55 protein-coding genes and 1 pseudogene (2 of these 56 cut by a window edge) are annotated in these 56,919 nt (G+C 61.2%); 34 read left to right on the forward strand and 22 right to left on the reverse strand.

Translation table 11 applies throughout. The features are described 5' to 3' along the window. The 3 genes from BKN05_RS00445 to BKN05_RS00455 form a co-directional block, all read left to right on the forward strand. Positions 1–243 carry the 3' portion of a response regulator gene (locus BKN05_RS00445; protein ID WP_049378508.1) on the forward strand. It extends 423 nt beyond the left edge of the window, so the window shows 243 of its 666 coding nt (coding positions 424–666); the start codon falls outside the window, past its left edge; the stop codon is at positions 241–243. Between the two features lie 66 nt (positions 244–309). Beyond that, a complete protein-coding gene (locus BKN05_RS00450; RefSeq protein ID WP_286687636.1) occupies positions 310–1,521 on the forward strand; it encodes a sensor histidine kinase in 1,212 nt (403 codons plus the stop codon). Next, positions 1,518–2,171, forward strand: coding sequence for a response regulator (locus tag BKN05_RS00455; RefSeq protein WP_080970433.1), 654 nt, complete (start codon positions 1,518–1,520; stop codon positions 2,169–2,171). The genes BKN05_RS00450 and BKN05_RS00455 overlap by 4 nt, the downstream gene beginning before the upstream one ends. Before the next feature lie 19 nt (positions 2,172–2,190). Here the strand turns inward: BKN05_RS00455 and BKN05_RS00460 are convergent, their stop codons facing one another. Then, positions 2,191–2,571 carry a hypothetical protein gene (locus BKN05_RS00460; RefSeq protein ID WP_005324140.1) on the reverse strand — a complete coding sequence of 127 codons (381 nt, stop codon included), beginning with the start codon at positions 2,569–2,571 and terminating at the stop codon, positions 2,191–2,193. A gap of 172 nt (positions 2,572–2,743) precedes the next feature. On the opposite strand from BKN05_RS00460, the pseudogene BKN05_RS00465 reads away from it, so the two are divergent. From BKN05_RS00465 to thpR, 3 genes and pseudogenes are all read left to right on the forward strand, one after another. Beyond that, a pseudogene (locus tag BKN05_RS00465) lies at positions 2,744–4,127 on the forward strand (YeeE/YedE thiosulfate transporter family protein). Between the two features lie 85 nt (positions 4,128–4,212). Beyond that, positions 4,213–4,335: a hypothetical protein gene (locus BKN05_RS00470; protein ID WP_255342548.1), complete on the forward strand. Its 123-nt coding sequence runs from the start codon at positions 4,213–4,215 to the stop codon at positions 4,333–4,335. Positions 4,336–4,338: 3 nt separating this feature from the next. Then, positions 4,339–4,881: an RNA 2',3'-cyclic phosphodiesterase gene (gene thpR, locus BKN05_RS00475; RefSeq protein WP_286687637.1), complete on the forward strand. Its 543-nt coding sequence runs from the start codon at positions 4,339–4,341 to the stop codon at positions 4,879–4,881. Here thpR and BKN05_RS00480 read toward each other — a convergent pair. The 6 genes from BKN05_RS00480 to BKN05_RS00505 all read right to left on the reverse strand — a co-directional run bounded on the left by BKN05_RS00480 (position 4,878) and on the right by BKN05_RS00505 (position 12,258). Further along, entirely contained in the window at positions 4,878–6,569 is a 1,692-nt protein-coding gene (locus BKN05_RS00480; RefSeq protein ID WP_286687638.1) for an FUSC family protein, read from the reverse strand. The genes thpR and BKN05_RS00480 overlap by 4 nt on opposite strands. Positions 6,570–6,636: 67 nt before the next feature. Beyond that, complete coding sequence (locus BKN05_RS00485) at positions 6,637–8,091, reverse strand: ATP-binding cassette domain-containing protein (RefSeq protein ID WP_286687639.1); 1,455 nt, start codon at positions 8,089–8,091, stop codon at positions 6,637–6,639. Next, positions 8,088–8,909: an ABC transporter permease gene (locus tag BKN05_RS00490; RefSeq protein ID WP_198491899.1), complete on the reverse strand. Its 822-nt coding sequence runs from the start codon at positions 8,907–8,909 to the stop codon at positions 8,088–8,090. The genes BKN05_RS00485 and BKN05_RS00490 overlap by 4 nt, the downstream gene beginning before the upstream one ends. Further along, the gene (locus tag BKN05_RS00495; protein WP_286687640.1) at positions 8,909–9,877 is read right to left on the reverse strand and encodes an ABC transporter permease; all 969 of its coding nucleotides are present in this window, start codon (positions 9,875–9,877) and stop codon (positions 8,909–8,911) included. Before BKN05_RS00495 ends, BKN05_RS00490 begins: the two co-directional genes overlap by 1 nt. Further along, a complete protein-coding gene (locus BKN05_RS00500; protein ID WP_286687641.1) occupies positions 9,874–11,454 on the reverse strand; it encodes an ABC transporter substrate-binding protein in 1,581 nt (526 codons plus the stop codon). The genes BKN05_RS00495 and BKN05_RS00500 overlap by 4 nt, the downstream gene beginning before the upstream one ends. A gap of 39 nt (positions 11,455–11,493) precedes the next feature. Beyond that, the gene (locus tag BKN05_RS00505; protein ID WP_049378517.1) at positions 11,494–12,258 is read right to left on the reverse strand and encodes a GntR family transcriptional regulator; all 765 of its coding nucleotides are present in this window, start codon (positions 12,256–12,258) and stop codon (positions 11,494–11,496) included. Positions 12,259–12,460: 202 nt separating this feature from the next. Between BKN05_RS00505 and BKN05_RS00510 the strand changes: the two genes are divergently transcribed. Next, positions 12,461–12,997, forward strand: a complete 537-nt coding sequence (locus tag BKN05_RS00510; protein WP_286687642.1) for a hypothetical protein — start codon at positions 12,461–12,463, stop codon at positions 12,995–12,997. Here the strand turns inward: BKN05_RS00510 and BKN05_RS00515 are convergent. The 4 genes from BKN05_RS00515 to BKN05_RS00530 form a co-directional block, all read right to left on the reverse strand. Continuing rightward, positions 12,994–14,013, reverse strand: a complete 1,020-nt coding sequence (locus BKN05_RS00515) for an LLM class flavin-dependent oxidoreductase (RefSeq protein ID WP_286687643.1) — start codon at positions 14,011–14,013, stop codon at positions 12,994–12,996. The two genes, BKN05_RS00510 and BKN05_RS00515, sit on opposite strands and share 4 nt — an antisense overlap. A gap of 186 nt (positions 14,014–14,199) precedes the next feature. Beyond that, positions 14,200–15,600 (reverse strand): branched-chain amino acid transport system II carrier protein, encoded by a 1,401-nt coding sequence (gene brnQ / locus BKN05_RS00520; RefSeq protein WP_286687644.1) that lies wholly within the window; start codon positions 15,598–15,600, stop codon positions 14,200–14,202. Positions 15,601–15,802: 202 nt separating this feature from the next. Further along, positions 15,803–16,933, reverse strand: coding sequence for a MalY/PatB family protein (locus BKN05_RS00525; RefSeq protein ID WP_286687645.1), 1,131 nt, complete (start codon positions 16,931–16,933; stop codon positions 15,803–15,805). A gap of 52 nt (positions 16,934–16,985) precedes the next feature. Continuing rightward, positions 16,986–18,896 carry an ABC transporter ATP-binding protein gene (locus tag BKN05_RS00530; protein WP_286687646.1) on the reverse strand — a complete coding sequence of 637 codons (1,911 nt, stop codon included), beginning with the start codon at positions 18,894–18,896 and terminating at the stop codon, positions 16,986–16,988. Between the two features lie 213 nt (positions 18,897–19,109). Here BKN05_RS00530 and BKN05_RS00535 point away from each other — a divergent pair, with 213 nt between their 5' ends. Further along, entirely contained in the window at positions 19,110–19,658 is a 549-nt protein-coding gene (locus BKN05_RS00535) for a hypothetical protein (RefSeq protein ID WP_239274184.1), read from the forward strand. Next, positions 19,655–20,191 carry an isopentenyl-diphosphate Delta-isomerase gene (gene idi / locus BKN05_RS00540; protein WP_286687647.1) on the forward strand — a complete coding sequence of 179 codons (537 nt, stop codon included), beginning with the start codon at positions 19,655–19,657 and terminating at the stop codon, positions 20,189–20,191. The genes BKN05_RS00535 and idi overlap by 4 nt, the downstream gene beginning before the upstream one ends. On the opposite strand, the gene BKN05_RS00545 is transcribed toward idi, so the two are convergent. Then, positions 20,192–21,490, reverse strand: a complete 1,299-nt coding sequence (locus BKN05_RS00545) for a carboxylesterase family protein (protein WP_286687648.1) — start codon at positions 21,488–21,490, stop codon at positions 20,192–20,194. 38 nt (positions 21,491–21,528) lie between these two features. On the opposite strand from BKN05_RS00545, the gene BKN05_RS00550 reads away from it, so the two are divergent. Together BKN05_RS00550 and BKN05_RS00555 are read left to right on the forward strand one after the other, a co-directional pair. Beyond that, the gene (locus BKN05_RS00550; protein ID WP_198491888.1) at positions 21,529–21,744 is read left to right on the forward strand and encodes a hypothetical protein; all 216 of its coding nucleotides are present in this window, start codon (positions 21,529–21,531) and stop codon (positions 21,742–21,744) included. Further along, positions 21,737–21,976, forward strand: coding sequence for a hypothetical protein (locus BKN05_RS00555; protein ID WP_198491887.1), 240 nt, complete (start codon positions 21,737–21,739; stop codon positions 21,974–21,976). Before BKN05_RS00550 ends, BKN05_RS00555 begins: the two co-directional genes overlap by 8 nt. A 37-nt stretch (positions 21,977–22,013) precedes the next feature. Here the strand turns inward: BKN05_RS00555 and malQ are convergent, their stop codons facing one another. Continuing rightward, entirely contained in the window at positions 22,014–24,137 is a 2,124-nt protein-coding gene (gene malQ, locus BKN05_RS00560) for a 4-alpha-glucanotransferase (protein WP_286687649.1), read from the reverse strand. A gap of 94 nt (positions 24,138–24,231) precedes the next feature. On the opposite strand from malQ, the gene BKN05_RS00565 reads away from it, so the two are divergent. From BKN05_RS00565 to BKN05_RS00575, 3 genes are all read left to right on the forward strand, one after another. Continuing rightward, positions 24,232–26,064, forward strand: coding sequence for an AMP-dependent synthetase/ligase (locus BKN05_RS00565; RefSeq protein WP_286687650.1), 1,833 nt, complete (start codon positions 24,232–24,234; stop codon positions 26,062–26,064). A 253-nt stretch (positions 26,065–26,317) separates the two neighbouring features. Continuing rightward, positions 26,318–26,998 (forward strand): hypothetical protein, encoded by a 681-nt coding sequence (locus tag BKN05_RS00570; protein WP_005324183.1) that lies wholly within the window; start codon positions 26,318–26,320, stop codon positions 26,996–26,998. 344 nt (positions 26,999–27,342) lie between these two features. After that, the gene (locus tag BKN05_RS00575) at positions 27,343–28,950 is read left to right on the forward strand and encodes a hypothetical protein (RefSeq protein WP_286687651.1); all 1,608 of its coding nucleotides are present in this window, start codon (positions 27,343–27,345) and stop codon (positions 28,948–28,950) included. A gap of 222 nt (positions 28,951–29,172) precedes the next feature. Here BKN05_RS00575 and BKN05_RS00580 read toward each other — a convergent pair whose 3' ends face one another. The 3 genes from BKN05_RS00580 to BKN05_RS00590 all read right to left on the reverse strand — a co-directional run bounded on the left by BKN05_RS00580 (position 29,173) and on the right by BKN05_RS00590 (position 32,726). Next, positions 29,173–30,045, reverse strand: a complete 873-nt coding sequence (locus BKN05_RS00580; RefSeq protein WP_286687652.1) for a hypothetical protein — start codon at positions 30,043–30,045, stop codon at positions 29,173–29,175. Positions 30,046–30,273: 228 nt separating this feature from the next. After that, complete coding sequence (locus BKN05_RS00585; protein ID WP_286687653.1) at positions 30,274–31,332, reverse strand: CNNM domain-containing protein; 1,059 nt, start codon at positions 31,330–31,332, stop codon at positions 30,274–30,276. After that, positions 31,332–32,726: a hemolysin family protein gene (locus BKN05_RS00590; RefSeq protein WP_286687654.1), complete on the reverse strand. Its 1,395-nt coding sequence runs from the start codon at positions 32,724–32,726 to the stop codon at positions 31,332–31,334. Before BKN05_RS00590 ends, BKN05_RS00585 begins: the two co-directional genes overlap by 1 nt. A gap of 147 nt (positions 32,727–32,873) precedes the next feature. Between BKN05_RS00590 and hemW the strand changes: the two genes are divergently transcribed. The 9 genes from hemW (at position 32,874) to BKN05_RS00630 (ending at position 41,356) form a co-directional block, all read left to right on the forward strand. Continuing rightward, positions 32,874–34,013 (forward strand): radical SAM family heme chaperone HemW, encoded by a 1,140-nt coding sequence (gene hemW / locus BKN05_RS00595; protein ID WP_286687655.1) that lies wholly within the window; start codon positions 32,874–32,876, stop codon positions 34,011–34,013. 199 nt (positions 34,014–34,212) lie between these two features. Next, positions 34,213–34,401 carry a DUF8462 domain-containing protein gene (locus BKN05_RS12690; protein ID WP_193393085.1) on the forward strand — a complete coding sequence of 63 codons (189 nt, stop codon included), beginning with the start codon at positions 34,213–34,215 and terminating at the stop codon, positions 34,399–34,401. 10 nt (positions 34,402–34,411) lie between these two features. After that, positions 34,412–35,461 (forward strand): heat-inducible transcriptional repressor HrcA, encoded by a 1,050-nt coding sequence (gene hrcA, locus BKN05_RS00600; RefSeq protein WP_023020999.1) that lies wholly within the window; start codon positions 34,412–34,414, stop codon positions 35,459–35,461. 69 nt (positions 35,462–35,530) lie between these two features. Next, on the forward strand, positions 35,531–36,688 hold the full coding sequence (dnaJ, locus tag BKN05_RS00605) for a molecular chaperone DnaJ (RefSeq protein WP_286687656.1): 1,158 nt from the start codon (positions 35,531–35,533) through the stop codon (positions 36,686–36,688). Beyond that, positions 36,688–37,446, forward strand: a complete 759-nt coding sequence (locus tag BKN05_RS00610; RefSeq protein WP_286687657.1) for a 16S rRNA (uracil(1498)-N(3))-methyltransferase — start codon at positions 36,688–36,690, stop codon at positions 37,444–37,446. Before dnaJ ends, BKN05_RS00610 begins: the two co-directional genes overlap by 1 nt. Before the next feature lie 23 nt (positions 37,447–37,469). Continuing rightward, positions 37,470–38,450 carry a PhoH family protein gene (locus tag BKN05_RS00615; RefSeq protein ID WP_239194127.1) on the forward strand — a complete coding sequence of 327 codons (981 nt, stop codon included), beginning with the start codon at positions 37,470–37,472 and terminating at the stop codon, positions 38,448–38,450. Then, a complete protein-coding gene (gene ybeY, locus BKN05_RS00620; protein WP_286687658.1) occupies positions 38,447–39,064 on the forward strand; it encodes an rRNA maturation RNase YbeY in 618 nt (205 codons plus the stop codon). The genes BKN05_RS00615 and ybeY overlap by 4 nt, the downstream gene beginning before the upstream one ends. Positions 39,065–39,115: 51 nt before the next feature. Then, positions 39,116–39,964 (forward strand): pyridoxal kinase PdxY, encoded by an 849-nt coding sequence (pdxY, locus tag BKN05_RS00625; protein ID WP_286687659.1) that lies wholly within the window; start codon positions 39,116–39,118, stop codon positions 39,962–39,964. Positions 39,965–40,339: 375 nt separating this feature from the next. Beyond that, the gene (locus BKN05_RS00630; RefSeq protein WP_284791389.1) at positions 40,340–41,356 is read left to right on the forward strand and encodes a formamidase; all 1,017 of its coding nucleotides are present in this window, start codon (positions 40,340–40,342) and stop codon (positions 41,354–41,356) included. A gap of 87 nt (positions 41,357–41,443) precedes the next feature. Here BKN05_RS00630 and BKN05_RS00635 read toward each other — a convergent pair whose 3' ends face one another. Further along, a complete protein-coding gene (locus BKN05_RS00635; RefSeq protein WP_286687660.1) occupies positions 41,444–41,833 on the reverse strand; it encodes a hypothetical protein in 390 nt (129 codons plus the stop codon). Between BKN05_RS00635 and BKN05_RS00640 the strand changes: the two genes are divergently transcribed. The 4 genes from BKN05_RS00640 to BKN05_RS00655 all read left to right on the forward strand — a co-directional run bounded on the left by BKN05_RS00640 (position 41,832) and on the right by BKN05_RS00655 (position 44,681). Beyond that, positions 41,832–42,035: a hypothetical protein gene (locus BKN05_RS00640; protein WP_286687661.1), complete on the forward strand. Its 204-nt coding sequence runs from the start codon at positions 41,832–41,834 to the stop codon at positions 42,033–42,035. The genes BKN05_RS00635 and BKN05_RS00640 overlap by 2 nt on opposite strands. 119 nt (positions 42,036–42,154) lie before the next feature. Next, positions 42,155–43,192 carry a GTPase Era gene (era, locus tag BKN05_RS00645; RefSeq protein WP_286687662.1) on the forward strand — a complete coding sequence of 346 codons (1,038 nt, stop codon included), beginning with the start codon at positions 42,155–42,157 and terminating at the stop codon, positions 43,190–43,192. 6 nt (positions 43,193–43,198) lie between these two features. Continuing rightward, on the forward strand, positions 43,199–43,915 hold the full coding sequence (recO, locus tag BKN05_RS00650; protein WP_049378540.1) for a DNA repair protein RecO: 717 nt from the start codon (positions 43,199–43,201) through the stop codon (positions 43,913–43,915). Between the two features lie 10 nt (positions 43,916–43,925). Next, positions 43,926–44,681 carry an isoprenyl transferase gene (locus BKN05_RS00655; RefSeq protein WP_080970435.1) on the forward strand — a complete coding sequence of 252 codons (756 nt, stop codon included), beginning with the start codon at positions 43,926–43,928 and terminating at the stop codon, positions 44,679–44,681. 74 nt (positions 44,682–44,755) lie between these two features. On the opposite strand, the gene BKN05_RS00660 is transcribed toward BKN05_RS00655, so the two are convergent. Both BKN05_RS00660 and BKN05_RS00665 read right to left on the reverse strand, forming a co-directional pair. Then, on the reverse strand, positions 44,756–45,175 hold the full coding sequence (locus BKN05_RS00660; protein ID WP_049378544.1) for a Fur family transcriptional regulator: 420 nt from the start codon (positions 45,173–45,175) through the stop codon (positions 44,756–44,758). Positions 45,176–45,248: 73 nt separating this feature from the next. Then, a complete protein-coding gene (locus BKN05_RS00665) occupies positions 45,249–45,539 on the reverse strand; it encodes an ArsR/SmtB family transcription factor (RefSeq protein WP_049378545.1) in 291 nt (96 codons plus the stop codon). Between the two features lie 184 nt (positions 45,540–45,723). Between BKN05_RS00665 and BKN05_RS00670 the strand changes: the two genes are divergently transcribed. Genes BKN05_RS00670 through BKN05_RS00680 form a run of 3 tightly spaced genes read left to right on the forward strand, consistent with a single transcriptional unit; the run spans position 45,724 to position 48,055 of the window. Beyond that, the gene (locus BKN05_RS00670; RefSeq protein WP_049378546.1) at positions 45,724–47,103 is read left to right on the forward strand and encodes a glycine--tRNA ligase; all 1,380 of its coding nucleotides are present in this window, start codon (positions 45,724–45,726) and stop codon (positions 47,101–47,103) included. 2 nt (positions 47,104–47,105) lie between these two features. Then, the gene (locus BKN05_RS00675; protein ID WP_049378547.1) at positions 47,106–47,615 is read left to right on the forward strand and encodes a hypothetical protein; all 510 of its coding nucleotides are present in this window, start codon (positions 47,106–47,108) and stop codon (positions 47,613–47,615) included. Continuing rightward, positions 47,615–48,055, forward strand: coding sequence for a hypothetical protein (locus BKN05_RS00680; RefSeq protein ID WP_049378548.1), 441 nt, complete (start codon positions 47,615–47,617; stop codon positions 48,053–48,055). Before BKN05_RS00675 ends, BKN05_RS00680 begins: the two co-directional genes overlap by 1 nt. Positions 48,056–48,110: 55 nt before the next feature. Here BKN05_RS00680 and BKN05_RS00685 read toward each other — a convergent pair whose 3' ends face one another. After that, entirely contained in the window at positions 48,111–50,132 is a 2,022-nt protein-coding gene (locus BKN05_RS00685; RefSeq protein ID WP_286687663.1) for a TPM domain-containing protein, read from the reverse strand. 54 nt (positions 50,133–50,186) lie between these two features. Between BKN05_RS00685 and BKN05_RS00690 the strand changes: the two genes are divergently transcribed. The 3 genes from BKN05_RS00690 to BKN05_RS00700 all read left to right on the forward strand — a co-directional run bounded on the left by BKN05_RS00690 (position 50,187) and on the right by BKN05_RS00700 (position 55,718). Beyond that, positions 50,187–50,762: a YdcF family protein gene (locus tag BKN05_RS00690; RefSeq protein ID WP_286687664.1), complete on the forward strand. Its 576-nt coding sequence runs from the start codon at positions 50,187–50,189 to the stop codon at positions 50,760–50,762. Between the two features lie 48 nt (positions 50,763–50,810). Then, complete coding sequence (locus tag BKN05_RS00695; protein ID WP_286687665.1) at positions 50,811–52,103, forward strand: deoxyguanosinetriphosphate triphosphohydrolase; 1,293 nt, start codon at positions 50,811–50,813, stop codon at positions 52,101–52,103. A 348-nt stretch (positions 52,104–52,451) separates the two neighbouring features. Continuing rightward, a complete protein-coding gene (locus BKN05_RS00700) occupies positions 52,452–55,718 on the forward strand; it encodes an immunoglobulin-like domain-containing protein (protein WP_286687666.1) in 3,267 nt (1,088 codons plus the stop codon). Between the two features lie 138 nt (positions 55,719–55,856). On the opposite strand, the gene BKN05_RS00705 is transcribed toward BKN05_RS00700, so the two are convergent. Both BKN05_RS00705 and BKN05_RS00710 read right to left on the reverse strand, forming a co-directional pair. Beyond that, the gene (locus BKN05_RS00705; RefSeq protein ID WP_005324236.1) at positions 55,857–56,090 is read right to left on the reverse strand and encodes a barstar family protein; all 234 of its coding nucleotides are present in this window, start codon (positions 56,088–56,090) and stop codon (positions 55,857–55,859) included. 2 nt (positions 56,091–56,092) lie between these two features. Further along, positions 56,093–56,563 carry a guanyl-specific ribonuclease gene (locus BKN05_RS00710; RefSeq protein WP_286687684.1) on the reverse strand — a complete coding sequence of 157 codons (471 nt, stop codon included), beginning with the start codon at positions 56,561–56,563 and terminating at the stop codon, positions 56,093–56,095. Positions 56,564–56,774: 211 nt separating this feature from the next. Here BKN05_RS00710 and dnaG point away from each other — a divergent pair, with 211 nt between their 5' ends. Further along, a protein-coding gene (gene dnaG / locus BKN05_RS00715) for a DNA primase (RefSeq protein ID WP_286687667.1) crosses the window boundary here: on the forward strand, positions 56,775–56,919 show its beginning. 1,778 nt of this gene lie beyond the right edge of the window; only the first 145 of its 1,923 coding nucleotides appear in the window; its start codon is at positions 56,775–56,777; its stop codon lies beyond the right edge, outside the window.

Genomic DNA, 56,919 nt, shown 5'->3' on the forward strand with positions numbered 1-56,919 from the left:
CCCGCGCTTTCCGACGTCCATTCACACCACGCCCGCACCGCCCGCAACCACCTAGGTAGGCTTAGCTCCCGCGAGCGCGAAATCGCCGAGCTGGTGGCCCAGGGCTTGAATAATCAAGACATCGCCGACCAACTGGTGGTGTCCATGGCCACGGTGAAGTCTCATATGCAGCACATTTTGAAAAAGATCGGCGGCACGAGCCGCGTGCACATCGCCATTATGGTCTTAGAGGCGCGTGGCTGAGGACGGAGAATCCTCCCTGCGGGGGATACCGCGCTGGCGGCGGGTCGGCTTAGACTGGTGCGCGTTATGAAGTTGTTCCGAAAATCCGACGAGATGTTCCAGCGCCCGATGTGGCAGAAGCTCATCATTGCGGCGGTGGCAGTGATAGGCGATTTTGCCGTCTTTTCCGTCCGGTTTAGCGAGAGCGACGGATCGCCCGAAAGGCTGTTTATTTTTTCCGCGGTGATGGTCGGCACGTGGATCTTATTGCCCCTTGCTCTCCGCCATGCCGCCCGAGAGCGTGACCCGCGCAGCGCACAGCCCGGCCCGCGCAGTGCGTTGGTAGCGGCGACGATCATTTCGGCGACGGTTTCGATTGCCGAGTTCCGGCCTTCGGTAATGATGGCGGCGTTTTCGGCGGCCTCGCGCCGCAGCCGGTTGTGGATGGCGACGGTATGTGCGGCCATGGTGGCCTCGGAGTTGGTCACTCTCGATTTATCTCGAAGCGAAGGGCTTAATGCTCCCGGGAAGCTGGGATTTTTCATTGCCATCATCCTCCCAGCAGTAGTGGTTTTAGTCGTCGGGTTGGTTCGCTCGAACCAAAAAGAGCGCACGATTGCGCTGCAGGCGCAGGCGGAGCTCACGCACGAGGAAATGGCCACTCGGGAGAATTTCGCGCGGCAGGAAGAGCGCGACCGGATTGCTCGGGATATGCACGATACGCTCTCGCATCGGCTGAGCATGATTGCGGTCTACGCGGGCGGGCTGGCCTACCGCAAGGATCTAGATCCGGAAGAGACGCGGAAATCTGCGCGCACGATACGCGATGAAGCCGAGGCCGCCGTGGGGGATCTGCGCGAGGCGCTGCACTCGCTGCGCAGCGAGGGGCGCATAGATCCGCGCGAGGGCGTGGAATCGCTGGTGGAGCGTTCCCGCCAGGCGGGCATGGAGGTGGAAGTGCGCTACCGGGCGGGCGCGGGGCCGCAATCGCTGGAGGAGCTGAGCACCATGGCCGGCCACGCGCTCAATCGCGCGGTCCAGGAGGGCTTGACCAACGCCCGCAAGCACGCGCCGGGTAAGCCGGTGACCATCACCATCGCCGCGCTTGCCGACGCCCTGTCTATCACCATGTCTAACCCCACAGCCCAGGCCAAGGAAAAGGGGAGTGGGAACAGTGGAGGGTACGGGATCGTCGGCATGCGCGAGCGCGCTAGTGTGGTGGGCGGATCGCTGCAGGTAAACGACGAGGAAGGACGCTTCTCGTGGACGTTGCGCCTGCCGAGGAAGGAAGTACAGTGAGTGAGATTCGTGTGGTGCTCGTCGATGATGAGCCGCTGCTGCGCCACGGCCTGCGCATGATCTTGGAAGGCGCGCCGGGCATCAGCGTCATCGGCGAGGCCGGCAACGGCAAGGAAGGCATCGAACTTATCCTGGGCGAGGAACCGGATGTGGTGCTGATGGATATCCGCATGCCGGTCATGGACGGCATCGAGGCGACGGCGCAACTGCATTCGCTCGCCGGCGCGCGCGATATCCCGGTGGTGATGCTCACCGCCTTTGATACCGACGAATTTATCCTGCACGCCCTGCGCGCTGGGGCGGTGGGCTTCTTGTTGAAGACGACGGCGCCGGAGGCGCTGGTGGCGTCGGTAAGAGCGGCGGCCCAAGGCCAGCAGCAGCTTAGCCCGAAGGTATTAGAAAACCTGGTGGGGCTGGCAGCCACGCCGCCGCAGCCGGAACAAGAGATGATTCAGCCCAGCGGGCTGGCCGAGCTGAGCGAGCGCGAAAATGAAATTGCCCAGCTGGTGGCCCAAGGACTGAGCAACGCCGAGATTGCCGAGCAGCTATTCATCTCCCTGACCACGGTCAAGACGCACATGAAGCACATCCTGGCCAAGATCGATGGCACCAATCGGGTGCACATCGCGATTGCGGTGCTCGGCGGCTAGTCGCGGCTGGGCTGGGCCGCTAGGGCCGGCGGAAAATGGCGGAGGCTAGGCCCACCAGCGCGATGACGCCGACGATAAGGGACGCCACCGGCCAGTACTGCGGGAAGTACTTGAGCGTGTAGCCGAATACTTGGCCGTCATCGAATTGCTGCCATAGCGCGAAGGGCATCCACCACAGCTTGGTTAGCGTGAGGATGGCGCCCACCAGGCCGGCGGCGACGCGGCTTCCTCCGCGGAGGAAGAAGCTCGCCGCAACCAGCAGTACGCCCGCAATGGTCAGGGCGAAGAGGAGGGGAGTTTCGGTGCCCAGCGGAGAGCCGCGCAGCAAGAACTCGTGGTCGATTGCGTGTTGCTCGATGAGAGTATATCCATCGAGTACTACGTCATCTGGGATGCCCATAGGTTAATTCTCCTTAATCGTGCCCGGAGCGGCTGGGGGCCTGAGGCGGCATAGGGAAGACCGACCGAAACGCGGAAATCTGCCACCCTAGAACCGGGTTGTACGTCAATTATAGACAATTCTGTCTTAGGTGTCGTAGGCTGAAGCCCTTGATTCGAAACAAGGAGAAATAGTGATTATTACCGGACTTCTCACCGGCATCGTTTTCGGCGCCGTGCTGCAGCGCGGGCGCTTCTGCGTAACCGGTATGCTGCGCGATATTTTCCTCAATAAGACCTGGCGCGGCTTTACCGCCCTGCTCATTTTGATTTCGGTGCATGCCTTTGGCCTGACGCTGTTGATTGGCACGGGCGTGCTTTCGCCGGAATTTAGCGATTTCAAGCCGGTAGCCGTCATCGTGTGCGGCTTCATCTTTGGCCTCGGCATCATCTTGTCCGGCGGTTGCGCGTCCGGCACGTGGTACCGCTCGGCCGAGGGCCTGGTCGGCTCGTGGATTGCGCTGCTGTTTTATGGGCTTTCTGCCGCGGCCATGAAGTCCGGCCCGCTGTCTGGTGCCAATGACTGGTTCAAGCAGTGGAGCCCTCCCGGTCACCACCATCCACGGCGCGCTGCATATCTCGCCGTGGATCCTGGTGGCTGTCCTGTGGGTCGTGACCTTCCTGCTGTGGCGCCACTATCGCGCCAAAGACGCCGGCCGCCCCAAGGTGGACCTGGTTCAGCCGTGGTACGCCAAGCCGCTGAACATGAACATCGCGGCCGTGCTCGTTGGCATCATTGGCACGGTGGGCTTTGTGCTTTCGGCCAACGCTGGCCGCAATGGCGGCCTCGGCATCACCACACCGACCGCGGACATCGTGCGTTGGGCAGCCACTGGTGATTCCGCGCGCATGAACTGGGGCACCCTGTTGGTCATCGGCCTATTGGTGGGTGCTTTTATCGCCGCCAAGTCCGCCGGTGAGTTCCGCGTGCGCGTTCCAGATGCGCAGACCGCGACCCGCGCTATTTGGGGCGGCATCATGATGGGTGTCGGTGCGTCGCTGGCCGGCGGCTGCACCGTGGGCAACGGCATGGTGGAGACCTCCCTGTTTAGCTTCCAGGGCTGGGTAGCGCTGTTCTTTATGGCCCTCGGCGTCGGCGCGGGCGCGCGCCTGTGGCTGAAACCCAAGAGTGAGCCGCAGCAGCCGCAGACCTACTCCACCGAGGAATCCGTGGATAACTCTGCGGTCGCCGCCGAGGATAAGGTGCTGCCGAGCTTTGCCACTGCCACCGGGGCAGTAGCTCTCAAGACCAAGCCGCAGGCGAAGGACAAGGCCCGCGCGCTGGGCGGCGGGCGCTATGCGCTCGATACCCTTGGCGCGGTGTGCCCGTTCCCGCTGATTGAGGCCAAGCAGGTCATGGCGGAGCTGGAGCCGGGCGAGGCGCTGGTTATTGACTTTGACTGCACCCAGGCCACCGAATCCATTCCGCAGTGGGCGGCCGATGAGGGCCACAAGATTCGTGATTTCCATCGCTCGGGCGATGCTGGTTGGCAGGTCACGGTGGTCAAGGGCGGATAATTACATCATTGTCAGCTACTATGTGGAGGCAGAAGAATCGAGCGTGATTCTTGTGCCTCCTTTGTGGTTTGAAAGAAGATATCGCATGCCCGAGTTTGATGATAATTCCACCGCTGTTGCGGATATTTTGCATGCCTTCGCCGTCTTTGAGCGCGAGGAAGAACACCTGCTGGACGCGGAACTGCGCCTCAATGTCTATGCCAGCTAGGCCATGATCCGCGTCTTTGCTGCGCTATTGCCCTCGGCCGCCGCGCGCGAGCATTTGGTGCATACGCTGCGGCCCATCCACGCGGCAACTACTAATGAGCTGCGCTGGACGGATCCGGATAATTGGCATCTGACCATGGCGTTTTATGGCGATCAGCCCAATGATGCCGCGGCGGTGCGCGAGCACCTAGCCCACGCGGTGGCAGGGCGCGCGGCGTTGGATGTGTGTTTAAGCGGTGCGGGGAGCTTTGAGCAGCGCACGCTGTGGGTGGGCGTCGGCGGGCAGGTGCGCGGTGTGCGGGAGTTGATGGCGGAGTGCCAGCTTGCCGACGTCCCCTTTAGCCACCACCGCCCCCACCTCACCGTCGCGCGTGCCGGCCGGCGGACCCGTGAGCCGTGGGCGCTGGCGGATTATGTGCGCGCGTTATCGGTGTATCGGGGACCGGATTTTCGCGCCGACCGCCTGTGTCTGATGCAATCCCACCTCGGTGAGGGCCGTGGCGGCGGGCCGCGCTACGAGGTGATGGAGGAGTATCCGCTGTTTTAGGCGGCGCGGGCCGCACGGACTTCGTGCACCAGGGAATCGAGCTCCGCGCGGGTAGCGGTGCGGTCTGGGTGGGTGGTGCAGAAATCTAGCAGGAAGTAGCCGGCGTGTTGTACGGCAATGTGCCGTGCCCAGAATTGGCGCACAGTATCGGGGTTATCCACGGCGAGGGACTGGATGGCGCGGCGCTCCGAGAGCAGCTCGTATTGCAGGTCGCGGCGCGCGGACAGCACGGCATCTGGGGTATTAACAAAGAGCAGGCCGAGCAGGGTGGCCATGGACTCCATCGCGCGGACCTGCAGGCGGGCCTGATTGCGCACGGGGGCGCTGCGCTGCCATAGCCACAGCACCGCGGTGGCGATGAGGATAGATAGGACGATCTCGCCGCAGCGAGCCTGGATGGTGGGCCACAGGGGCCGGGTGGCGGAGTTGCCCATGAGGAGGGCGAGCGGGGTGGAGAAGATAACGCAGATGGCGTAGTTCTTCGCCACGAAGATTTCGGCACAGAATTGGCACGCGGCCAGCGCGAGCAGGAGCGTCCAGCCGCTGATGCCAAAGTAATGGAGGATAGAAAACAGCAGTACGCCGACGACAGAGCCGAGCATGCGGTGGATGCCGCGGACAGTACCCGGTACATGGTCGGGTCCCCATTGCAGCATGAGGAAAGCAGAGACCACGCCCCAGTCTGGGCGGTCGAAGCCGAGGGAGAGACCCACCAGCACGGTAATGGCCGCGGAGAGGACAATCTTTTGGGTGGTGACCATGGCGTGCGAATCCCGGACCGCGGCGCGATACAAGCGGTAGCGGCCGGTGGGGCGGGTGTGCGGGATGGCGGTGCGATCCGGATCGACGTCGGTGACATTATCGGTGAGCTGATCCGAATCGGAGCCTAAATCCAAGGCGCGGTTATGCGCCACGATGGTGTGCTGGGCTGCGAGGGCGCGCTCCACTAGGTGGGCGCCTTGGGGGTCGATGATGCGGCCGCCGCGGATAATGTGGGCGTCGGAAAGCGCCTGCCAGGCAGCAAAGAGCGCGGTCTGCGCCTGGTGGTGGCGGGCCAAGGAATCGTCGCGGCCATCCTTGAAGGCGGCCGCGGCCTTTTCGAGTGCGGCAACCGCGCGGCGCTCGGGGCCGTGAGCGTCAATAAGGGCCGGCGCCATGCCGAGCACGAGGCTGGCTACCATGCCGGTCAGCGCCCAAAAGAGCAGCTGGCCCACGGTGACATCGGTGCGCGCAAGCATCACCGAACCGCCGCCGACCATGACCAAGAAGAAGGTGCCCGGCGGCGGCAAGCGCAGGGCATTTTGGGCAAAGCCGCACACGGCAGCCAATGCCGTGGTGTACAGGCCCGCCAGCAGCAGCCACCAATGGCCGTGGCCAGGCGCAAAGATGAGGTGGCCTACCAGCACGCCCACGGCCGCGACGGTAATGAGTGCGGTGCCGGCGGTGAGCATAACGCGCGGGCGGGTGCGATAAGGGTGGCCCTCGCCAAAGATGACGGTGAACGCGCCAGTGGAAATAAGCAGGATGGCGTAGTCGTGGCCGGTCAGCAGCGCGATGGCGCCGGGCAAGAGAATCGCCAAGCCCGCGCGCAGCGCACCGGGCCAGCGCACCGAGGCGCTATTAAACGCGGTGAGCAATTGGGTGGTGCTGGGGCGCTGCGGGATGGGATAGTCAAGCTGGGTGGCCACGGAGCAGCAGGATCCTTTCTCGGCGGAGTTATCTGACCCGACTACCTTACGCCCGAAGCCACCCGCTTTACATGTCGGCGGCCGCGATGAGCCGGCGCGTGTAGTCCGTGCTGGGCGAGGCCCACACGGAGTCGGTCGCTCCGTGCTCGATGAGCCGGCCGCGTTCAAGGACCGCAACGCTCTCGCACAGGTGGCGCACCACCGCGAGATCGTGGGTGACAAAGAGCAGGGTGAGCTTGCGCTTGGCGATGACCCCCGCCAATAACTCCAGCACCTGTGCGCGCACCGACATATCGAGGGCAGAGACGGCTTCATCGGCCAGCAAGATATCCGGCTCGCCGCACAGCGCGCGGGCGATGGAAATGCGTTGGCGCTGGCCACCGGAGAACTCGTGCGGGAAGCGATCGAGGCTCTCGGATGGCAGCCCGACCTCCTCGAGCGCGGCCGCCGCGCGAGCGCGCTTGTCGGCCTTGCCGGGATTGCCAGGGATGGCCTCTGCGATGGATTTCCAGATTTTCAGGCGCGGGTTGAGCGAGCCTTGTGGGTCTTGGAAGACCATCTGCACACGACCGCGGACGTCGATGTCACCGCTCGTGGGCTGGTCGAGCCCGGCGATGAGTTTGAGCAGGCTGGTCTTGCCTGAACCGGATCCGCCCACGATGCCCAGACGCTCGCCGTGGTGCACGCGCAGATCGATGCCATCGAGTGCTGCATGTGCGCCGTGGACCTTGCTGACCCCGCGTAGCGTCACCAACGCATCTTCCGCCGTGGCCCGAGAAAGGCTAAGTTCCGGCGGCCGCGAGGAGGAGATGAGCGTGCGGGTATAGGGATGCTCGGGTTGGGCAAGCACGCGCTCGGTGGGGCCGGATTCCACCACCGCGCCCTGGTGCATGACTAGGACGTTGGGGCACATACGGCGAATGACGCCCAGGTCATGGGTGATGAAGACCAGCGCGGTGCCGCGAGCCTTGGTTACGCGCTCGATGACGCGCAACACGCCATCTTGCGTGGTGGCATCCAGCGCGGTGGTTGGTTCATCGCAGATGAGCAGATCGGGGTGGCCGGCCATGGCCATGGCAATGAGCACGCGCTGGCGCTGGCCGCCGGAGAGCTGATGTGGGAATCGGGAGGCAATGTCGGCATCAAGCTCCACCTCTTCGAGAGCGGTTGCGGCATCGCGCACCCCGGCTTGAGCCAGCTGCTTGCCCACGCGCATAAGCGGATCCAGCGCGCTCATCGGTTCTTGGAAGACCATGGCCATGGTCTTCCCGCGCAGGGGGCGGATGCGGGCATCGCGTGCGCCGACTACTTCGTAGCCATCCACGGTGACGGAGCCGCTCGCGCGTACCCCATCGGGTAAAAGCCCCATGATGGATAGCGCAGTGAGCGATTTTCCGGAGCCGGATTCACCAATCATGCCGAGTTTTTCACCGGCCGCGAGCTCGAAGTTAAGCGGCCCCACAAGGGCAGTGGTGGACCCGGGGGCGGTGACGGTCAGGTTATCTACGTGGAGCAGGCTCATCGCGCGGATCCTTTCAGGCGGGGATCGAGGAGGTCACGGAGGGCGTCGCCAAGCAGGTTAAAGCCCAGCACCGTCGCCGCAATGGCCAGTCCCGGCCAGAAGGCCTGCAGGGGAGCGGTGCCTAGCAGCGACTGGGAATCTTGCAGCATCCGGCCCCACGAGGCCGCCGGTGGGGCAGTGCCCAGGCCGAGGTAGGACAGGCCGGCTTCAGCCAGGATGGCGAGGGCGAAGTAGACGGAGGCCTGTACGATGAGCAGTCCGGCAATATTAGGCAGGATATGGCGCCACGCTACCTTCCAGCCGGGCACTGCGGAGATGCGCGCGGAGGAAATATAGTCCTGCGTGATAACCTGCAGCGTGCCCGAACGCGCCACGCGGGCAAAGGAGGGAATGCCGGCGATGCCGATGGCAATCATGGCCGTAAGCGTCGATGGGCCCCAGACCGCGCCAGCAATAATCGCCAACAGCAGGGCAGGGAAGGCAAGCAGCAAATCCGCGCCGCGCATCACCAGCGCATCGACCCACCTGCCGCGACGCATGCCGGCGAGGATGCCCAATGGAACGCCCACGAGGGCGGCGATACCCACCGCAATGAGCCCGACAAAGACCGTAATCTGGGCTCCCGCCATGATGCGGGAGGCGGTATCGCGCCCAAAGCGGTCCGTGCCCAGGAGGTGCTCGGCGCTGGGACCGGCAAGGCGCACATCCGGGTGCGCCAGCGTCGGGTCATAGGGCGTCCACACCAGCGAAAGTAGCGCCACCAGCACCGTGGCGGCGACGAGGATGGCTCCCAGCCAGCCAGAAAAACGCAGCTTCATTATTTCTCACCTGCCGTGATGCGCGGATCGATGAATCGGTAGGCCACATCCGTTAAGGCATTGACCACCAAGGCGAAGGCAACGAGCAGCATGACCAGGGTTTGCACCGTGGTCAGATCGCGCACCGATACCGCGTCCAAGAGCATGGAACCAATACCGGGGATGACAAAGACGGATTCGATCACCACGGCACCCACGACCATTGTGGTTAGTTGCACGCCGGCCACGGTAAGCACCGGCAGCGCCGCATTGCGCAGGCCATGGCGCTTTAGCGCTTCCCACGGGGACTGGCCGAGCGCACGGGCGGTGCGGATATAGTCTTGATTCAGCACATCAAGCACCGCCGAGCGCACGTAGCGCGTCAGCATTGCACCCTGCACCACGGCCAGCGCAATGACCGGTAAAATGAGGTGGCGGATAAACTCGCCCGCGCCCTGGTTGGGCGGCACCCAACCATTGGCGGGCAGCCAGCCTAGATGGACGGCAAAGATGGCCACCAGAATGATGCCGAGGAGGAAGCTGGGCACCGCAATGCCCAGCTGCGTGCCGGCCGAAACCACATCCGCGCCGCGGGTACGGTTGCGCAGTGCCAGCCACATGCCCACCGGGATGGCCCCGGCCAGCGCAAGCAGCATCGCCAGGCCAATGAGGATGAGCGTGACCTGGACGCGGTCCAGCACCAGCGGCGTAATATCCTGCTGCGAGGACAAAGACTGCCCAAAACTGCCGGTAAATAGGCCTTTTATCCACTCCCAATATTGCGTGAGCAGCGGGCGGTCCAGTCCCAGCTCAGAGCTGAGCTCGTCGACGGCCTCTTCGGTCGCATTCACTCCCAGCGCCACCCGCGCCGGGTTGCCTGGCACCGCGCGCATGAGCGCGAAGATGATGATGGAGGCGGCAAAGAGTGTTAACGCAAAGCGCAGCAGCGGACGCACGATGGCGCGCCCAGTATTGCGAAGGCAACTCATCGGGCCTCCTTTTCGATGTTATCTGCAGCGGCAGCTTTGGCGTCCACGTCCGCGTCGGCAGAAGTCAGGTCGCGCAGGATGAGCGCGTCGGTGACCTGATCCGGATGCAATCCGCGCACGCCGGCGCGGGTGAGCACGATATTGGGCATATTCATCAAAGTCAGCGCGCCAGCATCAGCCATGATCTGATCCACGGCCTGCGCCATGAGCTTGGGGTAGTCCTTCTCGGGTGCGGAATCGGCCTGGGCCAAAAGCTCGCGGGTGCGCGGGGAATCGTAGTTGAGGTAATAATCCGGATCGCCGAACAAGGTGGGCACATCGCGCGGCTCCACGTGGGAGATGAGCGACATCTGATAGTCCTTTGCTCCCATCACCTGGCCTAGCCACACGGCCGGGAATTCGGCGGATTCCAGCGTCACCTTAAAACCAACCTCAGTAAGCTGCGAGTACAGCAGCTCGGCGACGGTCTGGGCATAGGGCAGCGTCGGCGTGGTCAGCGTGATTTCGGCCCCTTCTGCGCCGGCCTCCGTGAGCAGCCTGCGGGCCTTTTCTGGGTCGTGGTCGTAGTAGTGCTTACCCTCGAACCACGGATCCGTAGGCGGGATCGGTGCGCCGCCGGTGTCCTTGGCCATCCCATTCCACAAAATGTCATTGGCTGCCTTGCGGTCTACGGCATAGGCCACGGCTTGGCGCACGCGCGGATCGTTGAATGGGGCGCGGGCATTATTCATGGACAACAACACCTCACCATTGGTGGTGCCGACCTCGGTAGCGATGCCGTCCTTGACGTCATCGAGAAGCTCCGGGTTTTGCACGCCCCAGACCACGTCCACGCCGCCGGCCTGCAGCGCATTGACCGAGGAGATGGTGTCTGGGAAATAGCGCACCGTCACATTCTGTGCCGCCGGCCTTCCCCAATATCCGTCGCGAACGTGCAGCTCAACGAATTCCGAGGGCGCAAAGCGGGAAACCTCATAGGGGCCGGTACCCACCGGCTGGGCGGCGAGGTTATCCATGCCATTAGGCGTCATCATCGCGCCGGTGGCTGTGCCCATGGACCAGAGCCAGCCATTCGACGGCTGCTTGAGGCGCACCTTGAGTGTGTGATCATCGGTGGCCGTGGCCTTGGCTACCGGATCCATGGCGGCGGCGATGCCGTTGGTCCACTTCTCGCGCACATAATTAATGGAAAAGGCCGCGGTCTCGGCGGTAAAAGCATCGCCATTGGAAAAGGTGACGCCTTTGCGCAGGTGGAAGGTATAGCTGCGGGCATCGTCGCTGATCTCCCACGAGGTGGCGAGCCCCGGGGTGATAGAACCGTCCTCATCGATGCGCACGAGAGTTTCGTAGACATTGTCCATGAGTACGGCGGGGATGGCGGCACCACCGGTAGTGGTGAAATCCAGCGAGGTGGCCGCCGAGGTGGAGGCTACGGTAAGGGAAGTAGAAGCGGAGTCGCTAGCTGCCTGGGAGGTATCAACCACCGCGGTATGACCTGCCGAGCACGCTGATACGCTTCCGACAGCGGCCGCCATGGCGAGGCTGCCCAGCGCCCTGCCGGCGCAAAATCTTCTCATAGAAAGCAGGGTAGCCGCTGGGAATAGCTGCCGTGAAAATTATGCAAAATTTCCTGGTGTGGGGATAACTTCTAGGGGTGAAACACCCCCACGTACGCTATTCATCGCCAGCTTCATGCGGTCCGCGCGGTAGAGGTAGACCGCCAATTCGACTGGTTCGCCCGAGTGGTTGGATATTTCCATCTGGAGCCGCCACAGCGGGGTGCCAGTGGCTACTCCAAGCGCCTCAGCATCCTCGGCGCTGGCTTTTTCCAAGGTGAGTTCGCGGCGCACATTATCAAAGTCCACGCCGCAGTCGCGCAGGCGCGCATGAATAGATCCGGCATCCGCGTCGAAGTCTAGGATGTGCTTTCCCACCACCATGGGGAAATACATGCGCTCGATGGCAATGGGGTGGTCTTCGGTATAGCGCACGCGGTGAACGAAGACGACATTTTGTTCTGGGTCTACGCGCAGAAAGCGGGTGATATCCCGCGGCGCGCGGCGGCGAGCCAGCCACAGGGTGTGCTGTTGTGGATCCACGTCATATTCGCTGAGCCAGCTGGAGATGGAATAGATGGATTCAAAAAGCTCTGCCTGGGTAGAGGCTAAAACGGTGGAGCGGCGCCCGCGGCCGGAGGAAACTAGCCCTTTGGCCCGCAAAGCCGCAACTGCTTGGCGCACGGGTCCGCGGGAAGAGGAAAACTTCTCGCATAAATCTGCTTCACTAGGCAGAAAATCGCCTGGTTGCAGCACGCCAGAGCTGATCTGCTCTCGCAGGTAGTCAGCGATCTTTCTATGCTGCTGTTTATCGCGTGGGCTCATTCAACCTTTGTCCTTAGTCTCTCCGGGGCTTTTCGCAGCGGAGCGAAACACAATAATGCTATGCCATTTTTCTAAGGCACGCTAATGCAATGAAGCTACCGAGCATGCGTGCCTCGCCCGGTCGAGGGGAAGGCAAAGGAAAAGGCCACGCGCCGTCCGACCAGCGCCGAGTTAGTAGGCGAGCACGCTAGGCTAAGTGACCGTGGATGAGAGCACCGAAACGATTGAAGTACGCGCGGCCAGCGGCAGCGTGCGCCTAGGCAAGGCGGTAACGGTGGCGGTCATCATCGCCGTCGCCCTGCTTGTAATCGGTGGGGTGCTTATTTACTCGGCGCTGCAGGAACCGGCTGGTACGCGCCTGCACTTCGTTTATCTCATTGCCGCGCTCATGCCACTAGGCGGGGCGCTATGCGCCATGGTGGCGGTGGTGGTCTCAGGGCGGCGCAGGACGCGTCCGGTGCTGTGCATTGGCGAGGAAGTTTCCTTACCTCGCCAGCGGACCAGTTTCGCCGCCTCCGAGCTAGAGCGCATGCAGTTCTATTCGCTCGAGCCGAGCCAAAATTTCCTTGTCCTGATTCCGCGTGGGGTACGCGTTTCTACCTTGGACGAAGCGCAGCAGTATTCGGCGCGATTGCCGGAGCAGGCGAATCTGGGCCCGCGGGAACTCGAGGAAAAACTCCGGGAACGATTCCCCGAGGTGCCCATCGATCACTTAGGCCAGGTGCGGGCCGAAGACTAGCTCGGGGTGCCAGCTACGCGTGCCGGATCGAGCTGCCAGCCCTGCGCGAGCAGCTGCATATTCTTGATTACTCCCTCGTGCGAGCTGGACTGCAGCGAGACCATGAGCTCATCGGCCTTGGCGTGCTCCTGGAAGGTATCGAGGTAGCTGGCCACCTCATCGGCAGTGCCGACGGCGGAGTACTTCAGCATGTCTAGGATTTGTTGGCCCTGGTACGAGCCGATGATCTGCTCTACTTGCTCATCGGTGAGGTGCTTGCCGCGGCCGGCGAAGGCCTTGACGCGGTTGAAACACACGCGCTCATATTCTTCCTGCGCCTCTTGGGTGGTATCGGCGGCGGTGACGTTGACGCCGGCGATGACATAGGGCTTGCTAAAGCGCTCGGAAGGCTGGAAGTGCTCGCGGTAGTAGGAGGTAGCTTGCTCGAGGTGCTGCGGAGCAAAGTGAGAAGCAAAGGCATAAGGCAGGCCGAGCTTGGCGGCTAGCGAGGCGCCGAACATGGACGAGCCCAAAATATAGATCGGCACGTTGGTATTGGCACCTGGAACGGCGCTGACCCCCGGAATATAGGACTTGCCCTCGAGGTAGGAGTTGAGCTCTTTGACGTCTTCGGGGAAGCGTTCGGCAGAGTGGGCGTCGCGGCGCAGGGCGCGGCCGAGGGTATTCATGTCCGTACCGGGGGCGCGGCCCACGCCCAAGTCAATGCGCTCGGGGTACATCTCCTCCAAAGTGCCGAATTGCTCCGCAATGACATAAGGGGAGTGGTTGGGCAGCATCACTCCGCCGGAGCCTAAGCGAATGCGCTCGGTCTTTGCGCCGATATGGGCGATAAGCACGGCCGGGGAAGAAGACATGATGGACTTCATATTGTGGTGCTCGGTGTACCACATGCGAGAATAGCCCAGCTTTTCTGCTTCCTGTGCCAATTCCACAGAGCGGGCGATGGATTGTGCTGGAGTCTCGCCCTCATAGATGGTGCAGAAGTCCAAGACGGAAAGATGCGCGCGTTCGGTCACGGGGGGAGCCTTCCTTTTGCTTTCGGAAAATTCTGTCTAAGTTCTCTTCTTCCAACGGTACGCGCCACCTGACTATTCCGGGCGAGGCGATACCGCATCGCCGCCGGGACCTGTTGACATAAAAATCCCCTCCGCCTCGGCACCGTGGTTATGTGCGGAGGGGAGGGGTAAGGCAGGGCTAAGAGACTAAGACTCAGCGAGGGCATCGGCCTCCGCCGGCTCTGCCGCCGGTGGGTTGGCAGCGGCGTGCTTCTCGCCGGCCTTGGTAGAGATATCGATAACCAGGCCGACGACTGCCGCGATAGCGGTAGGAACAATCCAGCCCAAGTCCACGGCCTGGCCAGGTGCCAAGCTCAAGAGGGGATCGAGCGCGTCGGCGCCCCAGCCCTGGGCGGCGATGACGGACAGAGCCGACCACAGCACCGATACCCACAGCGCCAGGCGGTAGGTCCAATAGAAGACAACGGACTTTTTCACCACCGGCTGGATCAGGGTGAGAGCGATAAGGGAGATAGCCGGCGGATACAGGAAAGTAATGAAGGGGACTGCAATGGAGAGCACTGTATCCAGGCCTTGGAAGGCAAAGAGGATGGACAGTGCGGTAAAGAGGCAGGCCCAGACGTGGTACTTCACCTTGGGCACAAGCATTTCGAAGAAGGCTGAGGTGGAGGTGATAAGGCCCACTGCGGTGGTCATGCAGGCCAAGATGACGATGGCAGAAAAGACGGCTTGACCGATGGTGCCCATGGTGAGATTTGCGGCGTCGGCAAGCAGGGGCGCTCCTGACTCATAGGACTGGCCGTTAGGAATGGTTTGGCCTACCCACGCCAAGCCCAGATAGATGGCGGCCAGCAAAGCGCCAGCAACCAGAGCGGCGGTGATGGTGCCGTTAACCAAGGACTTTTTGGTCTTAAACCCCTTGGAGCGCAAAGAGCCAACAATCACGATGGAAAAGGCCAAGCCCGCAATGGCATCCATGGTGTTATAGCCCTCAAAAAGGCCGGTGACCATGGGGGAAGAAGCATAGTCCGTGGTAGGGGTCTGGGGATCGCGGGGATTGTTGAAAGCTGCCAAGGCGATGAGGATAACCAACAGCGCCACCAAAGCCGGGGTGAGGAACTTACCCAAGGTATCGATAATGGAATTCGGCTTCCAGGACAGCGCTAGGGCGATGAGGAAAAAGACCACATTGAAGATGCCATTGGCCATGGTTCCTTCCCAGCCCAGCAGTGGGGTGATGGCGGTTTCCATAGAAACGGCGCCGGTGCGTGGCAGGGCGTAAAAGGCGCCGATGGCAAGGTAGGCCATCACAGAAAAAACGAGGCCGAAAAGCGCGCCGCCGTTGGAGCTCAGGTCGCGCACGGAGCGGCCAGAAATGGAGACGGCGACAATGGCTAGGACCGGAAGGAGCACGCCGGCGGCGAGGAAGCCGAGGACAGCGGGCCAAAAATTGGTGCCGGCCGAAACGCCCACCATGGGTGGGAAGATGAGGTTGCCGGCGCCGAAGAACATCGAAAACAGCATCAGCGACGCAATTACGATGGTGGCGCCGGGCTTAGAGGTGCGTGACGCAACTGGGGTAGCCATGGTGGCTCCTTAATTTTCCATGTACAGCTAGTATGCGATGAGGATCCCGTTCCGCCGAGGGGTGGTGGCGGGGTGGGGATCATCCTCGCGGTCCGAGGTGGCGGGTCGCGCCTGTTCGTGTAATGAGACATTACTGACCACATGGTGAGAAATCAAAGTGTGGGGGTGATGCAGGCTACATGGTTGCCCCAGCCGCGCCAGATTAATCGAGAGCCGCGAAGGCACGCTCCATGCGGTCGAGTGCCTCTTCTAAGATCTCGCGTGAGGTAGAGAAATTCAACCGCGCATGGCCCGGCCCGCCGGTGCCAAAGGTATCGCCCTCATTAAGCGCTACCTTCGCATTCTCCCGCAACCACTTGGCCGGCTGCGGGTTGCCGCCGATAGCGGTATCGGCAAAATCCAACCACAGCAGGTAGGTGGCGTCCGGCTTGCTGGTCTTTAAGCCGGGGATGCGCTGAGGCAGCTCCTCCACCAACCAATCGCGGGTCTGCCGCAGGTACGCTATTTCTTCATCGAGGAAGTCGCCGCACTCGCGGTAGGCAGTCTCCGCAGCAAGCACGCCTAGAGTGCCCGTGCCATCCTTGGCCACGCCTGTAAGGCCATTCCACGTGTGTGCATCGGCCGTGTTGGAGAAAATGATCTGCGCGCACTTCAGGCCGGCAGTATTAAAAGCCTTGGACGTCGCGGTTACCGTGATGGTGCGCTCCGCGGCCGCCGCGCTAAGCGACGCCACCGGGATATGCCGGCCCTCATAGACCAACGGGGCATGGATTTCATCGGCCAAGATGCGCGCGTCATACTTTTCAGCCAGCTCCACTAGCTCGGCGAGGTAGTCCTCGTCCAACACACGGCCGAGCGGATTATAGGGATTGGCCAGCAAAATAGAGCCCGCGCCCGCTTGGAAGGCGCGCTCAATATCATCCAGCTCTAGGCTGGTCTCGATCTTTTCGCGGCCAGCGGTGCGTGGTAGCTCCAAAAGCGGTGGGTAGGAAGGAACCGGCACGATCACGGGGGAGTCCTTGCGGGTGAAGTACTGTACGCCGAGCAACAGGCCGCGCACCACATCGCCGATCCAGAAAATATGGTCGGAGTTGGGGCGCCAGCCATAGCGGTCGTTGTAGAAATCGGCCACTGCTTCGCGCAGCCCCGAAGCCTTGGGCGCTGGGGTATAGCCAAAGGTTTCCTTATCCACCATGTCTTCCAGCGCCTTTTTTATGGCGGGCGCGGTGGGGAAATCGGACTCCGCGATCCATAGCGGCAGGACGTCTTCCTCGAAGACGGTCCACTTGCGGGTTCCGCGGGCTTGCAACTCTTCTAGGCTAGGAAACTCCATGGCCATAACCATAACGCGAAGCCCGCGGCCACCCCAGTGCTTTTATGCGCTTTTATTCATCTGCGTTGTCGGCCCAGTGGGAGTCCTCCTCCGCGTCCTCGGATTCGGAGACAGAGCCGGAGACAAAGCCATACTTCTTCAACCGGCGGCGGTCCGCGGCCGAGGTGGATTGGGTGAGCTTGAGCAACTCGGCATAAATGCCACCGGATTGTGCCAGCTCGGCCGGCGAGCCCATCTCATCAATGCGGCCGCGATCCAGGGTGATGATGGTATCCACGTCCGCAATGGTGGACAGGCGGTGGGCAATAATGAGCGTGGTGCGGTCCTTCATTAGTTCATCCAGGCCGGCCTGCACGGCGCGCTCGGACTTGGTGTCTAGCGCCGAAGTAGCCTCGTCCAATACCAAGATGGGCGCGTCTTTAAGCATGGCGCGGGCAACGGAGACGCGCTGCTTTTGTCCACCGGAAAGCTTGAGGCCGCGCTCGCCAATAACGGTGTCATAGCCATCCGGGAAGGCCTGAATAAACTCATGGGCATTGGCCCGCTTGGCGACGTCTATGATTTCCTCCTCCGTGGCACCTGGCTTGCCGTAGGCGATATTTTCGCGAATGGTGCCGGAGAAGAGATAAGACTCCTGGAAGACCACGCCTACCGAGGCGCGCAGGCGCGAGGCAGTGAGATCGTCTACCCGGTGGCCCAGCACATCGAGGTGCCCCGCCGAGGGGTGGTATAGGCCCAAAAGTAGGTTCACCAAGGTCGACTTGCCGCCGCCGGATTCGCCCACGAGCGCCACCTTGTGGCCCTCAGAGGCGGCGAAGGAAATATCCTCCACTACGGGCTTGCCTTCCTCGTAGGCGAAGGAGACGTGGTCAAAGGAGAAGACGGGCGCGCCGGGTGTGGGCTCCAGCGGGCGAACCGGGGTGAGATCGAGCTGCGGGGTATGCGAACCGGTGGTGGCAGCAACCAGCTCGCGCGGCGCGGTGGGCTCGAGCTCTTCTTCCATGACCTTGAAGTAGTCCTTGGACCCGGCGATGGCACGCTGGGCTGCATCGACAATCCAGCTCATCATAAAGACCGGCTGCTTCGCACTGGAGACCATCTGCAGCAACATGACCATATCGCCCAAGGAGAAATGCCCCTCGAGCGTGCGCCAGAAAATTACGCCGTAAATGCCGAGGAAGATGACAGCCATGGCCAGGCCGCGGAAGGTATCCATCATGTGCCACCAGTGGGACTGCGGCTTGGTGGTATCGACCACGGTGCGGTAACGCTGAGCAAAGTGGGAGAGCTCGCGGGTTTCGCTCACGAAGGACTTGGCCACCTTGACCTGGCCGATGACCTCGGCGAAGCGGCCGTTGGCGAGGTCGATATTTTCGTTTTTAACGGCCTCAAACTTTTGCCAGCGCTTCGAGGTCAGCGCGGTAAGCCACATATAGACCGGGAAGAGCAGCGCGAGCAGGATAGCCAGCGGCCAGTAATACCACGCGGTAATGGCCAGCACCGCGAGGGTCTGGATGATCATCGTGAAGAAGTTATTGGCAAAAGACTGCACGAACTGCGTGATATTGGCAATCGAGCGATCCAGCCGGGCGATGATCGTGCCGGTGACCTGGTTATCGTAATAGCCCTGCGGGAGGGCCAGCAGCTTGGCAAAGTAGCGCGTGGACAAAATCTCGCGCAGCCGCGAGACCATGACGTCGCCGATAAAGCCGCCGATATTGCGGAAGAGGGCATTGGCGGCGTCGGCAAGAAAAAGCGCCACTGCCAGCAACAGCACCGTGCGCAGCGCATCGCCCAGTGGGGCGTCGTTCTGCAGGGCGCCCACGATGGTATCGGTGGCTTCGCGCGTCAAAAACGGCGAGATCAGTGCAACGACCGCAGTGATCGTGGCGGTCAGCAGCACGCCTAGATAAAAGGGCCACAGGGCAGAGGCACTGCGGGTAATGCGCAAAATGGAATTCATAAGTAGACCACACTCACTTCGAAACGGCGGTTAGTGCGCGGAATTAGGGAAGAGGTTAGTGCGCGGAATTAAGGAAAGGGGGAGAGATTTAAGCGACTGCCCAGTATGCCACATGCGGCGTTAACGAGCGTAAATACTTAAGTTCAGGGTGGTTTAGGCTAAGGTACTTGTGCAGAAATACAACAATCTTCGCGTGCAAAGGATCCATCCACGGTGAAAATTTCCCACACACTCGGCGCGGGCGTAGTCAGCGTACTCGCCGTGACCCTGACCGGATGTAGCGTTCTCCAGCCGGAAGAAACCGGCCTGGGGGACCATATCACCGTCTCCAGCTCCGAAGAGGCCCCGTACGAGGCCAAGGACACCGACGATAAGGAAGTTACCTCCAACCTGGCCGAGCCGGTAGAGGATAAGGGCCTGGGGGTGAGCTGGGAGTTGCAGGGTGTGTATACCGATAGCAACTCTGGTGGCACCGTAGTGACCATTCTGCTCAAGAATAAAAACGATGTGCCCCTGCCTGTCGACGCCTTTGAGGACCCCACCCTGGAGCGCGCCGATGGTAATGGCGGCTGGGCCAAGATCAATTCCTTGCCCTATGACAAGGAATCTGCCCCGGGCGTAGAGCCCCCGGGACTCGATCACCCGCTGGGTGCAGGCGCTTCGGTCAACCTGCAGTATCGCTTTGACGTGACGCCTGGCAACCTGTGGAATGCGCGCTTGCACATTGGCAACGTGACCTGGGTAGGAGACCTTAATCTATGACGGAACTTGTAGTCTTGGCCTCTGCCGAGGGCGAACCCATCGGCACCGCTCCCAAGGCCGAAGTTCATACCACCGATACTCCGCTGCACTTTGCTTTCTCCGCCTGGCTAACCTGCGGCGGCAAGGTGCTGGTAACCCGCCGCGCGCTGGGTAAGCTCACCTGGCCCGGCGTGTGGACCAATGCCTTCTGCGGCCACCCCGCCCCCGGCGAGGAAACCGCCGATGCGGTCCTGCGCCGCGCCTCCTTTGAGCTAGGCATCGCGCCTTCAGATTTATCCGCGCCGCAGCTTATCCTGCCGGACTTTTCTTATCGCGCGGTGGATTCCTCGGGCACGGTAGAAAATGAAATCTGCCCGGTATATACCGTCGAGCTTGCCCCCGATGCGCATTGGGAGCCCAACCCCGAAGAAGTAGATTCCTACCAGTGGGTCGAACCAGCACGGCTTTTTGCTGCCGCCGATGCCATGCCTGGCGTCTTTAGCCCGTGGATGATTGATGAGCTAGCGGACGAAAAGCTACGTGCTGCGCTGTAATTAAAGCTCGTCGTCGTTGTAGAAGGCTGCGGCCACGTAGTCCAAGGTGGCATAGGCTAGGCGGCGCTCGCCCGTATCCAGGTCAAATTCCAGCACCTGGTGGTCATCGCCGTAGCGGGGGAATCCGGGCTCGCCCGTGGTGGCAAACTGGCGTAGCCACTCGTTGAGCTCTTCGGCGGGGGTTTCCTCGCCGGCCTCGTTCCCGCTTCTGCCAAACAGCGGGCCCAATTCCGCACAATGCACCGCAGGGGAATCGGTGCGCGTAAACTCCATCATCCACGTCGGGCCCGGGGAATGCGCAGCCACCTGGGCGGTCCAACGGCGCACTGCGGCATCACCGATGAGACGGCCCATCGGCCGCTGCGGGTCCACGTAGTGCGCCAACTGCCGCCACTGCTTGAAGCGCCCCTGCGAAATCCCAAACTTGGGTGAAAGGTAGCTGGTAATAAAGCCCGCCAGCGCCATCTTGTCAATGCGCTGGGCTTGGGGCATGTCATAGAACTCATCGCGGGTAGACGTCACCACGATAGGGATATCCGCCAATTCTTCGGCGCGCAGTGGCGCAGGGCCCAAGGCGACATCGAAGCGATATTTCTTGCGGAATTTGGCATACCCCTTGGCCAGCGATTCCGGATCCATTTTTTCTAAAGCCTCGCGCGTTACCGGCACGCCGAGGGCCTTGCGCAGGTCGGTGACGCGGTGCTCAAAGCGCTCGCGCGGGAAGGCCGGCGAGAGCGCCAGCACGCGGCGGAAACCGCCCCGGAAGTGATCACGGCGTGCGAGCCACAGGCTTATCGCCGCCCCGGCGGATTGGCCCACCAAGGTGATATTGGTCTTATCGCCACCAAAGGCCTCGATATTGTCCTGTAGCCACTCCAAGGCCAAGAGGCAATCATCGATGCCGCGGTAGCGGTCCGCCTCGTCGCCGTCGAAGCGTGCAAAGCCGGCCAAGCCCACCCGGTAACCCACGTGGACCTGGATTACCCCGTGGCGGGCATTCTTCGTTCCCGAAAGCCGTGGATCTTCGTGCGAGCCGTGCTCAAAGCGCCCGCCGTGAATATAGACCACGACGGGGCAGTCGTTGGCATCGGCAGGAGTGGTAATGGACAAAGCGATATCTTCTGGGTGCGGCTCGCGGGCATCCTGATCGACGCTGCGATCAAACGGCTCGGCAGGCGAGTAGGTGCTGGGGATGGTGCTATAGCGCACCGAATGGAAATAGTGCAGGCCATCGCGGCGCACGCCGGTGATCCGGCCGGAAGCGGTGGCGACGGTAACAGGAATCTGGGCGCTTGACATGTCAGCCAGACTACCGCGAGCAAGTAGGATAAGTAGCCATGGAGTGGTTGACGAGCTTGGGCAGCACGCTATCGCAATTGTTGGTGCAAGCGCCCGTGTGGATTCAAATGGTCATCGTGGTGGCCATCGCCGTGCCACTCATGGTGGTCGTAGCGTGGTGCCTGATGTGGGGTGTCGATTACGTAGCCAACCGAGGCAAACGCATGATTTCCCAGCAACGCAGCCGCAGCACTAAAGTAGACCACCATGGCTGAGGAAAATAACGAGCGCGCACGACAAGAGCGCGCTGAGCTGCGCGCTAACCCCCGCGAGGGCCTGTGGGACCCCGAAGCAAAGCGCGCCGGCCAGTCATCCGCCTCGGCGGCTACGCCAGGTGCACAGCCCGTAAAGCGCAAGCGCGCCCTGCCCAAATCCCGCGTCTCTCTCACACTGTGGACGATGATCGCGCTGGTCATCGTCGTCGCCCTCATTGGCCTGTGGACCTAAACCCGCTCCACCGCCGCACCAGCGCCTAGGCCCAGCGTTAGGCCTTCCGGCTGGTGGCTGCTAAGCGCTGGAAGAATTCCAGACTAGGAAGATCCTCAATGAGCAGGGGAGCGCCGTTGGTATCACATAGCGGCACGCACCAATTGGGATAAAGATCGTTCGTGGTACCTGGCTGATTTTGTGCGCGCACATCACCCACCATGTCCACCAAGCTGGTGCACGCGAGAGCCGAAGGTGTACCTGCGATATAGCGATGCAGCGCTACGCTTATATCCTCCTCCGCGCCGCGAGAAGCGCGCTCATCCGGATCTACGAGGTAATCGCGCTGCGGCAAGAGGCCGCGATCCGCCACGGTGCCGAGTACACGGGCCTGCCACTCGATGTCATCGCGCTGCTCGTCCTCCACCGATCGGGTCAGCACGCCTAAGCGCGCGCGGAGCGAGATATGATCGCCGCGCAGGTACGCCAAGGTCGGTGGCAGATCGTGCGTATTGACCGAGGACAGCGCCAGCTGGCGGTACTTTTCCTGTGGCAGTGGAGAGTAGTTATCATCGTCGCGTTCAAACCATACGATGGAGGTACCCAGCACCGCCTTGTGGGCGAGGACATCTTGTACCCATGGCTCCACGGTGCCGAGGTCCTCACCGATGACCACCGCACCGGCGCGCTGCGCTTCTAGTGCCAAGATGCCCACCATGGCCTCAAAATCATAGGAGACATAGGTGCCCGTCAGCGGGCTGGCCATGCGCGGGATCCAATACAGGCGGAAAAGGCCCAAGATGTGGTCCACGCGCACCCCGCCGGCATGGCGCAGCACGGTGGAGAGCATCTCGCGCCACGGGGCATAGCCCGCGGCGGCCAGGCGCTGCGGGTGCCATGGTGGCTGCGACCAATCCTGACCTTGCTGGTTGTAGTCATCCGGCGGGGCGCCTACCGAGCACTGCGGCGCCAAATACTCTGTGAGGTTTACGGCATCGGCGCCGCCTGGGTGCACACCTACGGCAAGGTCAGTCACCAGGCCCAGGCGCATGCCGGCATCGAGTGCGCGCTGCTGCGCGGCGGCCAGCTGCTCATCGCACAGGAACTGCAGCCAGGAATAAAAGCGCGTGAGCTTGTCCATGTCCAGGCCTTCGGCATGGCGCTGGCCCGACTGCGCGGCGGCGTCTTGTTGCGCGCACCAATACGCGAAATCGCGCAGGCCACGGCCCTCCTCGCGGGCGTAGCGCACGAAGGCCTCTTCGCGCTCCGGGGAGGGCTGGTAGTTAAAGAGCTCGCGCAGCACCTGCAGTTTGGCCTCAAAAATGGTGTCGCGCTCTATTTCTTCGGCGCTGCGGTTGCGCTGGCGAAACTCCTCCGCCAGCTCGCGCACATCATCCTGTAAGTCCTCCGGTAGGAGCTTGAGCTCCGGGATGGATTCGATGTGCAAGTAGAGCGGGTTGATAAAGCGCCGCGTGGTGGGCAGGTACGGCGAGTCCTCGACCGGTGGTAGCGGCTCGGCGGCATGTAGCGGGTTGACCAGTAAGAAATCCGCGTGCGGTGCGAGTGTTTCAGCTAGCTGCCCCAAATCTTGGAAATCACCTATTCCCCAAGAAGACTCCGAGCGCACCGAATACAGCTGCGCCATTACGCCGCTAATGGGGCGCTCCACAAACTCATCGGCCGTAGAAAGGCGCGCCGGGGTGATAATTAGCGGGCAGGCATGCGTGCCGATGCCCCCGGACTCCAACACCAGCTCGTGGTATCCCATGGGCAGATCGCCTGGGAGGTGGAAGCTCGCCTCGCCCCAAAGCGTGCCATCGACGTTCGCGTCCGGGGCATCATTGGGATCCTGGTAGACCTCGCGGGTGCCTCCTTCCTTCAACTCAATGTGTACGTTGGCGGCATCACCCGCGTGCACGTGGACCACGAAACCGCGCTCTTGGCCTTGGGGCGCGACAACGCAGTGGGGTAGGGGCTGGGAGGAGCGGTCCAGGTAGTCGTCGTAAAGCAGCTGCGTTAGCGCCGCATCGTCCGGATTGTCATCGATGGCCACGCCCAAGGCGCGCAGGGTATAGGCAATAGTGTCGTCAGCGACGTGGACGGGGAAACCAGACTGGGAGGTATAGCTGGTGGCCACACCGTGGCGCTGGGCGAGTTCTTCAAGCAAGGCGCGGGTAGTCACAGGCCACATTGTGCCACGGGTGCAACGCGCCCGCTGGGGAACAGATTGGTACAGTAGGCGGAGATTAATAATTAGCTGTTCGAAAGGACATCGCGTGACCCTGCAAGAAGTCCATACCCCAGCCCAATTTACTATCGAGCCGGGCGAAACCTGCCTGACCGCCCTAATGGACACCGCGAAGAAGCGCCCTAATGGCGTCATGTTTACCCGCCCGGCTAACTACGAGTGGGTTAATGTCACGGGCAAAGAATTCATCGATGAGGTCTTTGAAGTAGCCCAGGGACTTATCGCCCTGGGCGTGCAGCAGGGGGACCGCGTCGCCCTCATCTCTGCTACCCGCTATGAGTGGTCCCTGCTGGACTTTGCCATCTGGGCTGCGGGTGCCGCTTCCGTGCCGGTCTATCCCTCTTCGTCGGCTTCCCAGGTGCGCTGGATTATTGAAGACTCCGGTGCCGTGCTCGCCATTACCGAAACCCGCGAGCACTCCGAGCTGGTTGAAAACCTAGTGCTGCAAGAAGACGGCGAGCCCAATCTCAAGGGCTCTCCCTCCCAGTTGCGCCGCGTTCTAGAAATCAACTCCTCTGCCATTGACACCCTCAAGTTCGAGGGCCGCGGCGTGGCCGCCGAGGAGGTCTACGCCCGCATCAAGGCCACCTCCACCGACGATCTCGCCTCCCTGGTGTATACCTCAGGCACCACTGGTCGCCCCAAGGGCTGCATCTTGACCCACCGCAACTGGCTGGCCCAGACCCGCGGCCTGTGCACCAATCCCATTGGTATCTTTGCCGTCCCAGGCAGCCATACCCTGACCTTCCTGCCGCTGGCGCACGTCTTTGCCCGCGCGGTATCCATTGCGGTAGCCATGCGCGGTGCCTCCCAGAACCACTGGTCAGACTTTTCCACCATTTCCATCGAGTTTGCCCGCTCCCGCCCGAACGTCATTTTGGGTGTGCCACGCGTCTTTGAAAAGGTGCGCAATTCTGCTGCTGCTAAGGCGGCTGATTCTGGCATCAAGACCCTGCTTTTTGAGCAGTCCGAGAAGGTCGCCATCGAGTACTCCAAGGCTTTGGATAAGCCGGAGGGTCCGGACCGCCTGCTGAAAGCCAAGCACAAGATCTTTGACAAGCTGGTGTACTCCACCATCCGCAATGGTGTGGGTGGCAACGTGAGCTACTGCATTACCGGTGGCTCGGCCATGGGCCATGACCTGCTGCATTGGTACCGCGGTATCGGCATCCCGGTCTATGAGGGCTATGGCTTGACCGAGGTCGCCGCTGCGGCCGCGGTGGACTTTGTGGATCAGTCCATCGGCACCGTTGGCCCGCCGATGGGTGGCGTGACCTTCCGCATCAATGATGAGGGCGAAATCTGCATCAAGGGAGATATCGTCTTCCACGGTTACTGGAATAATCCGGAAGCCACGGCCGAGGCCCTCGAGGATGGCTGGTACAACACCGGCGACCTGGGCGAGATTGATGAAGACGGCAAGCTTGTTATCACTGGCCGCAAGAAGGACCTCATTGTCACGGCCGGCGGCAAGAATGTCTCGCCTGGCCCGATGGAGGATATCCTGCGCGGGCACCCGCTTATCTCCCAGGCCATGGTGGTAGGCGATGGCAAGCCTTTCGTTGGCGTGCTGCTGACCCTGGATCCGGATATTTTGAAGCGCTGGAAGCTGGACCACAATATTCCGGAGAATCGCTCCATGCGCGAGCTGGCCACCGATCCGACCCTGCGCGCGGAGCTGCAGGATGCCATCAACCAGGTTAACGCCACCGTCTCCCATGCGGAGGGCATCAAGAAGTTCTACATCCTCGAATCTGACCTTACCGAGGAAGAAAACGAGCTGACCCCCACCATGAAGGTCAAGCGCAACGTGGTTTCGCAGCGCTACGCCGCAGCCATCGAGCACCTGTACAAGCGCTAGGCTGCGCGACGGGTACGCCCGAGGGAATTCCCTCGGGCGTTTCTTTATGCCCTGCTTGCCGACGCCCCCTTCTGCAGCTCACCCCCACCATCCTCACCCCAGTGCGGGCGAACCTGCCATAAACCTGTGAATGGTTTCGGAGTGTCGCGCGCTCGCGGCGGTGGATCTCGCATAAAGTCATGAGGCGTTACAGCAAACCTCAACCTCTACTAGAGGTTAGAAATGAGACCGTGGAAGGAGTGGCTCGAAGCCAATGCACAAAATCGCCGCCGAGCTGCGCCACCGCGAGCTTACGCAAGAGATTTACAATATCGGCGACGAAGTCGCAGAGTACCTCGAGCACCTCATTGAAGCCATCGAGGATTGGGACGAAGAGTTGTGCATGGATTGCCTGGCTGAGCTAGGCGATATCGTTGAAGACGCCCGCGTTGACTCCGGCCGTTGTGTAGGCGAGCTGATGGGCCTGCGCCAAGCCCTGGTCTCCGGCGTGCGCTCCGGCACCATTTCCGCCGCTTCTTCCGGCGTGAACGACGTGGAAGAGCCGGAACAACTGACCCCGCGCCTATTGGACGAGCGATTCCCCATCTCTAAGCCCATCGTGGTGCACGAGCTGGCCGAGTCCCTGCGCTCTCGCACCCAGGCCGTGGCGGATTACCTCCGCGAGGTAGTCGAGTACGTGCTCGCGCAAACCGACGCCGTGGCCCGCAACCTCGACATGGTCTCGCTGCCGCACTTGTACAAGCGTACCGGCGAGTCCGCCCTCATTGCGGTCCAAGCGTGGAAGCACACGGTGCTGGATACCCACCCGGCCTATGTCCGCACGATGCGCGGGCATAACCCACCGCAGTTCCTAGAAGAGCGCGCCCGGGTTGCCGCGGTGGTGGAAAAGGTCCGCGCTAAGCGCGAGGCGGCCCGCCGGGCTACAACTGCATAAACCACATAGACTTCCTTGTTTCACGCAAGGGGATGTTCACGGCCACCGAGATTCCCTCTCTCGGTGGCCGTTGAAGTTTTCTGCGCTAGGGTGCCCCAATTCGGGGAAGCATTTAGGGAAATTTTAGGTTAACAGCCGTTCCATATAGCTTTTGTTATGCCTGTTCAGCGGCTTGGGTGCTATATCCAGCGGTATTGTTGCTGAATCAACCTTAAAATCTAAGTAGAAAATACTCTCAACGCGCTATAGGGTAATCCCCGTCCCAGCGAGCGCCGTAGCCTAGCACCATCCACACCCGGCGCGCGTAATTAATTTCTTCAACCACATCTACAGGGAGTCAATCCATGGGCGCACGCCGAACTTCTCGCCTCATTGCCAGCGCAGTGGCCGTAGCCACCTTCTCTTCCATTACCGTTGTTCCTACCGCCGTCGCAGCCGATGACACCACCTTCGTCGAAGAAAAGACCACCGACGATACCGTAAGCCTCAACGGCATCGAATTCGATGAGGACGGCAACCTGCTGGAGGAAAACAACGCCGGCGATAAGGCGATGGAAGAACTCGACGCAGAAGAAGACGCCGCCGAGTCCATCACCCCGTACGCCGTAGACGGCGCGGAGGAGACCGCCGAGGCTCCGGCTTCCAAGGAGTCTGCAAAGCCAACCACCCTCGAGGAACTCGCACAGGCTGAGGCCTCCAACGGCGACGTCAACGTCAAGGTGGTCAAGGATGAGCAGAAGGACAAGCTTGTTTGTGAGGTGACTGATGCCCCTGACAAGGAAGGCAACATGCTCGACCTCAAACTTGCCTTGGCTAAGGCCTTCTACGATGGCGGCGAAAAGATCCTCAAGACTGTCTGGGAAATCATCCCGGTCGTCGGTGACCTGGTTCCGTCCGACTTCATTGACAAGATTTCCGGCAAGACCTGGGACGGCATTGCCAAGCTGGTCAAGGAAGGCGAAAAGGACAAGACGGTTACCTGGGACCTCTCCCGCGCCCAGGGCATGGCCATCGGCCGCATCGACAACGCCGATGCCGACGTTGATATGAACAACCCGGATGCCGCTAAGAAGACCGTCTCCGGCCTGCTTAAGTTCGCCGACGGCGTCTTTGGCAAGGGCACCACGGTAGTCCTGAAGCTCTTCAATGCAGCCGTTACCATCGCAGGCCTGGTTCCTGGCGCGGGCGTAGCTGGCGACCTGAAGCTGAGCAAGGACCAGCAGAAGAGCATCGAAGACTCCCTGAACAACATCTCCACCGCAGCTTCCGATCTCGCGGCCGTAAACGCCCCGGCTGGCCAGCTGTGCTCCGATATGCTCAACGGTAAGAAGGCCAAGGACCAGCCGTCTGAGGAGCCTTCCTCCGAGGAGACCACTTCCGAGGAAGCTACTTCTGAAGAGACCACTTCCGAGGCTCCGGCTTCTGAGGATGCTACCTCTGAAGAGACCACCCCATCCGAGTCCGCAGAAGAGACCTCCACCGAGGAGACCTCTGCAGAAGAAACGGCCACCGAAGAGCCGACCTCTGAGGAATCCACCGAGCCTTCCGCTACCGAAGCTGCGGTTGTTCCAGGCAAAGACGGCCAGGACGGAAAGGACGGCCAGGACGGCGTAGATGGTAAGGATGGCCAGGATGGCCGCGACGGTCGTGATGGTCGTGATGGTAAGGATGGCGAGAACGGCCACGATGGCCGCGATGGTCGCGATGGCAAGGATGGCCAGGACGGTAAGGACGGCCGCGACGGGCGTGATGGGCGAGACGGACGTGACGGCCGCGATGGCATCAACGGTAAGGACGGCAAGGACGCAGACATGTCTTCCGTCGCAGGGTTCTCCTTCCTGGCTGCGCTCGTAGGCGGCGGCACGGTGCTGGGCATCCTGTCCACCATTGACTACCTCTACACCCACGGCATGCTGCCGAAGAACAGCGTCCCATGGCGCATCAACCAGTAAGACCTTCCTGTTGAGGCATTAGCTGGAAACAGAAAAGCCTCCGCGAGCATAAGCTCGCGGAGGCTTTTCCTTATTGCGGGCGAAGTTTCGGTGGATTCTCTTGCGAGGCATTCGCCATCGCCCACCCTTCGCGCTCACCGGCGCAGCGGATTCCGCGGCGAAAGCGCCGCTGGTGAGCGCGAAGGGCGGGGTAGAGGAAGGCGGGAGGCAGGAAGCGTGGACTTAGGCAGAACGCGCGGCCTTTTGTCTGGCGGAGATGGTGGAAACGAGGTCGCTCAGGAAGCGAGTGGGGTGGTCGATGAGCTGCTGAGGGGTATAGCAGAGAACGGTGAAGCCGGCCTCGCGCAGACGTCGGTGACGCTCACGCTGATGGGCAAGCGCCTTCGCGGGGATTATGTCGATGAGGTAGGCGTTGTTGATGCATAGGGCGGTCGTGATGCCGGGCAACGCGGTGAACGACGCCTCGAAGAACATGGGCCAGGGGAAATCGGCCTCAATGAGGAGGGCGCGGGCGAAAGACTCGTAGGGAGAGCGGGAAAGAGGTGAGGCGTGGTGGATTACGGCACGGACGATGCAGCTATTGCGCACCCGGCCCATGCGGGCAAACTCTTCCTTGAGGTCTTCCCGGCTGAGGCCGGAACGCAAAGCCGAGTCGGCGGCGATGAGGCCGTCGGTGAAGCCGTGGTAGCGGGCGACGTCGATAACCGCGCGGGCCTTGGAAACGCAGCGGGTGCCGTCCACGAGGACGGGCTCGGGAAGGGAAGCCTTGCGATAAATGCGCTCGGGATGGCGGCGGTCCTTGTGGGGAAGCGTATTGGTGGGAAGGGCCATTTCAATCTTTTCCTCGGCTGTGGCGATGACCCACAGTCCGTGCACGCGGGCGGCGGACTTGGAGATGAGCACCGCGGTATAGGCGCTGCGGGCGGCGGCGATGGCGCGCAGGCGTAGCTGGGAGGGGAAGTCGAGGTAATGGTAGTGATCGCGCCGGACCGCGATGCGCGGTGCGAGTTTGAGGTAGGTGCCGTTTTTCAGGTCGGTCCAGAAGGTGGGGTGGTTGGCGCGGATGGAGTCGATATTGGTCAGTGGTGGTGTCATGCCTCCTAGGAAAGGGCACGCTGCCGGCCGGCGCGAGGAGGTGGCGGCCGGGCCTGTGGATAACAAGGCCGCAGGGAAAGGCGAGTGAGCGAAGTGGCGGCTGGGAAAGTTACGGCCACAGTTATTCACAGTCGGGGGCAACAGCCCTTGCGAGTGGGTGCAAAAACGGCAAAGCCCGCGCGGGCTACAAAGAAGCGGGCGCGGGCGCGGGCGAGGTCGCGGCAGGAACTAGACGGCCGGGGGAGGGGTGACCTTGTCTAGCTGCTCGGTAATCTGCGGCCATAGCTGGCCCATGATGTCATCCCAGGTAAGGATCCATACGGCATTGTCCTTATCGGCCTTGCCCACCATGACAAGCTGCTCGTTGCGAGCGCGCATATGGTCCAGAGTCTTCTGGACGGTGGTGGAAGAAGACACGGACAGGGCAGGGCGGGAGAACTCGAGAACCGGGGTCTCTGGTTCTGCCAGCAAGGTATCGCGCACGTGGACCACGCGCGGGACGCGGGAGTCCTTAGGGAAGACCAGCACGCGCATAATGTTCTTGCGCACAACGAGGTCTTGGAGGTCTTCCACGGTGGCGTCGGAAGGCAGGGGCACTACCTCAGAGCCATGCTCGCGAGCCATGGCGCCCACGGTGGAGTTTTCCAACTCGATGACATCAGAAATCTGGTTAGCAGACTCATCGTCCAACGCACCGGTCTCGCGGGAGTGCTCGACCAAGGTGCGCAGGGTTTCGGCGTCGTAGCCGGCCGCACCGGCGCGGTCGACAGGCTCTTCGCCGGCTAGGGACACCATTTTGTTGGCCATGACGTTGATCCACTTCAGCAGCGGGCGGAAGATCCACACGAAGCCACGTGCGGGGATCGCGATGAACTGCAGGGCGGTCTCCGGGTGGGTAATCGCCCAGGACTTCGGCGCCATCTCACCCAGCACGAGGTGAAGGAAGGTAACTACGAAGAGTGCGAGGAGGAAGCTAACGACGTCGGCAATGCCCAGCGACAGGCCCGCGGCCTCCAGCGGTGCCATGAGCAGGTGGTGCACCCAGGGCTTGGTCACAGCGCCTAGCACAAAGGTGGCGGCGGTAATGCCCAGCTGCGCGCCGGCGAGCATGATGGTCAGCTCATTGAGCGAGCGCAGGCCGGCGCGGGCGGTGCGGGAGTTTTCCGCATCCTCTTCCAAACGGTTGCGGCGAGCGCCCATCAAGGAGAACTCGATAATCACAAAGAAGCCGGAAGCGGCGATGATAAGCAGGGTAACGAGGAGGTTAAACCACCAAGACTCGGTCATTATGCATCCTCCTTCTTAGCGTCATCATCGGAGTGGTCGGAGTAATCCTCCACCAGCTCGATGGCAAGGACGGACGGCACGTGGCGGTCCACCTCTTGCACCCGCAGGCGGATGGAGCGAACGGGCGCCTCATCGTGGTCCACCCAGTCATCTGGCTCGGCTTCGAGCTGGATGGTGTGTTCCTCGCCTACCTCAGGCAGCGCACCGGAGTGGGCGATGATGAGGCCGGCGACGGTCTCAAAGTCGCCCTCAGGCAGGTCGTGGCCGATGGCGCGCTCGATCTCATCAATCGGCGTATCGCCATCCACCACCCAGTGGGAATCGTCCTGCTCGGTGATTTCCTCGGTTTCTTCGATATCGTGCTCATCGGTGACATCGCCCAAGATTTCCTCGGCCAAGTCCTCCATGGTCACGATGCCTACGAAGCCACCGTATTCATCGATGACACAGGCCATCTTCTGGTCACTATCGCGCAGCTCGTCCACCACATCCGGCAGCGGCATCAGCTCAGGGACCACCACGGGTTCCTGCATGATACTGGTGGCCTTAGTGGCGGCGGGAAGGTCACTTCCCAGGACGTCGATAAGATGCACCACACCCACTGGGTTATGTTCGTCATCGATGACGGGGTAGCGCGTGTGGTCGGTAGACATCATCTCGCGAACCTCACCAAGGGTAGTGTCCGGATCAATGACGTCCACGCGGGAGCGCGGGATCATGGCGTGCTCAACGTCGTGCTCAGGGAAGTCCAGCAGGCGGTCTAGCACCATATAAGTATTCTCATCCAAGTCTCCGGCCTCGTGGGAGGAATCCACGATGGATTCCAAGTCATCGGCGGTGGCGGAGGAGTCCACGTCTTCTACCGGCTCGATGCCAAAGATCTTGAGGATGGCATTGGAAGAATACTCAAAGAAGTGGATGAGCCAGCCGAAAATCCGCAGGTAGATTTGCGTGGATGCGGCCAGCCAGCGCGCCGTCTTCATGGGGGCGGCGATGGTGTAGTTCTTGGGGAAAAGCTCCGCGAAGAGCATGGTTGCAATCGTGGAGATGAAAAGCGCCGCGATGGTGCCCACGGTGACAGACACCGCGGACGGAACACCGACGCCGCCGAGTAACGTCCCTAGTCCCTGGCCTACGAGCGGCTCCGCGACATAGCCGATGAGCAGGCCGGTAATCGTAATACCAAGCTGCGCGCCGGAGAGCATGAAGGAGGTCTGCTGGGTAATAGCCAGCGCGCGCTGTGCCGTTTTATCCCCCTCAGCAGCCTGGGTCCGCAGCTGTGTGCGGTCCACGGACATGAAAGAAAATTCCTGGGCCACGAAGTATGCATTCGCGACGATGATGAGGCCAATGACTACGAAGCCGGCCAAGATCATCACAATAGCCGATAACATGATTTACTCCCCACCGCCTAGAAGGAGGTAGGGACATCGACTCGGAGGTTCCACTGAGGGTGCCTTTCTACTTGGGAAGATGGAAACATACTACATGCTTAACCCCCATTTCAGCCATTTTGTTCCCGGCCTATTAGGGTTTTATCCATGACTGAACCCTTCGGGCTGTATATCCACGTTCCCTTCTGCGCCACTCGTTGCGGGTATTGCGATTTCAATACCTATACTCCGGGCGAGTTGGGCAGCCCGCGCGATCTCACCGGGCCTTATCTGGATGCCTTGGAGCGCGAGCTGGAGTTGGCGGCCGCGCGCGTAGGCCGCCCGGCCGAGACCGTCTTCATCGGCGGCGGCACGCCTTCCTTGCTGGGCGGGCAGGGGCTGACCCGGATCCTCAATACCGTCCGCTCCACCTTCGGATTGGCGCCAGGGGCGGAGGTCACCACCGAATCCAACCCGGAGTCCACCTCACCGGAGTATTTTGCCCAGCTTGCCGACGCCGGCTATACCCGCATCAGCCTCGGCATGCAGTCCGCATCCCCCGGCGTCCTCCAAGTCCTCGAGCGCGCCCACACCCCCGGCCGTGCCTTTGCCGCCGCCCGCGAGGCCCGCGCCGCCGGCTTCGAGCACGTCAACCTGGACATGATCTATGGCACGCCCACCGAAACCGATGACAACGTGCGCGAGACGCTCGACCGAGTGCTAGAAACCGGCGTAGACCACGTCAGTGCTTATTCGCTCATCGTAGAAGACGGCACCCGTATGGCGCGCAAGGTTAAGAAAGGCATCTTGCCCGCACCGGACGAGGACGTGCTAGCCCGGCGCTATGAGATGATTTCTACCACCCTCGAGGCGGAAGGATTTGAGTGGTACGAGGTCTCCAACTGGTCCAAGCCCGGCGGCGAGTGCGAGCACAATCGCATCTACTGGGTAGATGGCAACTGGTGGGGCGCAGGCCCCGGTGCCCACTCGCACTTGGGCAACGAGCGTTTCTTTAACGTCAAGCACCCCTCGCGCTATATCGACGCCCTCGGCCGCGGAGAGCTGCCCATTAAGGAAACCGAAACGCTCACTGAGGCCGACCGCCACATGGAGAAAATCATGCTCGGCCTGCGCCTGCGCGAGGGCATCCCGGAGGCCTGGCTCGATGCCCACGCTGCCCCGGCCCTCGAGCGCTTCATCGGCCGCGGTTTGCTCGAGCGCGCCGGCGATCGCGTGCGCATCACCAAGCCCGGCCGCCTGCTGGCCGATGGAATCATTACCGATCTCCTCGTCGCCGAAGAAACCTAATTCTCGTTTCCAGACCTTTAGACTTAGTTCAGTAGAAACCAAACCCGTTAGTTTTGACTCAGTCGATGAGAAACCTGTTATTCCGCCATTTTCTTGTTAGTCTTTTGCCGTGACTGGTGGACTGGTTCCTTCAGGCGCAAGCTTCTTCCAAGCTCGCTGGGATCGAGCTACGCCAGCTGAAAGGGACTAGCTCAGTGCCATGGCAGCCTTAGGCGATGGTTCAGCGGAAACAAAAGAAATCGGTGAACGCCTGGGGAAGGATAATAAGGCTCTTGGTCCGGTTCGGGCTAAGCTCATAAACAAAGGTCTCATTTATTCCCCTGAGCACGGTAAAGTCCGGTACACCGTCCCGAATTTTAAAGAATTTATCATTCGCCGAAGCGAATAGGAGCGCCATAGTGTCTACCTCAACCGATGCCCGCCGCAAGGAAGTCCTGCGCGCCATCGTGGCGGACTATATTGCCTCCCAGGAGCCCGTTGGCTCTAAGTCGCTCTTGGAGCGCTACCAATTGGGCGTCTCCTCGGCCACCATCCGCAATGACATGGCCGTGCTCGAATCCCAGGGCCTTATCTCCCAGCAGCACGCTAGTTCCGGCCGCGTGCCCACCCAGCAGGGCTACCGCCACTTTGTCGACTCGCTGCATGAGGTTAAGCCGCTGTCGGCCCCAGAGCGCCGCGCGATGCTCAACTTCTTGGAAGGCGGCGTCGACTTGGAGGACGTGCTGCGCCGTTCGGTGCAGTTATTGGCGCAGGTGACGAAGCAGGCGGCCGTCGTCCAGCTGCCCAACCTCAAGGTCTCGCGTGTTAAGCACTGTGAGGTCGTGGCGCTGTCCCCGGTTCGCCTGCTGCTGGTGCTTATCACCGATAACGGCCGCGTGGACCAGCGCAATGTGGAGCTCGATGAAATCATCGACCAGGACCAAACCTTCCGCCTGCGCGACATCGTCAATAGCGCACTAGTGGGCAAGACGCTTAGCGACGCCTCCGTGGAGCTCGCCCACCTCGTCGACGACGCCCCCTTGGATATCCGCCACCACGTGCTCAAGGTGGCCACCACCCTCATCGAGACCCTAGTGGAGCAGCCCTCCGACCGGCTGATTATGGCCGGTGCTTCTAACCTGACGCGCGTGGCGCGCGAGTTTCCGGAAGGATTGCCCAAGATTATTGAGGCGCTAGAAGAGCAGGTCGTCGTCCTCAAGCTGCTTGCCCGCGTGCCCGATCTGGGCAACGTCTCCGTGGTCATCGGTGAGGAAAACGAGGAAGACCAGCTGCGCCAAGCCTCCGTGGTGGCCACGGGCTATGGCCTGGGCACCGGCGATGAGGTGGCCACACTCGGCGGCCTTGGCGTGGTGGGGCCTACCTTTATGGATTACTCGGGAACAATTTCTAAGGTCTCTGCCGTTGCACGGTATGTGAGCGAAATTTTGGCCGGCGAGCAGTGCGAGTAAACTGGCTGGCCGCGCATTATTTTTTCAAGTTAACCCCAACAAGACGAATTAGAAGGAATATCTCTTACAGTGGCTCGTGACTATTACGGCATCCTCGGTGTTGATAAAAACGCAACTGACCAGGAGATTAAGAAGGCCTACCGCAAAATGGCCCGCAAGTATCACCCGGATCTGAACCCGGATGATGACGCTGCCGCGGAAAAGTTCCGCGATGCCGCGCTGGCCCAGGAGGTCCTGCTGGATCCGCAAAAGCGCCAGATCGTGGACATGGGCGGCGACCCCATGGAGCAGGGAGGTGGCGGTGCCGGCGCCGGCGCCGGCGGCTTTGGCGGCTTCGGTGGCGGCGGCCTCGGCGATATCTTCGCCGAATTCTTCGGCGGCGGTGCCGGCGGTTCCCGCGGCCCGAAGTCCCGCGTCCAGCCGGGCAACGATGCCCTGCTGCGCACCCGCATCACCCTGGAAGAGGCCTACACCGGCCTGAAGAAGAAGGTCACCGTGGATACCGCGGTGCTGTGCGATAGCTGTGGCGGCACCGGCTCCGAGTCCAAGGCCAAGCCGGTTACCTGCGATAACTGCAATGGCATGGGCGAAATCCAGGAGATGCAGCGCAGCTTCCTGGGCAACGTCATGACCACCCGCCCGTGCCCGAAGTGTCAGGGCTTTGGCGAGGTCATCACCGATCCTTGCAATCACTGCGCCGGTGACGGCCGCGTGAAGAAGCGTCGCGATCTCACCGTGAATATCCCGGCCGGCATCAATGATGGCATGCGTATCCGCATGGCCTCCCAGGGCGAGGTAGGCCACGGCGGCGGCCCGGCCGGCGACCTCTATGTTGAGGTCCACACAGAGGAGCACCCCGTCTTCCAGCGCAATGCTGATGACTTGAACCTCACCGTGCGCGTGCCGATGATCGATGCCGCACTGGGCACCAACTTCACCATCGACCAGCTAAGTGGCGAAGAGCTCACCATCGATATCGAGCCGGGCACCCAGCCGGGCGAGTCCATCAAGATCGAAGGCGCCGGCATGCCGCGCCTGCGCACCGATGGCTACGGTAACCTCTTTGCCCACGTGGACGTCGTTGTGCCGAAGGACCTGGACCGCAAGACCCGCGAGTCCCTGGAGAAGATCCGCAACTCCCGCGACGAGGGCGCCCGCGTGCGTACCACCGGCGATGGTCAGGAGGAATCCTTCTTCAGCCGCCTCCGCGATAAGTTCCGCCGCTAATGTCGCTGCCCGTCTTCATCCACCCGGACCTTTCCGCCGCGCGCACTGGCGAGGCCTTCAGCTTCTCCGGCCCGGAGGCCCGCCATGCCGTGACGGTCAAGCGCATGAGGGAGGGCGAGCGCCTCGAGCTTATCGACGGCACCGGTATCCGCCTCACCCTCACCATCACCGCTACCTCGGGCAAGGACTCCTTGGAAGGCACGGTCGACTCCATCGACACCGCGCCCGAGCCCACCCCGCGCGTGACCGTGGTGCAAGCCATCCCGAAATCCGAGCGTGCCGAGCTCGCCGTGGATCTCGCTACCCAAGCCGGCGCCGATGAGATCATCGCCTGGCAGGCGGACCGCTGCGTGGCCAAATGGGACGGCAAGAAGGCACCCAAAGCAGTGGCTAAGTGGCAGGCGGCCGCGGATTCCGCGGCTAAGCAATCCCGCCGCGCCCGCATCCCCCAGGTGCGCGGCCCGCTGACCACCCCGCAGCTCGTTCAAGAGCTCACCGGTGGCCGCGACGGCGCTTCCTCCAACGCCCCCACTGTGCTCGTGTTGCACGAGGAAGCAACCGTCTCCATCAAGGACGTGCCGCTGACGGGCGATGTTGTCCTGCTAGTCGGGCCCGAGGGCGGCATCGGGGATGACGAGCTCGATCGCCTCAAAGAAACCGGTGCCATGCCTATCAAGCTCGGCCCGGAAGTGCTGCGTACAGCGAGTGCGGCAATGGTGGCGCTGGCGGCAATCGGCATGCGCACCGAGCGTTGGTAGGCGGCGCTGGTAGCCTAAAGCACGTGCCTATCATCACGAAGAAATGTGAGCTAGATTCCGCCTACGTCAGCAGCGTGCTGGGCAGCGCGGACGATAACCTGCGCGTGCTCAATAACCGCCTAGATGCGGACCTTTTTGCCCGTGGCAATGTCGTCACCGTCACCGGTCCCGATTATGAAGTGGCCCGCGCCGCCAAGATCCTCGACGAGCTCGAAGCCATCGCTCGCCGCGGCCACGCTGTGTCTACCGATACGGTCAAGCACACCATGGACATGGTGGCCGTGGAGGCGCCGCAGTCGGTGTCGGCGGCGCTGGCGGCGGACATCGTCAAGCGCCGTGGCAAAGCCATTCGTCCGAAAACTGTGGGCCAGTCCGAATACGTGCAGGCCATCGACGATAATACGGTGGTCTTTGGCATCGGCCCGGCCGGTTCCGGCAAGACCTACCTGGCGGTGGCCAAGGCCGTGCAGGCGCTGCAGACCAAACAGGTCTCGCGCATTATTCTCACTCGCCCGGCCGTGGAAGCAGGGGAGAAGCTGGGCTTTTTGCCGGGCACGCTCAATGACAAGATTGACCCGTACCTGCGCCCGCTATATGACGCCCTGCGAGACATGCTCGACCCAGAGATGATCCCCAAGCTCATGGAGGCCGGCATCATCGAGGTCGCCCCGCTGGCCTATATGCGCGGCCGCACGTTGAACGATGCGTTTGTGATTCTTGACGAGGCCCAAAACACCACGCCCGCGCAGATGAAGATGTTCCTGACTCGCCTGGGCTTTGGCTCCAAAATTGTGGTCACCGGCGATGTCTCCCAGGTAGACCTTCCACACGGCCAGGTCTCCGGCCTGCGCATCGTGCGCCGCATCCTGCGCAACGTGGAAGATATTCACTTCGCGGACCTGGGTTCCAAAGACGTGGTGCGCCACCAGTTGGTGGGGCGCATCGTCAATGCCTATGAAACCTTTGATAATAAGAAAGCCGCAGAATACGAGGGAATGGAATGAGTATCGAGTTTCTCAATGAATCCGGCTTCGAAGGCGTCAACGAGGAGATGCTGATTGACGTCGCCTCTTATGCCTTCGGCGCCATGGACATCAACCCCGATGCCGAGTGCACAATCACCTGCGTGGATTTGAAGACCATCGAGGATCTCCACGTGCGTTGGATGGATCTGGAAGGCCCCACCGATGTCATGAGCTTCCCCATGGATGAGCTCACCCCCGGTGCCATCGCCGGTGGCGGCCGCCCCGATGCCGCCGATCCCGGCCCGGCTATGTTGGGCGATATCGTGCTGTGCCCCGAGTTTGCCCTGCGCCAAGCAGAGGCCGCCGGCCATTCCCTGGGCCACGAGCTTGCCCTGCTTACCGTGCACGGCTGCCTGCACCTTTTAGGCTATGACCACTCCACCCCGGCCGAGGAAAAAGAAATGTTCGGCCGCCAAAACGAGCTGCTTGCGGATTGGTACGACGATGCGGCCGAGCGCGGTGTTTCCTATCAGCCCAAGCCCTCCGGCCCTAAGGCTTTTCCCGACGCCGCCGAGCGCGCCAACCTGGACAAGCAGGTTCCTGGCGGGGGCATCCCTGCGGTGGGAGAACCACAACATCGCCCGGAAGAATAATTTTTCGGTTTCTTTTGTGAGCGCGTGCGCCGCGTAGCACAATAGAAACCTATGACTATCCTTTCCATCCAGTCCCACGTCACCTACGGCCACGTTGGCAACTCCGCGGCCGTCTTTCCCCTGCAGCGCGCCGGCCATGAGGTATGGCCGGTCCACACGGTGAACTTTTCCAACCACACCGGCTACGGCGACTGGGGCGGGCCGATGATTCCGGCCAGCGATGTCACCTCCATCATCGACGGCATTGAAAAGCGCGGTGCCTTCCCGCAGATCGACGCCATTCTTTCTGGTTACCAGGGTGGCGCCGATATTGCCGACGCCATCGTGGAAACCGTCCGCCGCATCAAGGCCGCCAACCCCAAGGCCCTCTATGCCTGCGATCCGGTGATGGGCAATGCCAAGTCCGGCTGCTTTGTTTCCGATGAGATCCCACCGCTGTTGCGCGATCGCGTTGTGCCCGTTGCCGATATCATCACCCCCAACCAGTTTGAGCTGGGCTACCTCACTGATTCTGAGGTTGGTACCCTGGACGAGACCCTCGCCGCGGTGAAGAAGGCGCAGGAAATTGGTCCGAAGACCGTGCTGGTTACCTCCGTTAAGCGCCCCGAGACCCCTGAAGACCAGATTGAGATGCTTGCCGTCGACGGCGATCGTGCCTTCCTAGTGTCCACCCCGCTGCTGCCGTTCAAGCGCAACGGCTCGGGCGACGTCACCGCCGCCTTGTTTACCGGCCATTACACCGAGACCAGCGATGTCAAGGAGTCCCTGCGCCGGACCGCCTCCTCCGTGTATGACCTGCTGGAAAACACCTATGAGGCCGAGTCTGCCGAGCTCCGCCTCATTCAGGCGCAGGACGTCTTCGCTCACCCGCGCATGCAGTTCGACGCCGAGGAGCTTTAAACCCTACGCGGCCCCCGCTTTGGCGCGTGGGGCCTGTGAAGTTTGGCCTCCTAAAGTTAGGTCCATTCTGATCGGGCCGATCTGAGGAAAACTACCCCTCAGATCGGCCTTTTCGCCCTCAATTCAGCCTGATCTCCTTCGACTTTTCTCCTCTGCTCCCTCAAGCACCCGCACCTACGCCCACCCCAAGGTCTATCGAGTGTCGGCCGAGCTGAGTAAACTTTCCCCTCAGCTCGGCTCTCTTATTTCATCAAAGGCGGCTTACGACGAGTCTCTCATACGAGACTACTTCTCTGGATGAATAGTGTGACGTACTACCAAAATGTCAGTAGTATGGCTCTCGTCACATCATCTACTTTGCGATAGGAGCCCACTATGTCCAGCACCGGCAGCATCAGCGCATCCCCCGACGGCCTGTTGATGGCCCTCATGCAGTACCCCGTTCCCGTGGTCAATACCCCGGAAGACGTCCAAGCCAGCGTGGACGAAATCTGCCGCATGGTGGGTTCCACCAAGGCCGGCTACCCAGACCTAGACCTCATTGTCTTCCCGGAATATTCATCCTCCGGTCTCAACACCAAGATTTGGTCCTATGATGAATTCCTCATCGGCCTCGATGACCCAAAGGTGGACCAGTTCAAGCAGGCCTGCAAGGACAACGATGTCTGGGGCGTCTTTTCCATCATGGAGCCAAACCATGAGGAAGGAAAGCCTCCTTTTAATACCGCCATCATCATCAACTCCGACGGCGAAATTGCCCTGCACTACCGCAAGCTGCAGCCATGGACTCCCATCGAGCCTTGGTACCCGGGCGATTTGGGCATGCCGGTTTGCGACGGCCCGAAGGGCTCCAAGCTCGCTGTAAACATTTGCCACGACGGCATGTTCCCTGAGCTAGCACGCGAGGCTGCATACAAAGGCGCCAACGTCTATATCCGCATCTCTGGCTACTCCACGCAAACCCAGGATCAGTGGATCATGACCAATAAGACCAATGCCTTCCAAAACCTGATGTACACCGCCTCCGTAAACCTGGCTGGCTACGACAACACCTTCTACTACTTCGGTGAAGGCAACGTCTGCAATTACGACGGCCACATGATTTCTGAGGGCCACCGCAATCCCGGCGAAATCGTCACCGCCGAAATCTTCCCAGAGCTGGCTGACAAGGCCCGCATCAATTGGGGCCTAGAAAACAACATCTTCAACTTGGGCAACCGTGGGTACGTGGGCTACCCCGGTGGCAAGACTGACAACTATCTCACCTGGGTCGAAGACCTAGCCAAGGGCGAATACAAGCTGCCATGGGCTGACGACGTCCGCATCAAGGACGGCTGGAAGTACTACCCAGACGGCCCGCAGCTCGGCCCACTGCCGGACGAGTTTAAGTAAGCCCTGCTAATCCACCACCAAGGCCCTGCACCCGTTTGACGGGTGCAGGGCCTTGACGTTGCTTAACGCTCTGCCTTCTATCTGTTGTTAATACTCGTAGCCTTCAACTGCACCCGTATCCGAATCGGCTGGCGCATCCGTAACCGCGCCAGACTCTGGTGCGTAACCTGCATCTATATCGCCGTAGCTATCGGGATAGTCCGAATCGGAAGGTGGAAGACCTCCATTGCACAGTTCGGCCCATTCGTCGGGGTATTTATACCGCCCGTCCAGACTGCCGCAGACTCCTTCTGCGCGTGCAGATCGGCGGTGAGCGGGGGTATCGCATAGCTCTGTGGGCCTTTGCGTGCCGTCAGAAAAGGTACCGATGATGGTCAAGTTTCCCGGATCGCAATACAGCAGCTCCGGCTCGGCAGCCACGGCTTGGGGCTGGGTCTCCGGCTCGGGAGCGACGCTTTCTGCAGGTTCTTCAGTCATGGCCTCTTCACTGCTGGTGGTAGAAGAAGTGGTGGTTGAAGAACTGGAGGTGCTGGAAGAAGAGGTTGCGGAGGGACTCGTGCTCGTTTCTGGAGATGACTCAGAATCTGGCGAGGAGCATGCGGAGAGGAAGAGAGTAAGTGCAGCGCCCAAAAATAGGGCAGGGGACTTGCGGGGCATGAAGGGACCTTTCGGAGAGTAAGCACGATGTGTGCTGGAGAGAAGAGGTTTCTCCATAGATTAGCCCTTTGCCGGGTCACCGGTGCGAATTGGCTGTGAACTTATCGGAGATCTGGACTCTGTGGGCTATTATTGCGGGTAATGAGTTCTGATTTTGATGCACAGTTTGAGGCGGCATTCGAGGGCCTGCCAGAAGACCCCGATGATGCCGTTCCGGAAGGCGCCGAGAATACGGCAGCCCCGCTTGATTATTCGCAATACACCGATACCCCGGAGGGTTTCCGCTCGGGCTTCGTATCCTTTGTCGGGCGCCCGAATACCGGCAAGTCCACGCTGACCAATGCCCTGGTGGGGCAAAAGATTGCGATTACCGCTGATCAGCCGGAGACCACCCGCCACACCATTCGCGGCTTGGTGCACCGCGATGATGCCCAGGTCATCGTCGTGGATACGCCGGGCCTGCACCGCCCGCGCACCCTCTTGGGTGAGCGCCTCAACGAGGTAGTGAAAGATACCTATGCCGATGTGGATGTTATCGGCCTGACTATCCCGGCCGATGAAAAGATTGGCCCGGGTGACCGCTGGATCCTGGAAAACGTGCGCAGCATCGCGCCAAAGACCCCGATCATCGGCATCGTCACCAAGCTGGATAAGGCCAGCAAGGACCAGGTAGGCGCCCAGCTTCTGGCCTTGCACGAACTGCTTACCCAGGATGACCCGAATGCGGTAGTCATACCGGTGTCCTCCAAGGAGGGCGTGCAACTGGATGAGCTGGTGCAGGTCATCGTGGACCACCTGCCAGAAGGCCCGAAGTTCTACCCGGATGATCACATCACCGATGAGGGCCAGGAAAAGCGCATCGAGGAACTCATTCGTGAAGCCGCCCTGTCCGGCTTGAAGGCGGAGCTGCCACATTCGGTGGCGGTGCAGGTTGATGAGATGCTGCCGTCGCGCACCCGCGAGGGCGTGCTGGATATCCACGCCATTCTGTACTTGGAACGCCCCGGCCAAAAGCGCATTATTGAGGGCAAGGATGGCCTGCGTTTCCGTCGCATTGTGGGCAACGCCCGCAAGGAGATTATTAAGCTGCTGGGCCAAAACGTGTACTTGGACTTGCGCATCAAGGTGTTGAAAAATTGGCAGTCTGACCCGAAGTCGCTGGGCAGGCTCGGGTTTTAAGCCACTATGCGCGAGAACTATCGTGACCGCGCAGTGGTCATCCGCACCTATGACTTTGGTGAGGCCGACCGCGTCATCGTCCTCCTAACCCGCGATCATGGCCTCGTGCGCGCTGTGGCCAAGGGCGTGCGCCGGGCAAAGTCCCGCTTTGGCTCGCGCCTGCAGCTCTTCGTCAACCTCGATGTGCAGCTATATGTGGGCAAAAATCTAGCCACCATTTCCCAAGCGGATACGGTGGATTACTTTGGCGCGCGCCTCATTGAGGACTATGAGCGCTACACGGCAGCCTGCGCGGTGCTGGAGTCAGCAGAGCGCCTTGCTTTTGCCGACGCCGCCCATGACCCCTACCTCTACGAATCCGTTATCGCTACCTTTGCGCAGTTGCAGACGGCGCACCCAACGATGGCGCTGGATACCTTCTTATTGCAGGCGATGGCGCATGCTGGTTGGGCGCCGAGCCTTTTCAACTGTGCCCAGTGCAACAGGCCCGGCCCGCACCACGCCTTTCACCCGGCGGTTGGCGGGGCGGCGTGCCACGAATGCCGGCCGCCGGGTGCCGCGGAGGTAGACCCGGAAACCCTGCATCACCTGTGGCTTTTAGCGCATAACTACCCGACGAATCCAACGAATGCGCAAAAACAGGAGGGGCACCGCCTAGCGCGGGCGCACCTGCAGTGGCACATGGAGCGCAATGTTTCCGCATTGCAGATAATGGAGCAGTAGAATATAGCCCGTGATTACGCCAGACCCGAACCGCACTTTGACCCCGCCGAATATCCCGGACGAGTTCCTGCCGCGCCATATTGCGCTGGTCATGGATGGCAATGGCCGCTGGGCCCAAGAAAAAGGCATGAAGCGCACCGAGGGACATAGGCGCGGCGAAGCCGTGCTTCTTGACGTCGTCGATGCCTGCCTTGCCGCCGGCGTTCCTTATCTTTCGGCCTATGCCTTCTCCACGGAGAATTGGCGCCGCAGCCCAGAGGAGGTCCGCTTCCTTATGGGCTTTAACCGCGACGTGCTGCGCCGCCAGCGCGAGTGGCTCAATGAGCGCGGTGTGCGCGTAGTGTGGGCCGGCCGCCGCCCGCGCCTGTGGCGCTCAGTGATTAAGGAGCTCGAGGCTGCCCAGGAGCTGACCAAGGACAATACCAAGATGACCTTGGCCATGTGCGTCAACTACGGCGGTAGGGCAGAACTGGTGGATGGTTTTCGGGACATCGCCAAGCAGGTTGCAGCCGGCGAGCTCAACCCGCGCGATATTAAGGAAGAAACCATCGCGCAGCATCTCTATGATCCGGACATGCCGGATGTGGATCTCTTCCTGCGCCCGTCCGGGGAGAAGCGCACCTCCAATTTCCTACTGTGGCAGTCGGCTTATGCGGAGATGATTTACCAGGATAAGCTCTTCCCGGATTTCACCCCGGAGGATCTCTTCGCTGCCATTGAGGAGTACGCGCGGCGCGACCGCCGCTTCGGTGGCGTTAAAAAGTAGCGCGCACCACAAATAAAACCTCAGGCTCCGGAAGTCGGAGGCTGAGGTTAGGGGAGGGGGCGGCGGGTGGCCGTTTAGGCGGAAGCGGCGCAGTCGCTGCAGATGCCAAAGACCTCGGCATCGTGGCCGGTGAGCTCGAAGCCATAGTCCTTCGCTACGGAGGTGGCCCACTTTTCAATGGGGCCGCCGTCGATCTCCTCGGTGCGGCCACACTTAGTGCATACCAAGTGGTGGTGATGGGCGTCCGTCTCGCAATGGCGGTAGAGGGTTTCGCCATTGGGCATGTGGAGTGCGTCCACTGCATCGATGTCGGTCAGGGACTGCAGGGTACGGTACACGGTGGTCAGGCCCACCTTCTCCTCGCGCTCTTGAAGCTCGTGGTAGATCTCCTTAGCAGAGGAGAATTTCTCCATTTCCCGGAGCACCTCGACGACTGCGGTGCGCTGCTTGGTATTGCGCGCGCCTAGTTTGGGAATACTGTCGTGTAAAGCCATGATCGCAATATTATCAATTCTTTTTCAACAACTGCATGCTCAGGCGGCTTTATATGCACGGAAGAGGGGTGGGCTAGGAGGCGATCCTGGCGGCGTCGGCAAGCAGGTCCAAAACCTGCGGCGCAATGAGCGAGTAGGTTACCTCGCGGCCGCTGCGCTCGGAGTCCACGATGCCTGCCTGCTTGAGCACGCGCAGGTGCTGGCTGATAAGGGGCTGGGACTTGCCGGTGGCCTTGACCAGCTCATGGACAAAGTGATCGCGCTCGGCCAAACGGGAAATGATGGCGATGCGTAGGGGCGAATCGAGGGCAGCGATCACGCCGGCAGCCGCAGAAGTATTTGGGGCCTTGTAAGTGGTCGTCATAGGGAATGTCACCTTCAATTAAATACCTATTACCTGTCGGTCACCCTTATATTACCCGATACGTGCAATACGTTGTATTTATTTCAGATTAAATTCATGCCCCAATCCCACCGCCGGGAAGTGCTTCGGGTTAGACTGAACGAGATTGTCAAGACTGTCCCCTACCAGAGGAGTCCGAAAACTAATGGCATCCGTCATCGATACCGTTGTAAACCTGTGTAAGCGCCGCGGCTTGGTCTACCAGGCAGGTGAAATTTACGGCGGTTCCCGCTCCGCGTGGGACTACGGCCCTCTTGGTGTAGAGCTCAAGGAAAACATCAAGCGCCAGTGGTGGCGCCACATGGTTCAGTCCCGCGCAGACGTCGTGGGCGTAGATACCTCCGTCATCCAGCCGCGTCAGGTCTGGGTATCCTCCGGTCACGTTGAGGTCTTTTCTGACCCGCTGGTGGAATCCCGCCACACCGGCAAGCGCTACCGTGCCGACGACCTCATTGAGGCCTATGAGGAAAAGCATGGCCACGAGCCAGAAAACGGCCTGGCAGACATCAACGATCCAGAAACCGGCCAGCCGGGTGACTGGACCGAACCGAAGGCCTTCTCCGGCCTGCTCAAGACTTTCCTGGGGCCAGTCGATGATGAGCAGGGCCTGCACTACCTGCGCCCGGAGACCGCACAGGGTATCTTCGTCAACTTCAAGAATGTGATGACCTCTTCGCGCATGAAGCCGCCGTTTGGCATCGCGAACATCGGCAAGTCCTTCCGCAACGAGATCACCCCGGGCAACTTCATCTTCCGCACCCGCGAGTTCGAGCAGATGGAGATGGAGTTCTTCGTTAAGCCAGGCGAGGACGAAGAGTGGCACCAGTATTGGATTGATGACCGCTACAACTGGTACGTGGACCTAGGCATCAAGGAAGAAAACCTGCGCCTGTACGAGCACCCGAAGGAAAAGCTCTCCCACTACTCCAAGCGCACCGTGGACGTGGAGTACGCCTTTGGCTTCAAGGGCTCTAAGTGGGGCGAGCTGGAAGGCGTGGCCAACCGTACGGACTATGACCTGTCCGTTCACGCCAAGGGCTCGGGCGAGGACCTGTCCTACTACGACCAGGCCAATGACGAGCGCTGGATCCCCTACGTCATCGAGCCGGCCGCTGGCCTGGGCCGTTCCATGATGGCCTTCTTGGTGGATGCCTACGATGAGGAAGAGGCCCCGAATGCCAAGGGCGGTACCGATAAGCGCGTGGTCCTGCGCCTGGACCGCCGCTTGGCACCGATCAAGGTGGCCGTACTGCCGCTGTCCAAGAAGGAAGAGCTCTCCGAGCCGGCCCGCAAGCTGGCCGATAAGCTGCGCGCTTACTGGAACGTGGACTTTGACGTCTCCGGCGCCATCGGCCGCCGCTACCGCCGCCAGGATGAGATCGGCACCCCGTTCTGCGTTACCTTCGACTTCGACACCCTCGAAGACGATGCCGTAACCGTGCGCGAGCGCGACACCATGGAGCAGGAGCGCGTGAAGCTCGATGACCTCGAGGCTTACCTCGCTGCCCGCCTGATTGGGTGCTAGTAATGCATTACACCAGCTGGGATCGCTCCGACCGCGCAAAGCCCGTGCTCTTGGCCGAGGAAGGCCCGGAGCAGCTGGGCGTATTCTCGGAGCATTCCGCGGAGGTGGACGGCCACTTCTGGCGCACCGAGGTCAGTGACCTTGGCGCCTCTGCCACGCTTGCCGACGGCGCCATTTACCGCCTCGCCGGCCGCCCCGGCCGCGACAAGCGTCTAGAGGCATCGCTCAACGGCCGAACGTTTACCTTCATCAATGAAAACAGCGGCGACTGGATCATCGATGACGTCGATGATGAAAAGGTAGGGCAGTTTACCGCCCGCAATTCCGGCGTGCGCAAGGCCATCCTCGAATTCGAGCACGATGCCGAGGGCCTGACCGCCGCGGAAATCGCCGGCCTGAGCTGGTTTACCCGAGTCATCCTGGATGCCAATACCCAAGGCAAGGCCTGGGCCTGGATCATCACCTTGGTCCTGGCATCCATCGTCGCCCTCGTCGCGCTATTCGTCCTCTAATGCCTATCCAGTGGACCTGGCGCGCGGGCGCTCTCACCAACGCCGAGGGGCACGAGCTTGCCTCCGTGCGCGACGGCGTGCTTGCCACCGCGGCCGGCGAGCGCCTCGCAGTAGAATCCTCGCTGGATTCTTCCTCTCCGCGGTTCTTCCTGCGCGCGCAGACCGCCGTGGGCGAGGATTTCTCGGTCACCCAGGCCGGGATTACCGTCAACCGCCTGCGCGCGACCTGCGCTGACCGCGAGTACCTTCTCGAGCGCCGCAACCCCTTCCGCCGCGAGCGCCGCATCGTGGCCCGCGGCACGGGCGCCGAGGTTGCCAGCACCGCGCCGGCCGGCGATGGTCTGCGCGTGAGCGTGGGCGAGCTGCCGGAGCTCGACGCCATTTTCTTGAGCTACGCCTGCTTGCTTCTCGACGCCACCCCGCGCACCCTGCGCACCTAGCCCTGCGTCGGGGAGAGCCGGGAGCCAGGCCACCCGCGCGCTGATTCGGCGGGTGCTAGAAGGAGCCGCCGCGGAAGCCGCCTCCGCCGCCACCGCCGAAGTCCCCGCCGCCAAAGCTGCCTCCACCGAAACCGCCGCCTCCGAAACCACCGCCGAAGCCGCGGCCGCCGCCGAGCATTTGGCCAAGGACCATACCGGTCACGACATTGCCGGCGGCGTTGCCCATCTGCTGGCGCTGCTGGCGGCGACGGTGCTCGTCGATGTCATCCTTGGCGCGTTGCAGCGCCGCCTGGGCGGCGGCCACCGCCTCGCGGGAGGACTGCAGCGCGGCGCGGATGTCGCTGCGCTCGGTGTGGAGGGCTTGGGCGTGGAGGCGTTTGGCGTCGGCAAGCGCAGTGCGTGCGCCCGAGCCGATGATGCGCCCGCGGGAGGAAATGAGGTCTTCTGCAGCCTGAATATTGGATTCCGCTACGGAAATCTGCTGGCGGAAGAGATCCAGCTGGCGCGCGTGCGTGGAGGTCTTTTCCCGCACGCGGTCGAGCGCTTCATCTAGTTGGGTATCGATAGAGGTCAGCGCGGTGTGCTGGCCTAGCGGATCCTGCTGGCCGTGGGTCTTGGTCTCGTTGACGGCGGTGCCGGCGCGGCCGATCAGATCCTCGAGCTTGTCCCAATCCGCGGTGGTTCCCTGGGCCTTGCCTTGGCGCTCGAGTTCGCGAGCCTCGTCGATCTCGCCTTCTACCTCGGCGATAAGCCCCTCGAGGTTGCTACGGGCGGTGGCGATATTCTCCTCGGCGTTTTCCACGCCGGAAATGAGGCGGTCCGTCATTTCGCAGGCGTGCTCGATATCGCGAATAAGTCCCACGAGCGGGCCTTGTTGGCCGGCCGGCTGCTCTTGGACCTTCCGGGCCTTGTCTAGCAACTTTTCGGCCTCATCGAGGGAAGCGGCGGCAAGCTCGGGATTATCGGCAATGGAGGAGAGCACGTGCTCGTCATAGTTGGACTTCAGGCCGGTCAGCGTGGACTCGGCTTCCGGCAGGCGGGCGCGCAGGCCCACGGTGCGCTGGGTGAGCTCATCTAGCTTTTCATCGGAGTGGATGAGCAGATCGCGCATCTTGGCAAACTCCTCGGCCTGTGCATCGAGGGCATCATCGGCCTGGCCGCAGGAGGAGACGATTTCTACCAGCATCTGGCGCCGCTCGGCCGGGGACTCCGGCACGGCATCATCCAAGCGCTGACGCAGGTGGAAGGCCTTTTGCAGGGTAGAGGTGGAGTGGTTCATCGCCTTGGTAAATGGGCGCACGCGCTCTGGGCCGAACTCGGAAAGCGCGATATTGAGCTCCTCCTTGCCGCGGCGGATGGACTCATCGGTAGAGACCAACTCCTCCTGGGCCAGCTGGTCCAAAGTCTCCAGCGGCAGGCGGCCCAGCTGATCGGTATCGCCCGGGGCAATCTCGCGGGCAGACTCCAGCGTCTGCGCGTTATTCTTCTTGGTACTGCGGCGCGAGTAGTACATGATTCCGCCACCTGCGGCGACGATGGCGGCCGCGCCACCGCCCAGCCACGCCAGGCCAGAGGAATCGGAGGCGGAGTTAGTGGAAGCGGAGTTGCCCAGGGCGGCGTCGGCAAGCGCGACGGCCGAAGCACCGTATTCATCGCTGGCCAGCTTGTCATAGGCGGCGTCATACATCTGGTCCAGCCGGCCCTGCGGCCAGTCCTTGCCGGTCTGCACGCCCATCTTTCGGTCATTGATGGATAGCGCATAGACCGCGGAATTCGGACCCTTGTCCTTGACCGCCTGGCCGGCAAAACTCTCCGGATCCGTGCCCAGCTCATCGGTGATATAGACAAAGAGCGTCAAGTGCTCGTCCTTTTGCAGCTGGGTAATCTTCTGCTCCAGCTGGCTCTTTTCCTCCGCGCTGAGCACGCCGGCCTCATCGGTGACCTTGTCCTGAAGGGTGGCAGTGCCCTGCGCCACCGTGGTGGTCTCGGCGGCGAAGGCAGACCCCGCACCGACGGAGGTGCAGCCTAAAATGAAAGCGGCAATGGCCGCGCGGCCCAAACGTGCACTCAAATTCATGCCCACCACTTTACCGGCTTAACTTAGCCCTCCGGCAGGTAGTGTGGTGGGGCAGTGAAGTACGCAATTGTTTTAGGAACCGCCCAATACGATGGCCGCCCCTCCCGCATCCTGGCCGGCCGCCTGCGCCACGCCGGTGAGCTCGCCACCGCCGAGGGGCTGGAGGTCATCACCGTGGGCGGCAGACTGCCCGGGGATCGGTTTACTGAGGCCGGCGTCGGCCGCACCTACCTGCGCGAGCACTTCCCGCACCTGACCGTGCACGCGGTGGAGGAGGACATGGATACCCGCAGCTCCCTCAGCGCGGTCAAGGAAGCCTTCGCGCTTTCCGACGCCACCATCATCACCGATCCCCTCCACCGCCTTCGCACCGCCCTCATCGCCCGCCAAGAGGGCATCACGGCCACCGTCTCCGGCACGCCGTACTACCCGGCCGCGCGCTTTTCTAAGCCCTGGTGGCGCTACCTTGCCCACGAAACCGGTGGCGTAGCCTACGCGCTGGTGGCCGGCCTGCTTCCCGCTCGCGGTGCCGCGGCGCTGCGCAATGGTTTCTACCGCGTGGAGCAAGTGCTGCGGCCCAATCAGAAGCTGCGGCATGAGACGATTCAGCGGGAAGACGACCGCGCTTAGGCCACGTTGCTCACCCAAAAGGCCTGTTCGCGGAATAAACTTGAGGCCGTGTCCTATTCTTATTCCGCCGCCGACTTTGCCCGCCTGGCCGATGAAAAGCCGAAGGGCTCAGCCTTCCACAATGTGGAGGAACACCGCGGGGTCTTCGCCCGCGACCGAGCCCGCGTGCTGCACTCGGCGGCGCTGCGCCGACTAGCGGATAAAACGCAGGTCGTCGGCCCGCGCGACGGCGATACCCCGCGCACCCGGCTGACCCACTCCCTGGAAGTCGGCCAAATCGCGCGCAGCATCGGCTCCGGGCTCGGCCTCGATCCAGATCTCTGCGATATGGCCGGCCTGACCCATGACATCGGCCACCCGCCCTATGGCCACAATGGCGAGAACGCGCTCAATGAGGTCGCCCTCAACGGCTTCGAGGGCAACGCCCAAACCCTGCGTATCCTCACCCGCTTGGAGCCCAAAGTCATCGTGGACGATGCCCGCGGCGAACCCCAAAGCTTTGGCCTCAACCTCACCCGCGCGGCCCTCGACGGCGCCTGCAAATATCCGTGGACCAAGACCAACCCGGATGGCACCACCAACCGCAAGTACGGCGCCTACGACGAAGACGCGCACCTGTTGGACTGGCTGCGCGAGGGCCATGCCGATAACCGCAAGTGCATTGAGGCCCAGGTCATGGACTGGTCCGATGACATCGCCTACTCCGTGCACGACGTGGAAGATGGCATCATCTCCCGGCGAATCTCTTTGAACGTGCTCTGGGACTTGGTGGAGCTAGCCCAGCTGGCAGAAAAGGGCGCTAAGGCCTTTGGCGGCACCGCCGACGAGCTGCTGGAAGCGGCCGATAGCCTGCGCAACTTAAGCGTCATCAACGCCATCGGTGACTTTGACTATTCCTTGCGCGACTACGCCAACCTGAAGAAGATGACCTCGGAGCTCGTCGGCCGCTACGTGGGCGCGACCGTTGGCGCCACCAGCGAGGCCAATGCCGATCTCATCGCCTCCAATTGCCTTGGCCGCATGCATGGCGACCTCGTTGTACCCAAGCAAGCCGAAGCCGAGGTTAAACTGCTGAAAACCATCGCCGTCCTCTACGTCATGGACGAGCCCGCCCACCTCGCACGCCAAGACCGCCAGCGCGAGCGCATCTACCGCGTCTACGACTACCTCGTTGGCGGCGCCCCCGGCTCCCTCGATGCCACCTTCCGCCTGTGGTGGGAACAAGCCGATACCGACGCCGCCCGCGACCGTGCCATCATCGACCAGATCGCCTCCATGACCGAGTCCCGCCTGGAGCGTTTAGCCCGGCGGAGCGCGGAGCTGTCTGGGTTTTTGAGCTAGAACAAGCTTGGATTGTCCTAGGCCTGCGAGGCTCACAGTGTCCTATCGCGCTTGAAGGATCGTACTGGAGAGCCACCGTTTCAGCTCAGGCAAATTTCTATGACCTAAACAATGCGTAGCTCGTTAAGCCTGAATGTTCTGCTTTTCCCTTTTCTCTGTATTTGGACGTGACCTAACTTGGAAAGAGGAAGGGAAATAATTCCTAGCCAAAACATTTGAATCGCGTTCATTTTGGCGTAACTATTCCGACAACTTTACGTAAATCAGTCGGCCTACTCTTAGTCCCATTCGCTTCCATTATGACTGGACGCGAACTCTCTCCCATTTACTAAGTATCAAGGAATTCTCGTGTCTCAACGACGTTTTTATAAGGCCGCTCTGATCACCTCCATCAGCTTGGCCGGTTCGAGCCTGGTGGCTCCCGCATTCGCTTCTGCTCAGTCCCTGCCTCAAGCAGATATCTTCGATATGGCCCTAGACAATGGGGCCATCACCAACTCCGCCTCCGAAACCGAGCCGCTAACCATCGGCGAGCCCTCGGTGGAACAAGACAGCGTGCTTGAGCGCCCTGTCGCTCAGTTCGACGGCCGCAAGGATGCTGTCGGCTTTGATATCGGAGATAAGTTTGACCAGGTAAAAGACGGCTTCACCGTGGAGTGCGTCTTCCGCTATGACGGCGATTTTGACGGCAACGAAAAGAGCCTGTGCGCTAATAAAGAAGCCGGCGGTTGGGCCATGGTCATCTATGGTGACCAGCTGACCTTTACCGTTAATGCCAACGGCGGTTATAAGAAGGCCCAACAGAAAATGGAGCCGGGCCAGTGGTACCACGCGGTCGGCGTTTTTGATGGCACCAAGAATGAGCTCTATGTCAACGGCGAGAAGGTCGCCGAAAACACCGGTGCCACCGGTGAGATCAAAAAGCCTAAGAGCAATTCCACCGCAGTGATGATTGGCGCTGATTCCGGTCCAAATAATAGTGCCCAGTTCTATTCGGACGTAGCGGTTAGTGAAGCACGCGTCTTCTCCGATCCGCTCAGTGCGCAAGACGTGACGGCGCTGTATGAGGACTCAAACCTGAGCACGGACAAGAAGGCGGAAATCACCAGCTCCACCCCAAGTGCCGGTGACCACCTGACCAGTCCGGTGACCTTCGACGTCGAGGTAAATGATGAAGCTCTCATCTCTCGCGAGCTCACCTACACCCTGGATGGTGAGGAAATTGAACGCGGCCAGGAGATCGGCACCGGCCTGAAGGAAGGCAACCACGTCATCGAGGTTGAAGGACACGATGTATTTGGCAACCAAATCTCGCAGTCCATCGATTTCACTTCCGGCAATCTGCCGGGCGCTGCCGGAACTGATTCCACTCCTACCGGAAACGGCGTTACTATTTCCGCTCGCGCGGAAAACCCGAGCGGCGGGGACGTGGAAACCACCTTTACTGAAGCAGATGTCAGCGTAGCGGAGAAGGGCTTTCAAGGAACCATTAATGAAATCCCGGAAGAGCTGGATTTTGAATACCAGGATGGCGAGGACTTTGAGAAGTCTTTGAATCCGTCCAACGAAGAGGCACAGAAGTCCGCTTCTACCGAGAACATGCCATTCCAACGCTTTGACCTGTCTCTCAAGGACGCAGATAAGGACACCCACGACCTTGCCTGGTCCGGTGCGGTGGATCCCAAGCGCGCCGTTCGCCTCATGGCGTGGAATACCAAGACCTCTACGTGGGAAAAGCTCGCGGAGTCTCGCGGTGTATCCGAGGATCAGGTAAGCCTGAGCGCGCAGGTCAATAGCGATTTTGTGGATGGCGATACTATCCACACCATGGTGGTGGGCTATGACGTCTTTGCCGATGATCTCAATGAGCCGGTCAACGAGGAATTCGCAGATGCTAACGATTATGACTTCGCCATCGCGCACCACACCGATACGCAGTACCTCTCCGAAGGTGCGGTAGAGAAGGCCACTGCCGAGGAACGCAAGAAGTGGGAGGAAGGCTATACCTCCGCTACCAAGTGGATTGCTGACAACGCTGAAAAGCGCAAGATCGCTTACTCTGCACACACCGGTGACCTCATTGAGAATTGGCGTGTAGCGGGCTCGGACCGTGCCAATGCCAAGAAGGAATTCGAGGTTGCGTCCAAGGCTCAGAAGAACTTGGAAGATGCAGGCGTGGTCAATGGCGTACTACCGGGCAACCACGACAACATCAGCGGTGAAGAAGTTGGCGCGGGCAACCTGTACAACGAGTACTTCGGTCCAGAGCGCTACGAGGCACAACAGGGCAAGGGAAATTGGGCCAAGGAGGATGCTTCGTACCACCCGTATTCTGAGGGCAACAACGATAACCACTACGACCTCTTTACCACCAACGGAATGGATTTCATCGCCCTGCACTTGGGCTATGACGTCACCGAAGAAGAGGCAGCCTGGGCCGATAAGGTGCTCAAGCAGTATCCAGACCGCAATGCCATCGTTCTCACTCACGCTTACCTCAAGCCATCAAACAGCCCCGACGGACGCAACTCCGACTTCTCTCACGATGGCGTAATGGTCTATGACAATGTGATCAAGAAGAACCCGAACGTTGCGTTGGTCCTGGCTGGCCACGAGCACGGCGTATCCATTGTCACCCGCAAGGATGTAGGCCATACCAATAATCACGTGACCGAGCTATTGGCGGATTACCAGTTCTACGAAGTTGGTTCCGATGAAATGGGTCTGACCGAGGTAGGAAAGTACGACGGTGATACCGGTCTCCGCTTCGGTTCCAGCTACCTACGCCTGCTGCAGTTTGACCTAAAGAACAACGAGATGGTGGTGGATACTTATTCGCCGTTGCTCGATGATCATAACGCTACCGAGTACGACGACCGCCAGCGCTATAACGGCCATGAAGATGAATTCCGTGTGCCGATTCAGTTCAAGACTCGCAAGACCGACTTCCAGACCAACTCCATGGCTGCGCTGACCGATACCGGCAAGGAAATTGGTAAGGACACCGCTAAGTCCGGCTGGCCTACGAGCACGGTCTACAAGGATCTGAAGGCCGGTCAGACCTACGGCTGGTATGCTACGACTGCCGACGCCTCTTCTAATGACACCAACAAGCGCGGCATCGTCCGTCAGTTCGGCGTCTTCACCGCGCAGGAGAATACTGCGGATAACGCGGCTCCTGAACTTATCGTCCCCAGCGAGAAGCTCACCATCTCCCAGGGCGCAGAGGCTGATCTCACCAAGGGCGTGAGCGCCAAGGACAAAGAAGATGGAGATCTCACCGACAAGGTGAAGGTTATCGGCAGCGTGGATACCTCCAAGCCAGGCACCTATTCGGTGACCTACGCAGTCACGGACTCTGCTGGAAACCAAGCTCTTGCTTCTCGAGTGGTTGAAGTTACCGCCACCGACGGCAACCACAACACGGGCAGTAGCTCCAGCTCTGAATCCTCCTCGAGCAGCTCCAGCTCGAACCAGGGAAGCTCCCACCGCGTGCTCCCTGCCATCTTTGGTGCCCTCATCGGTGCCGCGGGTGCTACCGGGATTATCGCGGGCTTGCTGAACTACTTCGCCCCAGAGACCATCCAGAAGCTAAAACGCGCCTTCGGACTCTAATTCGCACAGCAACTTCGTCAGTGCTTGAACCGTAGAGCCCTGCGATACGTGAGCATGAAAAGGCCGAACCGAGGATCCACATCCTTGGTTCGGCCTTTAATAGATGGTCCATCACAATCGCAGATTTTACGAAAGAGGCTAGCGCACTAACTTAACGCCCTGATCCTCCAAAACAGTGGCAACGCCCTCCAACTCCGCGTCCGCGATTTCCATGTCGGAGGCGATGATGACGGTGGTGCGCTGCTCGCGTAGGAAGTCCGCGAGGTCATCGAGATTGCGGGGGCCGCAGTCCTCGCAGCCGCGAGTGCGGCCAAGCGCGTTGAAGAAGTCCGCGCGGGTGCGGATGTGCTCAGTAATGAGGATGCGTTGCATGATTACTCCTCCGCGTCTGGGATAGAACAGAAGCTTTCATAGTGGTCATCGGTGTAGTACCACACGTCCGGGTCGGTCTCGCTGCCGCCGCCGGTGATGATGCGGCGGGCGCCGCGGTTCTTACTACCCGGGGTTTCTACCGTGTATTCGCGGTAGTAATTCTTGTCCTGCTGAGGTAGGCGGCCCTCGTAGTTGCCAAAGCGGGCGTTGTCATTATCCGGGTAGTCATAGGGTCCACCGGCCAAGATATCGTCCTTGGTGTCGTTCGCTTCGGCGGGGAGGGAAGACATCTCGCAAGTATCGGCGTCGCCAGTCTTAGCGCCTCCTGCGGACTCGGACGGAGAGGAGGCGGAAGAAGCAGAGGAATCATCATTGCCGCCGAGGTCGAAGCCGAAGTAGCCTGCAACGACGGCAAGCACAAGGCCACCGAGGGCTACTGGGAGCGATTTCTTGGACGCTTGGGACTTGGGCATGCCCTTATTCTTGCAGGTGCGGCGGTGAAAACCGAAATCGGCCGACGCTCCCAACAAGGCCAAAAATTCCCCCGTCACGGGGGTAGGTAAAGCCCGCCGGAATCTACCCCAGGAGAGGGTAAAACCAGCCGAAAACATGAACCCCACCCAACGTCACCATCCTGGCCCAACCATTTGAACATTCCCACCGCGCGCGGGGTAGTCTGTACGCATGGCAAAAGGCAGAATTCCGGACAGCGACATCCAAGCTATCCGTGAACGCGCGCCTTTAGAAGAAATCGTGGGCGAGTACGTTCAGCTCAAACCCGCCGGACACGATTCGCTCAAGGGGCTGAGCCCCTTCAAGGATGAAAAGA

The sequence above is a fragment of the Corynebacterium sp. S5S1 genome, assembly GCF_001913985.1.
Lineage (GTDB): Bacteria > Actinomycetota > Actinomycetes > Mycobacteriales > Mycobacteriaceae > Corynebacterium > Corynebacterium marquesiae.

Coding starts and splice junctions, on each gene's coding strand:
- idi (WP_286687647.1), top strand. CDS start 19,655: ATGACGGAACTTGTAGTCTTGGCCTCTGCCGAGGGCGAACCCATCGGC.
- BKN05_RS00460 (WP_005324140.1), bottom strand. CDS start 2,571: ATGGGCATCCCAGATGACGTAGTACTCGATGGATATACTCTCATCGAG.
- era (WP_286687662.1), top strand. CDS start 42,155: ATGAGTTCTGATTTTGATGCACAGTTTGAGGCGGCATTCGAGGGCCTG.
- BKN05_RS00665 (WP_049378545.1), bottom strand. CDS start 45,539: ATGACGACCACTTACAAGGCCCCAAATACTTCTGCGGCTGCCGGCGTG.
- recO (WP_049378540.1), top strand. CDS start 43,199: ATGCGCGAGAACTATCGTGACCGCGCAGTGGTCATCCGCACCTATGAC.
- BKN05_RS00710 (WP_286687684.1), bottom strand. CDS start 56,563: ATGCCCAAGTCCCAAGCGTCCAAGAAATCGCTCCCAGTAGCCCTCGGT.
- BKN05_RS00450 (WP_286687636.1), top strand. CDS start 310: ATGAAGTTGTTCCGAAAATCCGACGAGATGTTCCAGCGCCCGATGTGG.
- BKN05_RS00585 (WP_286687653.1), bottom strand. CDS start 31,332: ATGACCGAGTCTTGGTGGTTTAACCTCCTCGTTACCCTGCTTATCATC.
- BKN05_RS00660 (WP_049378544.1), bottom strand. CDS start 45,175: ATGGCTTTACACGACAGTATTCCCAAACTAGGCGCGCGCAATACCAAG.
- BKN05_RS00630 (WP_284791389.1), top strand. CDS start 40,340: ATGTCCAGCACCGGCAGCATCAGCGCATCCCCCGACGGCCTGTTGATG.
- hemW (WP_286687655.1), top strand. CDS start 32,874: ATGACTGAACCCTTCGGGCTGTATATCCACGTTCCCTTCTGCGCCACT.
- BKN05_RS00505 (WP_049378517.1), bottom strand. CDS start 12,258: ATGAGCCCACGCGATAAACAGCAGCATAGAAAGATCGCTGACTACCTG.
- BKN05_RS00490 (WP_198491899.1), bottom strand. CDS start 8,909: ATGAAGCTGCGTTTTTCTGGCTGGCTGGGAGCCATCCTCGTCGCCGCC.
- BKN05_RS00705 (WP_005324236.1), bottom strand. CDS start 56,090: ATGCAACGCATCCTCATTACTGAGCACATCCGCACCCGCGCGGACTTC.
- BKN05_RS00495 (WP_286687640.1), bottom strand. CDS start 9,877: ATGAGTTGCCTTCGCAATACTGGGCGCGCCATCGTGCGTCCGCTGCTG.
- pdxY (WP_286687659.1), top strand. CDS start 39,116: ATGACTATCCTTTCCATCCAGTCCCACGTCACCTACGGCCACGTTGGC.
- BKN05_RS00550 (WP_198491888.1), top strand. CDS start 21,529: ATGGAGTGGTTGACGAGCTTGGGCAGCACGCTATCGCAATTGTTGGTG.
- BKN05_RS00500 (WP_286687641.1), bottom strand. CDS start 11,454: ATGAGAAGATTTTGCGCCGGCAGGGCGCTGGGCAGCCTCGCCATGGCG.
- ybeY (WP_286687658.1), top strand. CDS start 38,447: ATGAGTATCGAGTTTCTCAATGAATCCGGCTTCGAAGGCGTCAACGAG.
- BKN05_RS00545 (WP_286687648.1), bottom strand. CDS start 21,490: ATGTCAAGCGCCCAGATTCCTGTTACCGTCGCCACCGCTTCCGGCCGG.
- BKN05_RS00580 (WP_286687652.1), bottom strand. CDS start 30,045: ATGACACCACCACTGACCAATATCGACTCCATCCGCGCCAACCACCCC.
- BKN05_RS00575 (WP_286687651.1), top strand. CDS start 27,343: ATGGGCGCACGCCGAACTTCTCGCCTCATTGCCAGCGCAGTGGCCGTA.
- BKN05_RS00570 (WP_005324183.1), top strand. CDS start 26,318: ATGCACAAAATCGCCGCCGAGCTGCGCCACCGCGAGCTTACGCAAGAG.
- BKN05_RS00680 (WP_049378548.1), top strand. CDS start 47,615: ATGCCTATCCAGTGGACCTGGCGCGCGGGCGCTCTCACCAACGCCGAG.
- BKN05_RS00590 (WP_286687654.1), bottom strand. CDS start 32,726: ATGTTATCGGCTATTGTGATGATCTTGGCCGGCTTCGTAGTCATTGGC.
- BKN05_RS00670 (WP_049378546.1), top strand. CDS start 45,724: ATGGCATCCGTCATCGATACCGTTGTAAACCTGTGTAAGCGCCGCGGC.
- BKN05_RS00485 (WP_286687639.1), bottom strand. CDS start 8,091: ATGAGCCTGCTCCACGTAGATAACCTGACCGTCACCGCCCCCGGGTCC.
- BKN05_RS12690 (WP_193393085.1), top strand. CDS start 34,213: ATGGCAGCCTTAGGCGATGGTTCAGCGGAAACAAAAGAAATCGGTGAA.
- BKN05_RS00640 (WP_286687661.1), top strand. CDS start 41,832: ATGGCCTCTTCACTGCTGGTGGTAGAAGAAGTGGTGGTTGAAGAACTG.
- BKN05_RS00635 (WP_286687660.1), bottom strand. CDS start 41,833: ATGACTGAAGAACCTGCAGAAAGCGTCGCTCCCGAGCCGGAGACCCAG.
- BKN05_RS00530 (WP_286687646.1), bottom strand. CDS start 18,896: ATGAATTCCATTTTGCGCATTACCCGCAGTGCCTCTGCCCTGTGGCCC.
- BKN05_RS00470 (WP_255342548.1), top strand. CDS start 4,213: ATGCCCGAGTTTGATGATAATTCCACCGCTGTTGCGGATATTTTGCAT.
- BKN05_RS00525 (WP_286687645.1), bottom strand. CDS start 16,933: ATGGAGTTTCCTAGCCTAGAAGAGTTGCAAGCCCGCGGAACCCGCAAG.
- brnQ (WP_286687644.1), bottom strand. CDS start 15,600: ATGGCTACCCCAGTTGCGTCACGCACCTCTAAGCCCGGCGCCACCATC.
- thpR (WP_286687637.1), top strand. CDS start 4,339: ATGATCCGCGTCTTTGCTGCGCTATTGCCCTCGGCCGCCGCGCGCGAG.
- BKN05_RS00555 (WP_198491887.1), top strand. CDS start 21,737: ATGGCTGAGGAAAATAACGAGCGCGCACGACAAGAGCGCGCTGAGCTG.
- BKN05_RS00675 (WP_049378547.1), top strand. CDS start 47,106: ATGCATTACACCAGCTGGGATCGCTCCGACCGCGCAAAGCCCGTGCTC.
- BKN05_RS00685 (WP_286687663.1), bottom strand. CDS start 50,132: ATGAATTTGAGTGCACGTTTGGGCCGCGCGGCCATTGCCGCTTTCATT.
- BKN05_RS00610 (WP_286687657.1), top strand. CDS start 36,688: ATGTCGCTGCCCGTCTTCATCCACCCGGACCTTTCCGCCGCGCGCACT.